Genomic DNA, 57,671 nt, shown 5'->3' on the forward strand with positions numbered 1-57,671 from the left:
CATCAAAAATGCTTTGATTTTTGAATCACCTAAAACAACATCAAACTTGACAAAACAAGAAGTTGAACCAGAATTTATTAACAGTAAAGGACTTTTTGCATGGATAACAAGGTTCATATGGAGAGAAATTATGGCTACTTCTAATAGACTTAAGGAACAATACCCTATGAGCGAAATAGAAGCAATTTACAGACGCCGGGCTGTACGTAATTACCTACCACAAACTCTAGACCGTGCAACAATCAACTCCTTACTTGATGCGGCAGTTCAAGCACCCACCGCCATGCATGAAGAACCTTGGTCCTTTGTGGTAATTCAAGACAAAGAAATGTTAAATAGTTTATCAAATAGTATTAAGGCACTTATTTACAATGAAGCTCATAACTATCCAAAAACCCAAATCAAACATCTATTGGATCTCGTAAATAATCCTGAATTTCACGCATTTTATAATGCAAGTACTTTAATCGTTATCTACAGTAAATATCATGGACCCTTTGTCGCCGCTGATTGTTGGTTAGCAGCTGAAAATCTCATGTTAACGGCGTGTGCGCAAGGACTTGGTACCTGTGTTATTGGGCTTGCAATTTCAGCTTTAAATACTCCGGAGTGGAAAATGAAACTGAATCTTCCATCCAATATTGTAGCTATTGCGCCAATTATCGTAGGTATTCCTGCCGGCGAAACTCAAGTAGTACCGCGTAAATCACCCGAAATTTTAGTATGGAAATAAAATATAATTAAGGACATACCTCATGAAAAAAAATCTACTCATATTTTTGTTATTAACACTCAGTTTCTCAGTAATGGGGAAAACTTCCGATTTTATTCTTTGTAAAAGCAAATTTGCCTTATGTACTACTGCACCTTGTAACCCCATACATGGAAAAAAAGGATGGGTTTCTTGTCACTGTACTGTGCAAGAAGGATATTCTGCAGGAGAAAAACCGTGTACTGGCGTAAAAAAAACAAGCAAGGGACAAATCATAAAATCACGCTATTATCCTATTAAAACTTTTGCGATTTGCAAGAATGAACGTCCTTGGGCTTGGTGTTTGGACAGTCCATGTATCATTGATAAAAAAGATCCTTCAAAAGCAAAATGTATGTGTTCTGTAGTACGCAACAAAGGGCCTTATCTTATTGTCACGGATAAATATACTAAGAATACCTGTACTACTGGACTTTATTCGTCAGCAACAGTTAAAGGGGCAGAAGAGATAACCGATTTTTTAAAAGCCCACAAAGAACTTCGCCCTTTCCCTACCAAAATTCTTAACAAACAGTAGAATAAGGAGTGTAAGGTGGTTCATCTTAATTAGTGATAAAAAAGATGAACCTCAAAAAGCTGAGAAGCCTATAAAAACTTTAGAAACATTACCTATATCATAAAAAACTTCACTTAAATAAAAACAGAAATTATGTCTTATAGGCTCATGAATTTTTGTTCTCTGCCAACAAATCATGGGTTGCTTTTTGATAAGTATTTAAAAAATTATCCTGAACAACTATAGCCATGTTGTTAATCGCTTGTACGGTACCTGTTTCTTTAAGAACTCCAGTCTTAAATTGCCATTTGCTGGGTAATTTAAGCTTTGCACCTAGTTGTGCAAGTGATTGTTCTGTCTGTGGTGTTTTTTGGACACTATAGGACTGCATGACATATACATTACCTTTGGGATCAATAAGCTCATAAACAGGTTTACCTGCATCATAAACCCATGTTGTTTGACGAGCTACCTGAAGTTGCTTGTAGGGAGCACCAGATCTAAATAAATCCCAGAAACTCATATGGAGTACACCTGCTTCACGCATCTTTAAGCCATTAAATGTTTTAACGTCAGGATTCACTAAATCGGAGTTTTTAAGTCCATCAATAACCCAATAACGAGGTCCATTTAAGTGAACATGAGAGGAACCTGTTTCGCTCTTTACCTCAGCTGGCGTTATTTTATCCCAAATTTTTTCCGGACAATTATTTAAACCAATTGTATTGTATACTGCATAATCTGTTCTGCTTTTTTCTATAAGAATCTCACAATATCGTTGTCCACGCAGATGAGATTTTTGTGCCGCAAATGAGAAAGCCGGTAGAATCAATAAAGCAAAAATTAGACTTTTTTGGTAACCAATATGCATTATTACTCCTGTAATTTGAATTTATAAGCTCTAAAAGATAATACCCAAGAAATGTGAGAAAATATAGTTTGATAATTCCAATATCTATTTGCTTCAAGTTCTAATTAATTTTATTTTTTAACAAGATGATTTTGCATGCGACTGACAAAGTGACAAAACATAACACACACCAAACCTATTAATCCGCCTATAATAACATGTGTAAAACGCTCCGAAGCAATACTCGCTGAATGAGTCGCCAACATTACAGCTATAGCAACAAACAAGCAACGAAAAGTATAGGCAATAATATAACGACGAAAAGCAACTAATGTTAAAAACACACAGCACGCCGTAAGGGCCAAATTTAAAGATGTATTGGGTATAAGAAATTGGCCTAAGAGAATACCTGAAGGCACACCAATGGAAACGCCTATAGCGCGTTGGCGCAATTTTTGTGGGCTTGTCGCAATATCTCCTGTAATCACACTTGCAGTTCCCCAGATCATCCATTGTCCATTGCCCATATGAAAATACTCTACTAAAAATGCTGAAATACACACAGCAATCGCCATGGAAATCATATTTTCAACATAAGGGTTTTGCTCTCCAAAATCCCCTAAGCCACTGAGTCTTAGAGGATGATAATGGATGAATTGCTTCTTATAAAATGCGCGTGCTTTATCATATTGGGCGATCAACAAAGTAGGAAGCAAAGCAACCAAGAAATAAGGTAAAAATTGAGGAGCCTGTTGCAGCAATTTTTCAGGTTGTGTTTCAGCAGCAAACTCTGTAGCAAGAATAATTGCGGGTATAAACGTCCAACTGCCCAAATGACGTAATTTATTTCCCTTCATGGTAATCCAAAATATGGTCATTGCTGCCAAGGAACAGGAAATCACATAAAGCACAGGCTTAAGTTGTGTTAAAAACAGTAAATAAAACATGATAATCACAATAAACCCATGCAGCAATACGCCTAATGCCGTCAACTCAAGCCGTTCTTCAACGATTAAAGTAGCCATGGTTAAAACAGAGGCTTGTAACCACAAAGGATTATTAGTACTTAAATAAAGAAATGCAAATGGCAGTAATGCAATAATGCCGCGCAGCAATGACCAAATTTTAATTTCATTTTTTAATGCGTTTACTGCTTTAAAAAGAATTTTCATGGTAAATTTTTCAACTCACCTACCGAAACAATTGTGGCGATTTTTTCCATTAATTGGATAGAAGATAGATGTTCTTCTTGATTTACTGCAGCACAAATTTCTTCGACAATACAGACTTTGTAGTCACGATCATGAGCATCACGTGCCGTACTTTGCACCGCCCAAGAAGTACTAACGCCTCCTAAAATGACACATTCGATTTGATTTGCTCTTAACGCAGCATCCAGCGCAGTTCCATAAAATGCACTAATTCGCGGCTTCACAATGACTAAACTGTTGCCAATATGCAAATCTGGATGAAATTCAGTACCTTCAGATCCTAATTTTAGTGCACCCAATTCATGAATCGTTCCAAATATAGGAGAATGTTTGGGTTGTTCTATATAGTGTGCACTAAATCCAACTTTAACCATAATCGTTAACCAGTTTTTTAATGTTGCGATTTTAAGTACTTCATTCACCTTTTTAATCACATCACGTTCAAGAGCATGAGGGGCGCAGCGCGCAATCTTACCCTGAGGATGCATAATATCAACAATATAATCTAAACCTATAAACGCGGTACGCATCATTATCTCCTATAATTTTTTATCCAATAATAATGGATAGAATTATTTGTCACCGATTTTCTTACTTATTGATTAATGAATTTTTTTATATTGTCCTGCTTCAATAAATGGGACATAATCTAACCGATAATCAAATATATAGCCTAAATTATGCCAAATTAATATACAAAAAATAAAGATTAGAATGTTTCTAGTGGCCATAACCTGGACTAATAATGGATAGCATCTGGTTGCAAAAATAAGATGAATTGCAAACAAACCCTGATGTCAACAAAACTCAATTAAAAAAGTTGGGAAAAGGACTGTTTTTTATGCAAAGGAAAAAGCTACTGTATTGCTGTTTTAGTTTGATGATAATGTTCGCTTCTTCAACAATGGCTTATGATGAACCTGTTGTCAATCTAGGTTACACCAGTTTCTACGATGGAAGCCCTCCTTCAGGACCAGGGTTGTATTTTCAAGATTATTTTCAATACTATACGAGTAATCGCTTTAATGATCAAAATGGCAATAAACTTCCGCTCCCACGCACTGATCTGGATGTCATTGCTAATGTGACTCAGCTTATTTACGTCACCACAAAAAAAATTTTCGGAGCTTCTCTCGGGTTTTCAGCACTTTTACCTTGGGTTGTAGCGGATAAAGTGGACGATGGATTAAACCATCAAGTACTGAAAGCAGAAAATGGTCCTGGTGATTTATGGATCGGCCCTGCACTTCAATTTGATCCAATTATGCGTAAGGATGGCAAAGGGCCTTTATACGTACAACGTATTGAATTGGATGTTATTGCGCCAATAGGACGATACAGCAGTATCAATGCAATAAATGCCAGCAGCCACTTTTGGTCATTAAACCCCTACTGGGCTTTCACATTTTGGTTAACCCCCAAATTATCTACGGCAGCCCGCTTTCATTATCTCTGGAATGGGGTCAATCACAGTCCAAATGTTTCTTTTGGGCCTAATGTTCAGTCGACTCAAGCCGGACAAGCTATTTTTGCTGATATTGCAGTAGGTTACGCAATTATTGAAAAACTCACCGTAGGGGTTAATGGTTATTTTTTCAATCAAATTACGGATACAAAAGTTAATGGTGTTGGTGTGCCTGATAGAAAAGAAAGTATTTGGGCAATCGGACCTGGTATGGTATATAGTCTGAGCAAAAATCATTTTATTTTTTTAAATGTATATTCAGAACAAGATGCTAAAAATCGTCCCCAGGGCACTAATGGTATATTACGCTTTGTTGTTCATTTTTGACTGTTTTCCATAGCCTCCTCCTCCAGGCGTTTCAATAACAAAAACATCGCCTGGATGCATTTCAACACGTGCGCAACCACCTAGCTCTTCAATAACCCCATCTGCCCGTTGCACCCAATTATGCCCTAAGTTGCCCGGAGTTCCTCCCTTTATTCCATATGGAGGTATGACACGATGACTGGAAATAATATTTGCTATCATTTTTTCTAAAAAACGAATCCGACGCACAATACCATCACCTCCACGATGTAGGCCCCTACCTCCGCTTCTTTTTCGCAGAGCAAACTCTTCCACCAAGACAGGAAATCGCCACTCCAAAATTTCTGGATCGGTTAAATAAGTGTTTGTCATATGTGTATGAACTGCTGAAGCACCATCAAAATTAGGACCAGCCCCCGCTCCTCCACATAAAGTTTCATAATATTGATACTGCTCATTTCCAAAAGTAAAATTATTACATGTTCCCTGCGAAGCAGCGACAACACCTAAAGCACCGAATAAAGTATCAACGATGCATTGCGAAGTTTCCACATTACCTGCAACAACAGCAGCAGGATAATTCGGCTTCAAAATACTTTTTTCTGGAGTTACGAGTTCAATTGGCACAAAACATCCATCATTTAAAGGGATATTTTCTGCAATTAAACACCGTAAAACATATAAAACAGCGGCCTTACAAATAGCTGTAGGTGCATTAAAATTACCTGGATGTTGCACACAGCTGCCAGTAAAATCAAATTTTGCCCGTTTCTTTTGCTGATTAATCGTAAGTGTCACTTTAATTTGGCTGCCATCATCTAAAGAATAAGTGAACTCACCGTTCTTTAACCTTTTCAATAAGCGCTCAACAGATAAAGTGGCATTATCACGCACATGTTTCATATAAGCATGAACAACATCCAAACCAAATTGCGTAACAAGCTCTAGTAGAGCCTGTATGCCACGTGCATTCGCTGCAATCTGCGCTTTAAAGTCTTCTATATTTTGTTGGGGATTTCGGGCTGGATATGATGCTTGAGTCAGCAAATCCAGCGTTGCCTTTTCTAAAAAATGTCCTTGATCTACGATTTTAAAATTATCAATTAATATCCCTTCTTCCTCAACCACTTTGCTTTCCGCAGGAATAGATCCTGGAGTAATTCCACCAATATCTGCGTGATGACCCCGTGAACCCACTATAAATAATAAGTGATCTCCCTCTTTATCAAACACAGGAGTAATTAAAGTGATATCCGGCAAATGAGTACCACCATGATAAGGTGCATTTAAAGCATATACATCGTTAGGATGCACTTTTTTATTGTTTTTCAATATAGATTTAACACTTTCACTCATTGATCCAAGATGCACAGGAATATGAGGAGCATTTGCAACTAATTCACCATGCGCATCAAAAATGGCACAAGAAAAGTCAAGCCGCTCCTTTATATTGACTGAACTTGCTGTTTTGCGCAAAACCTCCCCCATTTGTTCAGCAATATTCATAAAGCGATTATTAAATACTTCTAACATTGCAGGGTCCACAGTCGTATCTACTTTTTTAGTAGCCACCCTTTGATAACGTGTTAATAAGAGATGTTTCTTAGGGGTCACTTCAGCTTGCCATCCTGGTTCAACAATAGTAGTCGAGTGCTTGTCTGTGATCACTGCACAGCCTTGAATACAATCACCAGAGATTAATTCTTCACGTACATATACAGGAGCATTATGAAAGGAGTCATGAGTAAAAATGTTAACGGTGTCACGCTGAGGTATTTTATGTTTAAAACGGCCTGTGACTATTTTTTCGGCACACTCAGCATCCGTTGCACTTAGCACCGAACATTCGATGGTAATTGCTTCAATGATTAAAGGTTTTCTATATGAAGAAAAGCCAAATGTCTTATGATGTTGCGCAATAAATGCTTCTCGCATCGATTTCATTGTTCCAAACGCAACAATTAACTGAGTATCAGATCCTGCATAACGTAAATGCACTTGGCGTTTACTCAGCATTTCTTGGTTTTCTAAGCCCTGAGACTTTAACTCCATATGAGCTGTTTGTTCCATTTTTTCAAACTGCAGACGTAAAAAAGAAATAATGCCCCGTTGGAAAGGCTTTTCAATAACTTGTTCATGCAACACGCTGATTTCTGCTAATCCCATTCCATAGGCTGAAAGCACACCTGCTAAAGGATGAATTAAGATTTTTTCGATACCCAAATTATCAGCAACAAGACAAGCATGCTGTCCAGCAGCCCCACCAAAACAATTTAAAATATATGGTCTTACATCATAGCCACGCTGTATGGAAATTTTCTTAATAGCATTAGCCATATTTTCTACTGCAATATTCAGAAAACCTTCGGCAACCTCTTCTGTTGTTTTCCTACTCCCTGTTACATCGTTAATTTTGTTTACCAAAGCCTGAAAACATTGACGCACTACATGTACATCAATTCCCTGATTTGCTCCAGGGCCAAAAACCTTAGGAAAAAATTGAGGCTGTATTTTACCAAGCATCACATTGCAATCGGTGATTGTGAGAGGACCTCCGCGACGATAACATGCAGGTCCAGGATTTGCGCCAGCTGATTGAGGTCCCACTGTATAACGTTGGCCATCAAAATGCAGGATTGACCCGCCCCCTGCAGCAATGGTATGAATCATCATCATTGGGGTGCGAATATGCACCCCGCTAAACTCATAGCTAAAACTGCGTTCATATTCACCCGAAAAATGGGAAACATCAGTGGAGGTCCCTCCCATGTCAAAGCCAATAACCTGATTAAAACCCGCCAGCTGACTGGTTTTAATCATTCCAATAACTCCTCCTGCAGGGCCAGAAAAAAGACTGTTCTTACCTTGAAAAAGTTTTGCATGAATCAGGCCACCATTAGATTGCATAAAAAACAAAGGAGTTGTACTTAACTTATCACGTAACCCTTGGATGTAACCGTGTAAAACCGGAGAAAGATAGGCATCAACCACAGTTGTATCACCACGGCTTACTAATTTCATGACGGGTGCTATTTGATGACTTATAGAGATTTGAGTAAAACCAACAGATTGGGCAATTGTTTTTAATTTTCTCTCATGTTCAGTAAATTGATAAGCGTGCATCAATACAACAGCGATCGTACGATATCCCTTCGCATAGGCTTTTTTCATCTTTTGCCACGCATCCTTTTCATCCAAAGGCTGTAATACGGTACCTTTAGCATTGATACGTTCATTGATTTCAATAACTTCATCATAGAGCAAAGAGGGTAATTTAATATTTAAAGCAAAAAGATCGGGGCGGTTTTGATAACCAATTCGCAAAGCATCAGCGAAACCTTGAGTTATCGCTAAAAGAACCTTGGCTCCTCTTCGCTCCAATAACGCATTAGTTGCTACCGTTGTTCCCATTTTGATAAATGCAATTTCATCACTGGGGATAGAAGTACCTTTCAAAATATTTTGAATACCTTGAATAGCAGCATTGGAATAACTTTCTGAGTTTTCAGACAATAACTTATCACTAAATATTTGTCCTTCGGGACTACGGGCCACTACATCGGTAAATGTACCGCCTCTATCAATCCAAAATTCCCATTTCTGTTTTTTCATCTTGCCCCATCCTTGGTGCTTTAATAAGTTAAATTAACGTGAGTTATGGATAAGTGATCGGAGTATTATCAGGAATCGTTCAGGCTGATGAGGCATTCATGCCGTCTCGAAGCCTTGTATGGGATTTAATGTTTCGTGATAATGCTTCGAGACGATGCTTATGCATCTCCTCAGCCCGAACGGATCCAGATATCGACTAGATCTTATATAATCTTTATCCATACCTCACATTAAATTATACTACACGGTTATCGCTTTATTGTGCTTAAGAAAAATGTTATGGCCTTTCCATATAAGATTATTGATTTAACCCAAACTCTTTCTCCGGAAAGTCCTTTATGAGATATTGATTGTGGTTGCTGAATTGGACCTTGTTGGCCATCATCTAATTACTCATTGCTTTGTTGTCGATATAAGCCACAAATCTTGTGAAGATAAGTTCTGGAACAAGGCAAACCAATACAGAAATAATTTAGTTTTTCCTTGTCTTGGTCAAAAAGCTGCTGAGTTAGTATTGGAAAGAAATATCGCTGGGATAGTATTGATACGTTGTCACCTGACAGGCCTGAAAATAACTATATAGTTCACCAGCTAATGCTACAAAATAAAAAATACATTGTAGAAAATGTTTGTAATGCATCGAAACTTCCACCGTCAGGAGCTTATAGCATGGTTTTACCTATGAAAGTTGCTGGTTTAACTAAAGCCCCAATTCGCTTAATCGGTCTCTATTGATTTTGCTTTTTTATCGGATATCAATATAATTATTTTCTTGATCCATCTCCCTGGAAATGTAATGAAAATCGCTATTATTGGAGGCTCCATCGCAGGCTGTGCTTTGGCCCTGTTATTAAAGGATAAGTTTCAAGTTACTGTTTTTGAACGAGGACATGACTTACAATCACGAGGAGCAGGCATCACTTTATCTGTGGAACTATTACACTCCTTAATCAACAAAAATCTTATTGATGAAAATACCCCATCACATAGTTTCACTACACGAAGTTTTTACTGTCAATCCAGCGAAGATCCTGTTTTCGGCAAATTTTTATGGCAACAAAATCTTTCAATGGCCAGCCTACATTGGGATACTTTATTCACCAATTTAAGAAAAAGAATACCCAATCAAATGTACCACCAAGACTGTAAAGTAGTTGCAGTACAACTTCAGGATGCAGCTAAGAAAATTACTTTGGAATCTGGAGAGGAGTATCTATTTGATTTCATCGTTTTCGCAGATGGGGCTCAGTCTATGGGGCGAGAGTTAATATCTCCTCAAGCTCAAGCAAGACTTGAGTATTCAGGTTATGTAGCATGGAGAGGCACTTTGGATTTTAATGTGATGACCAATAAATCACTTTTCAATACGCAAGGACTGTACTACTGCTTTAACAAAGGGCATTTATTAACTTATCCCGTATACCATCATCAAATCAATAAACTAAATTGGGTTTTTTATGAAAAATTAGCACCAGAAGATCTAGAAGCATTAGGCTCCACTTCGATGATCAATTTTTCAACAAAAGCAAGACAACATCTACATCAATTAGCTCATAACAACTTACCGCAAGTAGCTGCTCAAATTATACTTGATACCTCTTCTCCATTTATGCAGAAAATTGTGGATGTATGCAGCGATCGATTTACATTAGAAGGAGCTCTTTTATTAGGAGATGCCAGTACTGTATTACGCCCTCATGTAGGAAATGGCGCTTCTTTAGCGATACAGGATGCTCTCAGTCTCAATGAACATTGCCTCCACACTAATGACTTTCAACACGCAGTTGTTGCATGGGAAAAAGAGGCTCTTCCTAAAAGATTAGCCATGTATGATTTATCAAAACGAATGGCGGAAGCATTAGTTTTAAATCCTGTTGTATGGCAAGAAATGGATGAATCAAAAATGTCTTCGTGGTGGGAACAAATTATTCTTGGCGAACAATGGTATACAACTATGGATCAAAAAAACTAGGCCCTTAAAAAGCATAACGATTGGCAGGCTCAGGTCTATCAAATCCCATTTGCTCCACTATATCAGCAACTTTTTCTTCATCATCCAATTTAATCCTGAGAAAATCCAAAGCTTCGGAAGGGATTGTTGCTTTATTGCCATCATTTTCAAATCTCACGATATGACTAAGCTCTTTGCCATTATGCCGCATAGGATACTTTTCTCCAGCACCATAATAAGAGAGTCCTTTGAATCCGAAATCATCCAATAATTTCTTAAAGGTTTGTGCATCTTGTGCATTGTCAAAAGCCATTTTAAAGGTTCCCTTCATGTCACCCTTACTCACCATTGGGATATCCCTGTTCTTTGATACTGATTTACCATCAAACATTTCTTGAATGACTGAGCTAACCTGGCTCGCACCTTCTTTTGGTGGAATTTGGCTTGATTTTGGTGATGTTAGGATTGATTGAGGCAAACTTGTATTCATGGTGTGTGGATTGGGTGTCCTCATTTGCTGTGCTTGATTAAAGTGATCAACTAAGCCCTGAAAACGACTTTTATTTGTAGTTTGTTCCCAATTGGAGGTTGCACTTCGCCTAAATTCATAGCCAACAATCTTATCATCTTGAATAACAAGGCGTTGATTCCCTCCTGAACTGTACACATGAGATTGAGATGATTGCTTTTGCTGAGTTTGATTAAAATGATCAACTAAGCCCTGAAAACGACTTTTATTTGTAGTTTGTTCCCAATTGGAGGTTGCACTTCGCCTAAATTCATAGCCAACAATCTTATCATCTTGAATAACAAGGCGTTGATTCCCTCCTGAACTGTACACATGAGATTGAGATGATTGCTTTTGCTGGGTTTGATTAAAATGATCAACTAAGCCCTGAAAACGACTTTTATTTGTAGTTTGTTCCCAATTGGAAGTTGCACTTCGTCTAAATTCATAGCCAACAATCTTGTTATTTTGAACAACAAGACGTTGATTACCACCAGAACTGTACACATGAGTTGGCCGAGCAGGTGAAAAAAGATTTTGAAAGGGATTATGATGATTCACCTGAGGTGATGGTGTTGGTAATGGCGCTGTCGTAAATGATTGTGCATTTTGTTGCTTATTTTTAATTAATGTAGCAGAAGTTTTTTGTACGAGTGAAGAACTCAAGTCCGACGTATCAGGTTGCTTGAATCCCTGATCTTTTCCTGATTTTTTTCTAACATCAGTAAGTGCAACTTGAACTCCTTGCTGATATTGGATTTGTGCATTGGCATAGTAACCTGCTACTTGCGCTGTTCTTAAGGTTTCTAATGTTGGCGCAGGAGAATTTTCATCAAATTGCTTGTTTTTAATCATCATGGCAAATGCGGTTTGGGAATTACCAAGAATGTTCTTCCCCTTGCCACCAGGACCAGTCCCCCATTCTTCCTCTGGCTTTAGCCCTTTACTTAAACTACTAGTATCTTCAATAATGGTGGCAGGCCCCTTATTGTCGCCAAAAGCATCACCCAACTCAATGGATTTGTGAATGCTGTCGCGAAACTCTTGAGATTGCTGATACTTAGCTGCATTAATTTGCATTTGCACGAAAACTTTATCATTATCCCATGCATTATTAAATCCAGTGGGTGTCATGTATGCGTGATGCGCATTGGGAATATAGTAAGAACTGGTCGGATCTCTTAATCCACTAAGAATTGCCCCCGGACTTTTTTCCTTTTGCCAGGCATCTAAATATTGCTTTTTATATTCTGGCTTTATTTTTTGAAAATGCAGATAGTGTTCAGAAGTTGGAAATTCAATTTTTCCTAAATGCGGGTCTATAAACTCATAGCCCTTACCATTATTATCATCAAAATTACTTAAAGCGAAATTTTCCTTGCCTCTCTCATAACCAGAAACACAAACATTTTTTCTACTAGGTGGATTTCCATCATTAAGATATAGTTGTCCGCCCATAATAGCCCCCACAAACAAAGAAAATATATATTTATATTATATACAACTATATTCCTACATGAGGGAAATAAGCGCTAAAATTTACCTAATAGTCTGGCTAAAAAATCGTGATAAGAAAAAATAATTGAAAATTTTTGACTACTTATGCTTCTCTCGTAGATTTATCAAATAACGGGTACCCAAAAAACCAACAAGCACCCCAGCAAAATTTGCCCAATAAATTGGCCAAGAAAAAATTCCAAGTCCTACGATATTAGGACCAGGACAAACCCCACTCATTCCCCAACCAATACCAAAAACGGCCGCACCAAGAATAAGTTGCCAGTCAATTTTTTCTTGAGTAGGTAAATCATAACCTACATGGAGTAAAGGTTTTGCCAACCATTTACGTAGTTGGAACAAAAGAAAAGTCACCAATAAAGCAGTAATGAAAGTAACATATAAATTGACACGGAAGGTATCAGCACCAATTTTTAAACCAGAAATAATAATATCTGGGCTGTACATTCCTGTTAAAATTAAACCCAAACCAAATATTAAGCCGAGAATTAATGAAATAAGTCCTTGCATATTCTATTTCCTTAATGAATCAGCCAAGCCGTAATAATCGCCACAGGAAAGAAAATTCCTACAGCTATCATAGAGCGTTTACGCAAAAGAGATAATCCACATAACCCATGACCACTTGTGCAACCACGTCCAAGAAAAGTGCCGCCACCAACAAAAATTCCGCCAAGAAACATAAACCAATAACTTGTTTTAAAAATAGCAGTAGGATCAACCACATTCCCTGTCAAATTAAAGAGTAATCCGGCTAAGAACAATCCTGCTAAAAATAAAAATTTATCCCTATTGGGCCTATGGGCTGTAAAATCCCATGCACCAAAAAGAATACCACTACACCCAAGAATCCTTCCTTGAATCAATAACATCATGCCAGCAGCTGATCCAAGAAAAATCCCTCCTAAAATTACTTTCATTTCAATAATCATCTTAATTAGGCCTCCTTGCCTTCCATTTGCTCCAACTCTCTGGGTTACCTTTCAAAAATTGTTGAGCAAACTGATAGAAGCGAGAAAGAAAAATAATTCTCTGCTCATAATAAGGTGTTAAGGAGGGATCGGCTCGATTGACATCAAATAAATTGTAATAAGGTGGAATTGATGCATGACGTGCAATAATTTCATCAAAACTTACCTTATTCGCATTTTTTAACATATCATACATGACTAAAAAGGTAGTTGTCCGCCCTTTGCCTCCTCGACAATGAATATGAAACCAGGCATCTTTGGGGGCGTTTTTTATTATTGTCAAAAAGACATCAACCTCAGAATCACTTGGGGCCATATGATCTGTTACATATAGCCTATGATATTCAAAACCTAATCGAGAAACTAATTCCCTTTCATTTTTAATTTTTTTAACTGGGATGTTTTTGCCGTTTGAATACTCCTTTGCCGCAAACTGTTGCGAAGATAAAACACCACTGACTTTTTTCTCTAATTTTAATGAGTTAAGCCAGTTTTCTTGTGCAATAAGACTTTGATCATTACTTTTTCCTCGATTTATCCAATCATGTTCACTCACTAAAGTAATGGCACGACCATTCAAATATCCATGACTTTCTTGACGTAAGTCTAACACCAGTACCGATTTACCCCCTATTTTCCTATGTTTCGCAATGTAGTCCACAATTTCTTTCCATCCTTTTTCACTCGGCTCTTCACTACCTGAAAGGGATAATTCATTAATACCAAAGTTATTGCCTTGATAAACATCGGCAATCATGGATGCATCGCGTAACCATCTTAGTGGAGAAGAAGAAAGGTCACTGTCTTGAACAATACAGGGATTATTGAGTGTCGCATCACACATTTGAGTTTCTGGTTGGGCAAAAATAAATCCTTGAAATAATAATAGCGTCAAAATAACTATAATGCTCTTAAAATAGACCATGAATTAAACCGTAAGAGAAACATCCTCCATTCTATGTTAATTTTTTTTTTTACTACAAGCCTGCAAAAATAAATAATTTTTTATTAGGCAAGGTATGTGAATCCTAATGGTGCTGATGACAATAAGAATGAATAAAATGAATCACGACGCGAGCAAAATGAGCATCCCACAAATTCTGATGTCCTTTATCTGGAAAAGCTACCCATTTCTTTGGTTGATTTGCAAATTTGAAAAGAGTTAAGCCCTGGCTATAAGGAACAACCTGATCCAGTTGACCATGCAACATTAATGTTGGTACATGAATCTTTTGAATACGTGCTAAAGAATCATACTTATCGATTAAAGGAATGGGTAACCAAAAATAATGATATCGGGCTAAAGCAGTGAGTGAAGTATATGGAGATTGTAGTACTAAAGCACAAATCGGAAACTCTGTTGCTAATTGAGTAGCCACTCCAGTACCTAAAGACTCTCCATAAAGTATAAGATTATTCTCTGGAATACCCTGTTGATGTAAAAATTGAATTGCTGCTCGCCCATCCTGGTAAAATCCTAATTCTGTGGGACGGCCAGGATTTCCTCCATATCCTCGGTATTCAAGTAATAGTACCCCGAATCCTTCTGAAAGAAATCGACGTACCAAATTCATACGATAACCAATATGTCCTCCGTTTCCATGTAAATACAAAATGGTGGGGTGATTATTCCTGGGGGATTTATACCAAGAACTCAGAATAAGTCCGTCAGCTTCATGTATTTGAACTACTTCCATATCTTGCGCTTGAAAATCTTTAGGATTAGGTTCTTCAGTAGCAGGGAAATAAATAAAATGGCGTTGCAAGAAATACGCAATAATAAAAATTACAAAAATCAGAAAAAGAAGAAGCAAAAGTTGTTTTAGTATCATAAAATTTTTTCTAACCCTTATCTACTGGTGATAAATACCTCTTCCAGTCATGACATCATCGCATAAAAAAACATCAAGTTTATGTTTCAATCGCATGATAATTAATCCTGTGCTGTATATACTAAATTATAGAATCAAGGAATCTTAGATGTCTTAAAATCAGGAGAAAGTGGTGGAAAATAAGGAATGGCAGTTTTCACTATGGTATGTTCTAATGATTTTTTGGCTGATCCTTCTCTTCCAAAATTTTTTTTTCGCATCGAGCCCGGTTGATGTCGCCTACAGTGATTTTATAAAGCTTTTGAAGGCGAATAAGTTGAATAATGTATTGCTGAGCGAAAGCTATATTACTGCAAATGTGAAAACAGAGGGATTAGATGGATTACTCCCCAAAGAAAAAATAAAAGAAATTGAGCAATCCAGCAGCAAAGAACATCGAATTACTACAGTCCGCATCAATGATCCTTCTCTTGTTACTACTTTAGAGGCAGCAAAAGTAACATTTAATGGGGAAGCCGAAAATAAATGGTTAACCCTAATTTTATCATGGATTATTCCTGCCCTGCTGTTCTTTATTTTATGGAGTTTTTTAATAAAACGTATGAGTTCAACTGCGGGTGGGGTATTAGATGTAGGGAAAAGTAAGGCTAAAGTTTATATGGAAAAAGAAACTCATGTATCTTTTCAAGATGTTGCAGGAGTAGATGAGGCAAAAACAGAACTAATGGAAGTAGTCGAATTCCTTAAAAATCCCCAACATTATACACGAATAGGAGCTCATATTCCCAAGGGGGTTCTCTTAGTTGGTCCTCCTGGAACAGGGAAAACCTTACTGGCACGCGCTGTTGCTGGCGAGGCAGGAGTGCCTTTTTTTTCTATTAATGGTTCAGAATTTGTAGAAATGTTTGTTGGTGTAGGTGCTGCACGAGTTCGAGATCTTTTTATCCATGCCCGAGAAACAGCCCCAGCAATTATTTTTATCGATGAACTTGATGCCTTAGGCAGAGCACGTGGTGCTTATCCTATTGGTGGTGGGCATGATGAAAAGGAACAAACTCTCAATCAATTACTTTCAGAAATGGATGGTTTTGATCCTAGCGAAGGGCTCATACTTCTTGCTGCAACAAACCGTCCAGAAATCCTTGATCCTGCATTATTACGTGCTGGCCGCTTTGATCGCCATGTATTGGTTGACCGGCCTGATAAAATAGGCAGAGTAGAAATTTTGCAGGTACATCTGAAAAAAATAAAACAAGCACCAGATATTGATCCAGAAAAAATTGCCGCATTAACTCCAGGTTTTTCTGGGGCTGATTTAGCAAACCTTGTCAATGAAGCAGCTCTGCTAGCAACCCGCCATAATGCGGATTCTGTAAGCATGGATGATTTTACAAATGCGGTAGAACGTATAGTAGCAGGTTTGGAGAAAAAGAATCGTTTGCTCAATCCCAAAGAGCGTAAAATAGTTGCCTATCATGAAATGGGGCATACTTTAGTTGCTCTTTCGTTACCCAATGTCGATCAAGTGCATAAAGTCTCAATTATTCCACGAGGAATTGGAAGCTTAGGTTATACCATTCAACGCCCTACCGAAGATCGTTATCTCATGACTGAAGAGGAATTAAAAAATAAAATGAAGGTACTTCTAGGTGGTAGAGCAGCAGAATTTATTGTTTTTGATCGTTTTTCAACCGGAGCAGCGGACGACCTTGCCAAAGTAACTGATATTGCACGAAGCATGGTCATGCGTTACGGCATGGACAAAGAACTTGGACCCGTAACCTATCAAAAAGAACGTTCTTCTTTCTTGGAGGTACCTACGGGACGTAATGAACCAGAATTTAGCGAGAAAACCGCATGTGAGATTGATGCCGCAGTTCGTAAAATAATCCAATCCGCATTTGATGATGCTGTAGATCTCATTAAAAAACATATTAAATCTTTGGAGGCAGGAGCCCAGCTATTATTACAAAAAGAAACTCTAAATGAAGAAGATTTAATCGCACTGAACATTAAATAACTATTCGTTTAAGGACTGCACTGCACTTGTTCTATCAAAATGGATTAATCCATCAAACTGATACGGTAATTGTGTAAAAAAATAATGACTAAAACGTTCTGTGTCTGGACGATAAATCACCCCTATAGCCCTTTGTAACCGTGGAATTTTTAGATAGTGCTCCAATTTTTCATGCTCTAATAAGCTTAAGAAAAAATTTTCATATTTGACATGATGAAAGAGATCCTCATAACTCCCCGGAAGACCAGGCATTACCTGTTTTTTTTGTCCAACGCTTCCCCAATCTGATGCAGCCCTTACTGTTCCTTCATAGGTTGAAAAACCAAGTGAATAAGAATGAGTATCATATTGTTCGCGTACGAGCTGGCCAAGATTAAATTCATCGCGCTCTCCCATTTCAGTTGCCCGAGCATCACCTACGTGGGAATTATGAGCCCAAATAATTATTTTAGCGGGTTTATTAAAACGCGTTTCTAAATGATCCGCTAACACATTAAGCGTTTCAGCCATATGACGATCACGAATATTCCACGTTGAAACCCTGCCTTCAAGCATGGAACGATAATAATTTTCTGCATTTTTTACCAACCGTGCATTTTGCGTTGCAAAAAAATATTCATCCTCCGCAGCTATCCCATTCTGATGCAAATAATCAAATGCATGATGTTGTAAATCAATAAGCTGCGTGATTACCTCATTAACACATGCTTTTTTAATTCCTGCTTTAATTAAATAACCATACATTTGCGGATCTTGATGCATGTGATCAAAACAAGCATAACGTTGTTTTGCTCGTTTTGCGGCTTGAGGATCTACTTTATTTAAAAAATCAATCACCGCTTGCATCGATGTGTTTAAACTATATAAATCTAACCCATAAAATCCAACTTTTTGTGTGGGAAGTAAGTCATCATTGTGTCTACGTAACCATTCAAGAAAGGGGGGCAAAGTCGTATTACGCCACATCCATGTTGGAAAGCGTTCAAATGCAGCAAGAGAATACTCACTCTGATTTGCATTTCCCTCTCCTTGCAAATAGCGATGAACTCGATATACATCGGGCCAATCCCCTTCAATCGCTATGGCCATAAAACCCTGTTCTTTAATAAGACGTTGAGATACTTTAATACGTGCCTGATAAAATTCATGCGTCCCGTGAGAAGCCTCCCCAAGCATGACAAAGCGGGCTGTTCCGATTTGCTTTATTACAGCCTCATAATCCTCACCTTGTTCTGCAAGTAATATTGCTGAATGGTTGAGTTCATCCACTAATTTTTGCAATGCACCCTGACTCATAAATACCTCCTTAGAGTATCTAACGTTACTTGAACTCACATTATGCGATAAAATACTGGTCAAACCATTTTTGCGCTAAGAGTGCTACTTCTTGTAACGTTCCGGGCTCTTCGAACAAATGGGTTGCTCCAGGAACTATCTCCAATCGAGTGGTGCAGTTCATTTGAGACATTGCTTGTTGGTTTAGCCCTATAACTACCTCATCATTACCGCCAACAATAAGTAACGTAGATGCTTTAACTTGAGGTAAATATTTTCCAGCTAAATCAGGTCGACCCCCTCGCGATACAATTGCTTTAAATAATTGAGGTTCTTGAGCAGCTGCTTCAAGAGCAGCACCACCGCCAGTACTGGCGCCAAACAAACCGATAGAAAAATGATAAGGAGCTAATTCGTTGTTGCACCAATAAGCCACGGCAATAAGTCGTGAAGCCAATAAATGAATATCAAACCGAAATTCACGTGTTACCTCATCAATAAGATCCTCTTGTGAAGTGAGTAAATCAAAAAGCAATGTTGCGTATCTTCCTTGGTTCAAAATATTTGCCACATATTGATTACGACTACTAAATCGACTACTACCACTGCCATGTACAAAAAGGATAATCCCTTTAGCATCTTCAGGTATTCTTAAGAGACCATTAAGATAAACGTTTTTACTTGGAATAGATATGGGATGTTCCATGGCAGTGGTATAGGTATTCATAGGTATTCCTTTTCCTTCCCTTGATTATCCAATTATAGACTTATGCAAACTAATCTGGGCATCATTTAGTCCTCCATACTTAATATTTGAATTAAGTAATTAGCTTGCATTAAGCGTTGTGCTAATGTGGAACTAATTTTTTTATGGAAAATAAGCGCTGCCTCAGGATGTAATTTCTCGAAATCAATAAGAGCATCTTGCGCTAATTTATAAATAGAACACTCTTTCTCGGCACGTACTGATGCAGTACGTGAGGTACCTAAATAAAATCCTATTTCACCAATAATTGTCCCTGCACCACTTTTAGCCAGGCGAATCTCCCTATCATTTGATTTCAAAAAAATAGATACTTCTCCTGATTCAATAAAACAAATGGAGTCACTCGGCTCACCTTGCCTAAAAAGATACTCCCCGATCTTTACTTCAAATTTTTCCAAGTACTGAGCAAAAAATTGTTGCTGATGCTCATTGGGAATCAACTGGCTTAATGTATTTACAATAATCGATTTTCCAGTGGGTTTAAGTTCATGAGGAAGCTGCTTCAACAATTCCTGTTCGCACCATTCTAGTCCTTGATCAATATCGGGAAACAAACGGATCTTGGTACGTTTATTTAATACTCTTTGTCGATAAAATTGATCGATTAAAAATTGAGAACAATGAGTAAAAATCAATTCTAGAGGAATACTACGAATAAGTTGTTGTAAGCGAATAAAATTAAAATTAGCAGATGAATCAAGGCCATTGACCAATTGAAAATCAAAAATTAAAAATTGAAATTTTTGCTTTTTTTCTTCAATTAAATGATTGATACGATCCAACAATAATTTAGTACTACCAAAAAAAAGGTAGCCTTGTAATTTAAAGATAAGTATTTTATGACCGTTTTCTATGAGCCATTTTTGCTCATAAAAAGGTCTAATAACATTGCTGTGGTAGTAGGTCTCTGTAAGAGAATACTTAATGGCATCAATTTTTGCATAACGAATCACAAAACTGATGCACGTAATAACCAGTCCAATAAAAATACCGGGTAAAAATCCGAAAATAGAAATAATGAATACAATAGCGATAAGAATTAAATAATCCGTATGTGGCAGTTCATACCATCCATTGTATAACCAATCATGCATCAACTTAAAAGCAATGGAAAGCAATAAACCGACTATTACAGGAATTGGTAAATAGGGAATAATACTGGAATTGAAAAAAAGAATAGCGAGACAAACACCACTTGCAATAATACCTGAAATGTGGCTTACTGCACCCACATTTCGGTTAAATAGTGTACCGCTAAGTGATAAATTACAAGGAAATGCAAAAAATAGTCCTCCTACAAGATTAGCTACTCCAGCTATCTTTAGCTCGCGTTCTACATCGGTATTTAACTTTTCGGCCGTTTCTATACCACTAATATTGAGAAGTAATAAAACAATAATGAGGCCAATTAAACCCAAAATGTAGCCAAATTGGTGAACAATAATATCCCAATCAATGTGTCCGAGCATGGAAAAATCCAGCACGTTAAAAATAAAGGTCGATGTAAATGTTGAAAACAGCCAACCTGATTTTATCGCTTCGGCAGGAGACATATGATTGAAATAAAGGAAAATATGAATCAAAATCGACAACAGTACTACTGATAAAGGTAACACCCAAAACCGCTTATAAAAAAGTAATAAGAAAGCAAGCCCAAACGCGAGGCTTAATTGTATTATCGTCTGCGTTTGTAATGTACTTTGAATACTGAGATGCTGACTAATAAGATGTAAACTTGAACGAGCTATAATCCACGCACTCCCTACTATAACTCCACCTAAAACAGGATATGGCAAGAATCGAACGGATTGCCCCAATTTTAGGTATCCTAAAAAAAACATAGTGCAACCTACCATTAAAGATACCAACATGATTGTGACAATTAGGGTAGAGAAAAGAGCTTTTTCTGTTAAAGAATGGGCAGCAATATTTGCGAATACAATCGCCAAAATAGCCCCAACTGCAGGCTCAGGTCGTGAGATGCTAAAAGAAATAGAGCTAAAACAAGAGCATAATAAATTAACGACAATTGAACCAATAAATATACAACTAATTCCTAAGCTAAGATAGATTGACAAGCGCCCTTTAAAAACCAAGGCACTAACCGCAATGGCAATAATCGCCATTACAAAACCAGAAAGCACTCCAGCAACAACATCCTTGATAATTACAAGATTTTTTTTCTTCTTAGGCTTTGACAAGTATTACCCTTTATTGGAATCTCCTTAATAAATAGATTATAGTACACCTACATCTACTTACTCTAAGTACTTGAAACAAATTGTAAAAATAAGGTTTGATAATCCATGCAAAACACTTATCCCTGGACCTTGAAAGAGCCAATTGATACTTTTTTCTTTGACTGTGATGGTACACTTTCGCTTATTGAAGGGATTAATGTGTTGGCCACAATAAATGGGGTTGCAGAAAAAGTTCATCAAATTACAGCACGATGTATGGGGAAAACCGGCATGACTCTCCATGATTATCGCCAACGTTTGGATTATGTGCAACCCACATTAAAACAAGTTAATGAGTTGGCAAAACAATATCAACAACATATTGCTCCAGGAGCATTTGAACTTATCCAATTACTCCATCACTTAAATAAGAAGGTTTATATCATTTCAGCTGGAATTAAAACATCGGTAGACTTATTTGCCCAAACTTTAGGAATTCCTGCCAGTCATGTACTTGCCGTAGACGTGTATTTCAATGAATGTGGTAATTATCAAGGATTTGATGAGCAAAGCAATATGACCCAAGGTAATGGAAAAACAGTAGAAATCTCCTCAATACTTACGCCCGGTGAGCATTCTTTACTTGTCGGTGATGGAATGAGTGACTGGGAAGCTCAAAATACAGTAACTCGATTTATTGGTTTTGCTGGCTTAAATCCCAAAACATGGGTAAAAAATCATTCTAAGCTCTATATTACGAATACAAGCTTTTACCCAATAATTCCTTTAAGTCTAACACTTGGTGAGTTGAAACAATTACGCCCCCAGTACTATGCTTATTATGAACGCGGATTAAAAGAGATTGAGAACTCTATTGTTCTCATTAAGGAGGATAAACATGTTCACGATTCAAGTTCTTGATAATATATCTCCTCAAGGCTTGAGTTTGTTTCATCCTGATCTTTATCAATTAGGTCTTAATCCCATAGATCCCGATGTCATTTTGGTACACTCCCATAAATTACATAATCATCCGTTTTCAAAGAACTTAAAGGCAGTAGCCCGAGCTGGAACAGGTACTGATAATATCCCAGTTGAAGCACTAACCCAAAAAGGCATCCCTGTGTTTTATGCTCCTGGAGCAAATACAAATGCCGTAAAGGAACTGGTGATGGCAGCGATGATTATGGGCTATAGACATTTGGATCAAACTCAAACATTTATTACTGATTTAACCAAAGCAAATAACCAACTATTTCATCGAGAAATTGAAATCAAAAAGAAGAAATTTATTGGCCATGAAATTTCAGGTAAAACTTTAGGTGTTATTGGTTTAGGGAATGTAGGAGTAAAAGTCGCTAATACAGCATTGGCCTTAGGAATGCACGTATTAGGATTTGATACAAACATGACTTTGAATAATGCTTTGGCGCTTATGCCTGGAGTTGAAAAGATCACCGATATGAATCTCTTATTGACTCATGCGGATATTATTACTTTGCATATTCCTTTAAATGTAGAGACCAAACATTTAATTAATGAAGAAAATATTGTCTTATTGAAACCCAATACACTTTTACTGAATTTTTCTCGAGAACAAGTAGTAAGCGAACCCGCAATCCTACAACAATTAAATAACGGCCAATTAATGGGTTATATTACTGATTTTCCAACAATTAACCTAGCAGGCCATCCTAATGTCCTATGCTTCCCTCATTTGGGAGCAAGCACTCAAGAAGCAGAACAAAGTGCTTCAGAAATGATTATTCGAAATATTTGTAATTATCTCGAGCATGGCGGCATAGAATATTCGGTTAATTTTCCAAATATATCGCTGTCAGCAGCACAAATACCCAATTGCCACCGTATACTCACTATTAACCAGAACACACCTGGAGTAATAGGTAAAATTACTCAGAAAATATCAAAAATGAAATATAATGTAGAACAGATGGAAAATAAATCTCGAGGATCCATTGCAATTAATCTTATTGATCTTTCTGGCCCAAAAGAATCACTTCCACAACTTTGTAAGCAATTAAAAGAAATTTCTAGTTTGATGCACGTGCGACATATTACAGTCCATAATAAACAATAAAAAATTAGCTAATAATATCCATGAATTCAATCTACGCTTTTTAGTAAAACATAAAAATGATAGTAACTCCCCACGTCATTCCGAGAAGATCTATCTCCCTGAAATTTAAACTACAAGATGATTTGCTCTATTCTCCCCTTGGAGCGTTCGGGCTGAGGAAGCGCAAAACGCTGTCTCGAAGCCTTACAGCAGGCCTTCGAGACGGGGCATTTTGCCCCTCCTCAGGCTGAACGGCTCTAAAGAGTGAATGGACTTTTTTAAATTTCGGGGAATAGATGAGTGCAGGATGACGTGGGGAGTTACAAATGATATTATATGTAAAATTTTTATACACAAGTATACATCATAAATGTTTGGATTCAATGACAAAGTAGGAAAAGCGTTCTTCAATAAAGCAAAGCATGATGAACTATTAGTGACAAGTCGTTTTTTTACGTTACAAGGAGAAGGACCGTATCGTGGACATCCTGCTTATTTTATCCGTCTGGCTAAATGCAACTTAGCGTGTTCTTTTTGTGATACCTATTTTGATTCTGGTGAGTGGAGAAACTTTACTTCTTTGCTAAAAGAAGCAGAGCAGGTGATCGATGATTTTTTTAAAAATCGTAGCTTATCAACTCCCCCTTGGGCGCAAGGTCTTGCCAAAAAAATGGTGCTCGTAATTACCGGTGGTGAACCTTCATTACAACAAAATTTATCTGCATTTTTAGAAATGGCTCAAGCCTACTTCCAATCGACTCAAATTGAATCAAATGGTATTGCTGTTTTAGCAGATCTTCCTAAGAGCACTACCTTGGTAGTGAGCCCTAAATGTCTGGAAAAAGAAGGTAACGTAATTCGATACCTAAAACCCAATCCCAAAATGTTGGCGCGTGCTGATTGTTTGAAATTTGTAATATCAGCTCCTGAAGACAATCAATATGCACCCTACAGTGACATTCCTCTATGGGCACATGAATGGGCGAAACAAATGAACAAGCAAATCTTCATCAGTCCCATGAATATTTATCAAAAAGAGCCACAGCGTGTTAAAGTCATACGTGATGAAGGTCGTGATCTCACTATGACTGAACGTTCCGAAATCAATGAAGTAATTAGTTTTTGGGAACCTGGTCTTCTAGATCTGAAAAAAAATCAACGTAATCATGAGTACGCAGCAGAATACTGCATGAAGTATGGATTTATTCTTAACCTACAAATTCATCTTTATGCGGGTCTTCCTTAGGAACATCAAATCAGCAACTAAGAATTAGTACGTATTTAACCTGAGTTCGGGATAAGAAAACACACCTCGCCTCTACAAAGAAATGTTGCTTTGCAGAAAATAATTACTGCATCACGACAGGACTTTGTTACCGTTAGGGCTATGCATTATTCGTTTCCTGTTTTACATCAATTCAAAACGGGCATAAAGGGGTAAATGATCGGACAGCATTCTCCATGGTTTACCCTGTAAACAAGCCACCTCTTGTACTTTCATACCGCGAAAATACACTCGATCAATACACAAGGCAGGCCTAATTGCAGGAAAAGATCGTGCATGTTGGCCTTCAATAGAAACAAATGCTTCCTCTATATTTAAATAGTCAGCCAGAGGTTTGGAAATAATAGTACGCCAATCGTTGAAATCACCCGCCATCAATAAAGGCTCATTTTGAGGAACCACATCTTTAATTCGTTGCATTAAAGTATTGCATTGCACGGTACGTTCCGCTTTAAAAAGACCTAAATGCACGCATAATAAATGAATCGTTACATTATCCAGCTTCAATTGCGCGTGTAATATGCCTCTTGAAGCTCTACGAATATGGGTAAGATTAATATTCTCAAATCGCTCAAAAGCGTACTTACTTAAAATAGCATTACCATGATGCCCTGATTGATATACTGCATTTTTCGCATAAACATAATGTGGCCATATGTTTTCAGCAATGTACTCAGATTGTGGAGAAGCAGGCCATGCATTAATTCGTTTTTGTCGTTTTACGTGCTCCCCCTGAACTTCTTGCAAAAAAACAAAATCAGGATTTAAATTCGTTATCGCATCCCGCATTTTAGGAAGCAAAAAGCGAATGGTACCCACCCCAAATCCTTTATGAATATTATAAGTTATTAATGAGACACTACGTTTATCTTGTTGCATGCCTTACCCTATTCAGGTTTTTTACTTAGCTAATTACTAATCCATATAAAATCATTGCATTGCATTACCTTAACTGTTTTAAAATGAAATCTGCATTCATCATAAGAAAACTGTAGTAAGCATGCTGCAAAATCTCTATTCACACCATGTAATGAATTATAGCTCTACTGTTCCCAGTAGAGATATAATAACTACTTAATAAAATATATAAATAAATATTAAATGATATGAATAAACTAAATCTTAAGATTCCAGGCTTTTCTATAGCGTGCAAAACGTGGGGACATCCTGAAAAACCAACTATCTTAGCGCTGCACGGTTGGCTAGATAATGCAAACAGTTTCCTGCCTTTAGCCTCCTTCTTGGAGAATGACTTTTATCTTATTGCAGTTGATTTGCCGGGACATGGTCATTCATCACATCTTCCTCAGGGGTGTCACTATCATTTTTTTGATGGAATTTTCATTGTTATTGAAATACTCAATGCCCTAAAAATCGATAAAGTCCATTTATTAGGCCACTCCATGGGAGCTTGTCTGGCCAGCTTGATTGGAGGAGTTATTCCCGAACGCTTTCTTTCACTAATACTCATTGAAGGCTTAGGACCATTTTCACATCCTGGAGAAACAGCCTGTCAACAATTAAGAGACTATGCTCATTTCCTCACACAAAAAAGCAAAAAATCAAAAGGTTATGATCATTTAGAGAGTGCGGCTCTAGCTCGTGCCTTTAAAGGATACGTTTCCATGGATATCGCAAAAACTCTGTGTGAACGAAGTTTAGTAGAAAAACGAGGAAAATTTTACTGGCGACATGATCCACGTTTACTGGCACGCTCCCCTTTACGCATGACAGAAACGCAAATTCTTTCCTGCTTAAAAGAGATTACTGCAAAAACTTATTTACTTATAGCAAATCAAGGATTTTCTTTTGATGCTGAAATTACTAAAAATCGCATCAACACTGTAAAAAACTTAACTCTTAAAAAAATGAATGGGGGGCATCATATTCATATGGAACAGCCAGAAGTTGTAGGCCAACTTCTGACTGATTTTATGATGAATACAAATTAACGGCACTTGTTAACATTGATGGTAACTGCTTGCAATGAGCTTTTCACATCATTTAAAGAATAACCTAAGTCTTTAGCTGCGCTTAACACACCACAACCACCTTCATCAAAACTTGAATAAGGTGTCCAATAATCCATATTTGCTTTCACCATCACATCAAAAGCCATACGAGTATTCCAATTAGGCTGATTTGCTAATATGTAAAATAAATGGTTGTATACGCCACTTGAATAATGAACGTCTAGACCACCATAGTATTCATCTGCCGTATCAATAGACTCACCATCACGGCTAGGTTTATCCATATAACGCAAAGCATCATAGCCACTACTTTCTTTCATAATTTCACCGCCAATTTGCCAGCTACTCTTACCTACTGAATAATGCTCAGCTGCTTGGGCTGCCATATCAGAAAAAGATTCATTCATTCCACCAGATTGGCCGTAATATTCGAGACCAGAATGCTGCTCCGTAAAACCATGGCTAATTTCATGAGCGCCAACGCCGAGAGAAACCAAAGGATACATCATCCTATCACCACAACCAAAAGTCATTTGCTCTCCATCCCAATAAGCATTTTCATAACCGTCGCCATAGTGAACGCGCATAACTAATTGCATTGGGGATCCATTAGAATTAGAAAGAACATTTACGCCATACCAGTCAGCATACATATGTTTGATTACATAACCTGCATACAATGCATCATTTGATGGAGAAAGTGCGCCATTATCTTCACGATACCCAGTGGAGTAAATATTAGAGTCCGTTGCTGAACAAGCAAACGACATTGGAGTTTTGACAGAACTGTATTTGTGTTTCATATCAATCACTTTTACAGATTCATTTTCCATATAACATGTTGCATTCTTTACATCACGAGTTAGATCCAAATAGGGAAAGTCTTTACCGAACTCATAATACCCCATTTTCTTATTTCCACCGAAACCAGAACCTTTTACAGATACTCTCTCTGTTTTAATATCATTCCATTGTACAAAAGGCTGTTTAGTTCGAGCATCAATAATTGCTGTTGGACGCTCTGGAGCTTTATCTAGATGATTAACACGAATGCTTACCTTGTAAGCCCAGTGTGCTTGATTATCCTTATCGATATATACCATAGGAACGACTTTTTCATCGCCTACATTTTGATCAGCATATTTAGCTTTGAATTGTTGTAATGCCTGATCTGCATTCTGCACAAAAGAAGCATCTGGTTGACCTAATTCCGTTTGTAACCCCTGATAAACAACACCATTCATCTCAACTGAAGACTGAGTAGTAGCGGCTAATGACTTTGCCGTATTCATGCTATGCATGATTGCATAACCACCATAAACTGGAAACCCTGCATATTTTTGTTGCATACGGACATGAGTTACTTTATTTCGATCAGTATGCTCACTTATGAAGCTCAAGCTATCTTTAGCAACAGCAACACCTTGAGTTGATAAAGCAAATTTTTGCTTTACTTCCGAAAAAGATGCGTTTTGTAAAAGCAAGGGGTCTGCAGCTTTCGCGGGAGATACCATACCTAGGGCCAGAGCCACAGCTAATGGAGATAAATAGTAATTATGATGCATTGAAATCCACTCCTTTTTGCAACTTAATTGAAAATATTGAAGCAACTCATGTTCTGCTGAATCCAATTATATCCTTAAAAGCAAGTTATAAAGCTTGACTGAATTCAACAGGGAGTTACACCTACAAACACAACTGACAAATCTAAAACCCATCCAAACTAGCATAATTTTAGATTTTTTGAAATTATTATTTCATACTTGTTGATAATACCAAGCAGCCAGAGCACATAAGCCTAAAACAAATAATATAATGGATAATGGCAGCTGCCCCTGCATCTGCGTCATTGCAATCATACCACTTGTTAATGCAGCGGTAAAATCTTGCATGCTCACGTATAATGCAGCCACTGTTCCTGCCATTTGTGGAAAAGGATGAAAAACTCCTGCAAAAGCATTAATGAAAGTAAAGCCAGAACCCATACTAAATAAAGCGATGGGAATCATAATAGTTAACACATGCATTATGCCTAATAATGCAAAGACAAACATTAACAAACCACCACCAATCATCAACAACACACCAAGAAACAACATAAAGGATACATCCTTAATCATAATTAATTGGCTATTTATAATGCCACTAAGGCAAATCGCCCCAGCTATAAAAATTGACAATTGTCCGTATTCTAAAGGGGTTAATCCCAATACATTTTGGAATAAAAACGGCGCGATAGTAATATAGGCAACTAAACCCGAACAGGCAAAACACGCACAAAGCGTATATCCCACGAAGGTTCTAGAACTTAATAAGCTATAATAATTCTCATAGAGAACATTTATTTTTGTTGCATTAGGGTTAAGATTTTTATTTGTTTCTGGCAAAACCCGTAAAATAAAAATCCAAAATGACAGTCCTACGATAAAGATAAATAAAAAATTAGCTCTCCATCCAAAATGTTGCTGAATAAATCCACCCCATATTGGAGAAACAACCAATAATAATGTGCTTACTACGCCAACATAAGAACTGATTTTTGACAAATATCGATCTGTAAAAAGATCCCTCATTAAAGAGCGCCCTACTGAACTACAACAACCAATACCAAATCCTTGTAAAAAGCGTCCAAAAATTAAAACCATAACTGATGGTGCAAAAAAGCAACACAAGCTCCCTAAGATACTTATACCTATTCCATAAATAAGTGGAAGCCTACGACCAATTTTATCAGATAAGGGTCCAAAAAATAGATGAGAACTTCCTAGCCCAAACAAAAAAAGAAAGAGCGTATATTGAATTGATGATTCGGAGCTATGAAAATATTTAGTAATTGCAGGCAACGATGGAACATATTGATCTATAGAGATTTGTACCAATATCATCATCATGAAAATGACACAATAAATTTCTGGTTGTACTTTAGGTACGTCTAACCGTTGTTTGAACATTTCCTGCATCAAAAGTCCTTTGAGTTTCTTCCTTTTTTAAACCTAGAAAAAGCAGTTAAGCCCCCAGTCAGTTCGATACGAGATGCTCAGCAGGCTGAATTTTTTTGAAATCAGTAGTTCTCACTGCACTCAATAAAAAACTCAAATCAATCCTGCTGGCTTCATACCCTTACCTAGAGAAACACAACAACTTTTTCAAGGTTAGAGGCAAAACACTGCTTTATTTCAATAAAGTCTAGGTTAATGCCTTAAAGCAAGCAACTTTTTCTCTATATTTTATGATCTAAAATATAAAAACAGCAGAGAACATGTAGATATCCTCGGAGATATATAGACAACATTACAGAGATCGGGCAAAATCTGCCAAAATTATTGATACAGACTAAAACATGAAAAAAATTCTGGTGTTACATGGACCAAATTTAAATCTCTTAGGAACACGAGAACCTTCAATTTATGGGGGCACAACGCTAGAACAGATCAATACTCGTTTAACTAAAGAAGCAACAGAAGCAGGGTTTACGCTGCAATGTTACCAAAGTAATTCGGAAGCAGATTTAATTCAATCGATTCATCAAGCAAGTACTAATAAAATCGATTATATGATTTTCAATCCTGCAGGATTTACCCATACCAGTATAGCCTTAAGGGATGCGTTGAGTGCTGTTGCAATTCCGTTTATTGAAGTACATATCAGTAATATTTATTCCCGCGAAACTTTTCGTCACCACTCTTATTTTTCTGATATAGCCATAGGTATTATTAGCGGCTTAGGTGTACAAGGGTATTCGTTAGCATTAACCTCAATTATTGAAAGAGAAGCAAATAATGGACATTCGTAAGATCAGAAAATTAATCGAATTGCTGGAAGAAACCGGCATTTCAGAAATTGAAATTAAAGAAGGTGAAGAATCACTTAGGTTAAGTCGTCACAGCAGTGTTCCTGTTGTAGAACATCCTCAAGTTCATTACGTATCACCTCCTGTACCACAAACAGCATCACTTCCTACTGGAGCTACTTCTAATTCAAGTGCAGGAAGTACCCTCCAAGAAAGTAAGCCTACCGCACCAACTACTTCTGGCCATCAAATTCATTCACCTATGGTAGGGACGATGTATACATCACCCTCGCCAGAAAGCCCTCCTTTTGTCACCCTGGGCCAAACAGTCAAAGCAGGGGATGTTTTATGCATTGTTGAGGCAATGAAAATGTTTAATGAAATTGAAGCAGATCGCCCCGGTAAAGTCGTAGAAATATTAGTCGGTAATGGAGAACCTGTAGAATACGATCAGGTTCTATTTATTATAGAATGAGGATGCATCAATGCTCAGTAAAATTGTTATTGCCAACAGAGGTGAAATTGCTCTTCGCATCTTGCGTGCATGTAAAGAGCTTGGCATTCAGACTGTAGCCGTACATTCAGACGTAGATAAAGATTTATTACATGTTCGTCTCGCTGATGAAACGGTTTGCATAGGACCAGCTCCAGCACAAAAAAGCTATCTGAATATTCCAGCTATTATTTCTGCTGCTGAAATTACTGATGCCGTAGCCATTCATCCTGGTTACGGCTTCCTTTCAGAAAACGCTGATTTCGCAGACATAGTAGAAAAAAGTGGATTTCGTTTTATTGGTCCAAGAGGGGAAACAATTCGCCTCATGGGTGATAAAGTCTCTGCGATTAATGCGATGAAGGCCGCGGGAGTTCCTTGTGTTCCTGGATCAGATGGTCCCTTATCTGATGACGATCAAAAAAATTTAGAAATAGGTCGGAAAATTGGCTATCCTGTTATTATTAAAGCGGCAGGAGGGGGTGGTGGACGTGGTATGCGTGTTGTACATAGTGAATCTCACCTTCCCAACGCGATTGCGCTAACACGTAGCGAAGCTAAAGCCGCATTTAATAATCCCGTCGTTTATATGGAAAAATTTCTGGAAAATCCTCGTCATGTCGAATTCCAAGTTTTAGGGGACGGTAAGGGTAACGCAATTCATCTTGGTGAACGCGATTGCTCCATGCAAAGACGCCATCAAAAAGTAGTAGAAGAAGCCCCGGCGCCAGGAATTAGCCCTGAACTTAGAGATAAAATTGGTGCTTCTGTAGTCAAAGCGTGCCAAGATTTGAAATATCGTGGTGCAGGTACCTTTGAATTCTTATATCAGGATGGCTGTTTTTATTTTATCGAAATGAATACTCGAATTCAGGTTGAGCATCCAGTAACTGAAATGATCACTGGAATTGATTTGATTAAAGAACAAATCAAAGTTGCAAGTGATCAACCTTTTACACTGACTCAAGAAAACATTCAATTACGCGGCCATGCAATTGAATGTAGAATTAATGCGGAAGATGCTAAAACATTTATGCCTTCACCAGGAACAATAAAATTATTACATCAACCAGGCGGTCCAGGTATTCGTTTTGATTCACATATTTACAGTAGTTATACGGTGCCCCCCAATTATGACTCCATGATTGGTAAACTCATTAGTTATGGCAACACTCGTGCTGAGGCAATTGCAAGAATGCGTAATGCGTTGGATGAAATTATCATTGATGGTATAAAAACAAATATCGAATTGCATCAACGTATCTTTCATGATCAATCTTTTATTGCAGGCGGCACAAACATTCACTATTTGGAAAAGATGCTTAAGGGCTAATAACTATGTGGTTTCAATTAAAAATAGAACATTGTTCTAGCCAAGAAATTGAACGACTGAGTGATCAGTTAGAAGATTTTGGCGCACTATCCATTATGCTTACTGATAAAAACGACAATCCTGTTCTTGAGCCAGAACCAGGAACCACGCCTTTATGGCCCGAAGTCATTATTCATGCCCTATTCGCAGAAATATTTCAAGCTCAATATACTCGCGATCAGTTGACCCAAGCTTATCCTGCATTAACATGTACTTTAGAAATTTTGGAAGATAGAGATTGGGAAAGAGCATGGATGGATGATTTTAAACCACAGCGTTATGGACAACGTTTATGGATCTGTCCTACTTGGTCAACTCCGCCAGAGCCGAATGCAGTTAATTTAATGCTCGATCCAGGCTTAGCTTTTGGTACAGGAACTCATCCTACTACAGCATTATGTTTAACTTGGCTTGAGCAAGCAAACTTAAGCAATAAATCCATTATTGATTATGGTTGTGGCTCAGGAATTCTTTCTTTGGCTGCATTAAAATTAGGAGCAGAAAAAGTATATGCGGTTGATATTGATCCGCAAGCGTTGCAAGCCACCACGAATAATGCCTTAACGAATCAACTAGAAAAGTATCAATTATTAGTAAGTGTGCCTGATGCCTTACAACATCCAGTAGATTTGATCATCGCCAATATTTTGCTGGCACCGCTACTCACCTTGAAAGAACGTTTTCATAGTCTTTTAAAGAACGAAGGAATGCTTATTGTATCAGGAATACTTGAGGAACAAGTATTTGAAATCATAAAAACCTATGATTCAATGTTTACTCTTTTACATCAAGAAAAGCTTAATGGATGGTCATTATTGGCTTTTGTACGAAAGTAATATGATTTTAACGCAGTACTAGGATCTGTTTCCATTTTGCGAGCTCCTGTAAGCTGGGATAGTAGAAATGGAAACCGGCCTTACCAGTAAAAAGGTAACTACCAATGATTGCAGAACAAAAATTTTCTACTTTTAAACCTAAAAGAGCGTTGCTTAGTGTTTCCGATAAAAGAGGAATAATTGAACTTGGCAAAATCCTCCATCAACATGGAGTAGAACTTATTGCAACAGGTAATACTTCTGCCTTACTTAAAGAACATCAATTGCCGGTTACTGATGTCAGTGAATACACAGGCTTTCCAGAAATGCTTGACGGTCGAGTTAAAACGTTACACCCTGCAATACATGCAGGATTGCTTGCTCGCAAAAATAAAGATGAGAAAATATTACAAGAACACTCCATTAAAGCTATTGATTTACTCATTATTAATTTATATCCATTTGAACAAACCATTAGTCGCCCTGATTGTAATTTTAATGCTGCAATTGAAAATATTGATATTGGGGGTCCAGCCATGATTCGCTCCGCAGCAAAAAATCATGCACACACTTTTGTCGTAGTAAAACCAGAGGACTATATGGAGCTTATGGATTACATACAATCTAAGAAAGTACCTGTGGATTGGGGTTTTACCTTAGCTAAAAAAGCTTTTGCCCATACGGCAGCTTATGATGCAGCAATCGCTAATTATCTAACGACGTTAGATGAGCAATATGCGCCCTCTGGATTCCCAGAAGTACTTACCTGTCAATTCAATAAAATTACTGATCTACGTTATGGAGAAAACCCACATCAACAAGCTGTTTTTTATGGAGATAAAAATACTACATCTGGTTCTTTAGGGGGAGCTCAATTAATTCAAGGCAAACAACTATCCTACAATAATATTTTGGATGCCGATGCTGCTTTGGATTGCGTTAAATCATTTGCCCACGACAAACCAGTTTGTGCGATTATAAAACATGCCAATCCTTGCGGAATTGCGTTAAGTGAGACTCTCCTTAATGCATATCTTAAAGCGTACCAATGTGATCCAGCATCAGCTTATGGTGGCATTATTGCGTTTAACCAAATATTAGATGGCGACACAGCAAAAACAATCCTGGAAAAACAATTTGTAGAAGTCATTATTGCTCCAGAGATAAGTGATGACGCAAAAAAAATACTGGCCAACAAAGAAAATATTCGTGTCTTAGTAACAGGAGTATGGCAACCCGATAATGCTTTTAGCTTAAATATGAAGAAAGTAGATGGTGGTTTACTGGTACAAGAACATGACTCCCTTGCTTTAGGAAGTTACCAATTAAAAACTGTAACGCAAAAAAAGCCATCCGAACAACAAATGAATGATTTAATGTTCGCCTGGCTTGCAGCAAAACATGTGAAATCTAATGCAATTGTTTATGCCAAAGATGCTGCAACTATAGGCTTAGGAGGCGGTCAAACAAGTCGAATAATGAGTGCTCGTATTGGCCTTTGGCAAGCAACCCACATGGGATTTGATACTCAGGGTGCAGTAATGGCCTCTGATGCATTCATTCCTTTTCCTGATACAGTTGAAATCGCTGCGAAGGCTGGTATCTCTGCTATTATTCAACCAGGAGGCTCAATTAGAGATACACAGGTAATTACTTGTGCTGAAGAACATGGGATCATTATGGTATTTACTGGAGTTCGTCATTTTAAACATTGATGCATCAAATAAAATTGGGATGCACTAACTCCATAGGTTGTTAAAACATTTTACCTATGACTCAAAAGGACGCATGAATGTCTTGGGGCATGCGCGCAATCAAAATTTGCGTATATGGAGTTATAAATGGTTAAGACTCTCGTAATTACTGGCATCAGTCGAGGAATAGGATTAGAAACAGCTCGAATTTTTTTAGAGAATGGCTGGCAGGTCATCGGAACTTCAACACATGGCGTCACTCCTTTAAAAAATAAAAACTTAAAAAGTTACAGCCTTGATCTAAAGAACTCACAACAAATTAATCTTTTTGCAGAAAAATTACCGAAAATTGATGTGTTAATTAATAATGCCGCTGTACTTCTAGAGAATTGGAATCAAGAAAAAATCAATATGGAGCAACTAAAAGACACATTTGCCGTGAATGTATTTGGAACTATTGAATTAACCGAAAAATGCATTCCTAAGTTAAACACTGATGCGCAAATTATTAACATATCATCGGGATGGGGAGCATTTAGTTCAAATGATTCTGCTTATCAACCACACTACAAAATGTCAAAATCATGTTTAAATATGTATACGCTACTTTTGACAAAAAGATTGCCCCAAAACACTATCTCTAGTTTTGATCCGGGATGGGTCAGAACCAATATGGGGAAAAACAATGCACCAAAACTACCCTCAGAAGCGGCACAAGAAATTTATAATCTAGTTAATAAAAAAAAGAAAAGCGGCTATTTTTGGCACGAAGGAACAATAAGAGAGTGGTAATTTATAATTTTAGAGGCTACAAATGACATCGACATTAGAAATTTAATTCCATTCTTTAAAAAAGATTTTTTAGACGCCAAGATTATGCTCTTGATCAATAAGAAGAAACAAACCAAAATAGACACAAAAACATTTGTCCTCAGGAGTTAGGATGATCCACGACACGGAACTTAGTGAATTACTTAAAGCAATAGCTGAAAAAAGCTTGCAAATTATTTCAGATATACAAAAAACTCCCTTACAGCTCTCGCTTATCATCAATCAATACATTGAACTAACAGAACACTTTCAAAGTGTAATGACTATTCTTTTAAAAAATCCAGAAAAAATCTGGGAAATGCAGTTTGCGTATTGGCAAGATGCCTTCAATTTAGCAAAAATTCAATTAGAGCATTGGTTAGAAGGAAAACCGATGCCTATTGATGATCCTCGCTTTAGAGAAGAAGACTGGTTGAACAATCCATTTTTCAACATGATGACTCAGCATTATCTTTTAGCCAGTCAGCACATGAATAATTTATTTGAAACAGCGGAATACCCCGATAAAAATACAGCAAAGCGTCTGCAGTTTTTTACCAAACAATATTTAGATGCTTTATCTCCCGCAAACTTTCTCCACACTAATCCACAAATTATAGATGAAACACTAAAAAGCCGTGGTAAAAATTTATTACGTGGATTACATAACTTACTTTCAGATCTAGAGGTAGGTTCCTCACGATTAATGATTAAAATGACCGATATGGAGGCTTTTAAACTTGGTGAAAATCTAGCGATAACACCAGGAAAAGTTATTTTTCGTAATAACATGATGGAATTGATTCAATACACACCACAATCCACTAAAGTCAAATCAATACCTCTTCTTATCGTTCCTCCTTGGATTAACAAATATTACATTCTTGATTTAAGCCCCCATAATTCTCTAGTGCGTTGGTTAGTAAAACAAGGAATTACCGTATTTATGATTTCCTGGGTTAATCCAGACGCAAGCTTCGCTCATAAAAGCTTATACGATTATTTAAACGAGGGCCCAATAACAGCAATTAAGATCATTCAAAAACAGCTGCATGTAAATCAAGTCAATGCTATGGGGTTTTGTATTGGCGGAACACTTCTTTCCATGCTTTTAGCTTACAATAAAGCATGCCAAGATAACTCTATTCACAGCGCAACTTTTTTAGCGTCGATGATTGATTTCAGTGACCCTGGTGACATTTCAGTATTTATTGATGAGCAACAAATTACAAAACTGGAAGATGAAATGAAATCTAAGGGCTATCTTGCTGGAAAATTTATGGCATCAAGCTTTAATTCCCTTCGCGCTAATGATTTAATTTGGTCCTTTTTTATTAAAAATTATTTACATGGCAAAAACCCTGTTCCTTTCGATATATTGTATTGGAATTCAGACTCTACGAATATGCCTGCAACGATGCATTCACAATACTTACGGTGGATGTACTTACATAATAATTTGTCAAAGCCAGGTAAAATACATCTTAACCATACGCCAATTGATGTCACCCTCATTGACATACCCACTTTTTTTCTCTCAACAGAAAAAGATCATATCGCGCCCTGGAAAACAACCTATCTAGGTTTTCAACTGATGAAAGGACCCAAGCGTTTTGTTCTAGGAGGATCAGGACATATAGCAGGAATTATTAATGCACCTGAAGCAAAAAAATACGGCTATAAAGTGAATAATCACGCTCCTTCTCATGCAGAAAAATGGTTGGAACAAGCAACAGAACATTCTGGTTCTTGGTGGCCTGAATGGTTAAAATGGCTAAAATCACATTCAGGAAAACTCATATCCGCTCCGGATTTTGAACAATTACCATTAACACCATTAATGGATGCTCCAGGAAGCTATGTTTTGAAAAAATAAGGTAATAGATTAAATTAAATTTCACTGTTGAAAAAATTGAGGCCATCAGGGAAATAAGTTTGTTACTTTTTAGACCTTTCGTTTTTGCAGCAGGTGACGTTTAGAGAACCTCGCCCTCTCCGAAAATCCTGAATCTTCTACACATACCCTACCCTCCCAACGTTCTACGGTTTGTCGGCGGACAAACCTCAAGTAGTCAGAGATGTGATCAAGAGACTGTGCGAAAACAGGGGCTATTGCAGGTATGCTATGAGCCGAAGTATCAGCAAGGCTGGTTGCTTTTTAAATGATTTCTTCTTCCAACTTTTTTTCAATTGTCATGTAATCTATTTTTCCTGAAGGCAAAACAGGAATCTTGCTTCCTGGAAAAATCTGTTGCGGAATTAACAATTCAGAATAGCTTAATTCTTTAATTTTTTTGATAAAGATAGTTTTATCTGCTTTCTCTGCCTCGCTAAATAATAAAATCTGTTCCCCTTTTCTTTGGCACTTTTTACTTACTGCTGCATGCAATAATTCGGGCCAAATTGATGCAGCAACACTTTCTACTGCACTAAGGGAAATCATTTCACCAGCAATTTTAGCAAAACGTTTCGCTCTGCCAGCTATAGTAATAAACCGTTCTTCATCCATAGTTACAATATCGCCAGTGTCATGCCAACCACTTTCTGAAATAAGAATTACTCCAGGCTTCTCTGAAGAAAGATAACCCATCATAATATTAGGGCCGCGTACTATTAATCGCCCTCCTTGAGCAATTCCCTCGACCGGCTGAATTTTACTTTCCATAAATGGGAGTAACATTCCTACACTGTCAGGTTTAGAAGCTAAAGGACAATTCATAGAAATCACTGGAGCAGCTTCTGTTGCACCATATCCTTCATAAATTTTTACCCCAAAAGTATCTATCCAATGATGCATTGTCTCTGGTTTAACTTTTTCAGCTCCTGCAAAAATATAACGTATGCTACTAAAATCATGTCTTTCTGCGGCTCGAGAATAACCCGTTAAAAAAGTATCTGTACTCAACATAATGGTGGCCCCAGTTTGATAAACTAATCCTGGAATTATTTTATAATGCAAAGGTGACGGGTAAAAAAAGCAGCTAATTCCTTGTATTAAGGGAAGAATGGCGCCTGTAGTCAGGCCAAAACAATGAAAAATAGGTAAAGTGTCGAAAAACTTATCCCGATAAGAAAAGTCAACTCTTGATGTTAACTGACAGCAATTAGCCAATAAGTTAGCATGAGACAAAACTACTCCCTTAGAAACTCCCTCTGAACCTGAGGTAAATAAAATCACTCCAGGCTCCGTTGGTAAAACTGCTTCGCCAATTAATTGATAAGCCCAGGAAGGAAATTTACTCTTAAGCAACCCTGAAAGTTTGTGACTTAATTTAATGGCAGATTTAAAATCCTCTAGAAAATAAATAATTATTCCTTCTTTCTGTAAATTTTCTACTAAATCTTCTAACTTTGCTGTAGCAATGAATTGTCTTGACGTATAGATCGTTTTTATTTGCGCGACCTTACACGTAGAGAATAAATTATGAAATCCCAAACTAAAATTAAGCATGGCAGGAATACGTCGATATGCATGTAGCGCAAAAAAAGTGACCATCCCTGCTATTGTCGTAGGTAACATTATTCCTACATGTTCTCCTATTTGTGTTTGATTTTTAATCTGCCGGCCCAAAATAAAACAACGAGCCAGAAATTGCTTAAACGTTATAGGTGTGCGATTAGCATCCTCAATTTTTGCTCTATTCTTAGCACCTAATGCTGCTCCATGAATTAACGCTTTGAATAAAGGTACAGGCTGGAAACTATTTGCAAATGTGAGCTCACTGATCAAACGAAATAAGCGAATACTCATTGCATTTCTATCAACAGAAGTATGCCTCTCTTCTACATAGGATAAGGAAGGCAACACATGCAAAATAATTTTAGGGAACAAACGTATTAGATGTTTGTCCTTGCTCATAGAAAAAATACTATATTGGGCTCCATCAATGCGAATCGGAATCACTGATGCACCTGCTTTTTGCAATATCAAACCAGGACTATCAAAAACCTTTAAGCTCTCTTCGTCCGACTCAATTCCTTGTGGGAAAATAACACAACGCTTTCCCTCTCGTATTGCTTTTATTAAAGCTCTAGCGGCAAAAGCATTTGTTGCATCGATTGCAATGATATCTGCAAAGAGAAGCATCATTTTCCACCAAAATTTACCTGAAGTATGTGGCGATAAAGCAACTGTTAAACGTTCAGGTAAAAAAGCAGCAAGCAAAAGCAAATCAATTTTTGAAGTTCTATTGGCAATAATAACTGAGTTAAATTCAGGTTGATAATTTCCTCGCAATTCCACTTTAAACCAATAGGTTAAAATTGCTCTTATCCAATGACGAACTCGTTGTTGTTGTCTTTCCTTCCACGTAACATGTTCCATGTTTTTGTTTCTCATGTAAAAATTCGCTTCTGGTTATCCCACCTCATTATTTTCAAAATTGCGATGCATAATAATAGAAATTGATGTCATGTCATCAAATTTTTAAACTCTAAATGGCGCTTCCAACACTCAAAGAAGAGGTTAACTGATGAAGCAAAGGGTGATCAGTTTCAAAAATCATATCATCCAAAGAACAAGCTGAACGAACTCCCTGTAAAGAATTAACCAGAAAAACCACATCAGCATCTCTTAACATTGATTTTGTCAAAGAAGCCTCAATACAATCAATATTAAGTTGTTTCGATAGTTTGAAAATTCTTGCACGAGTAATACCAGGAAGCACTCCATCTGTTACAGGAGGCGTCAGCAAACATTGTTTTTGAATCATAAATAAGTTGGCACATGTAGTCTCAGTAACATGATGCTGTAAATTAAAAAACAAAGCATCATCTGCACCTAAATCAATTGCGTGACGACGAGCAAGTATCGCTTCTAGATAATTGACTGATTTCACTTGAAATACAGGATTAGCAGCATCCCGTAACCAAGGAACACTAACTAGTTTCAAGGGGTGGGTTTCCACAGTATAATTAAAGGTTTGTAGCACCAGTTGACTAATCTGTCCACGTACTGCTAACCCTCGAGGCGCTGAGCCACCACTTAAAATTGCTTTTATACCGCCATGGTATAAATTGTCACTTTTAATTTTATGAAGCAGATGCTCCAACCAATGTTCAAAAGTGAGATCAAATGGCATGCCCAGTTTTTGAGCAGAATCACTCAATCGTTGCCAGTGTAAGTAAGCAAAGCACGGCTTGCCACTCTCTACTTTAAGCGTTTCGAATAAGCCTTCCCCCAAAAAAATGCGATCATCTGTTGGAAAAGCAAGGTTGTTTTCCCCTCCGTCTGAGAGTACTCGTGTTCGTATCATTAACGTACTTAAAAAGAATTTGTTTGTTATATAGACTATTTGTCTTTAATTAAATTAATAGTCTCCAAAATCATCCAACTCATCCCGTAAACGTTTTTCATCTAACATATTTTCCAAACGTCTACGTGCATCCAAACCATGAGGAACAGTTTCCATAACCTCTGCATCTGCATCTATATCTAAATCGTTATCTAAATCGAAATCCTCACCCACCTCTACAACATTATCTTCATCTTCTTCAAACAAATCACTCATATCCTTCTCTCAATGAACTTTACTGCAAGCTACATTATATCCAAATGTTGGATTATAAAAACTAGGACGGCTATATACCTTATTTTTATATTTTTGCCTAGCCTTTTTAAAAAAATTTAGCAATCATTTGATATTTGAGAGTGACAAATTTCTAAGAATATTTCAAGACCTTGAAGTTTTGCCATAAAAAAACGATAATTTAAAGTAAATTATGGATAAGAGATCGAGTTATTACTTCGACCCGTTCGGGCTGAGGAGGCGCACCAGCGCCGTCTCGAAGCCTTGGCAGGTACTTTCGAACCCGATGCTAAGGCTTCGAGACGGCGTAAACGCCTCCTCAGCTCGAACGGGTGGTGAGAGACTCGTTATAATTATATATTTATCCATAACTGACGTTAATTTAAAGTAAATTTGATATAAAAATAACAAATTTTTTTATCGAACTTACATTAAATAAAACTTAAGAAAAAACAATACGCTAATACCTGTATGACAAATTCAGTTAAAAAAGCTTTAAGAGACACGATGAAACAAATACGTTCTAAGCTTACAGCTTCGTATCGTCTTACCGCTTCAAATCAAATCTGCACTCGAATTCGCTCTTTGGAACAGTACCGAGATGCCAAACGAATTGCCTTTTATTTTGCAGCTCACGGAGAAATTGATTTAGATGAGTTATGGAAAAGTGCTTCTTTACAAGGTAAGCTCTGTTATTTTCCTGTCATTAATGAAGATAATTTAATCCTTACCTTTTTACCTGCAACACCCGATACACCTTTCAAAAAGAATCGCTATGGAATTAATGAGCCCGATGTCAGTCACGCTTTAGCCATTCCCCTAGAAGAATTAAATTTGGCCTTAGTTCCTGTAGTTGCGTTTGATGTCCGCTGCATCCGCATAGGGATGGGTGCTGGCTACTATGATCGTACGTTTAAAAGCAATGAGCATTGTCCCTTATTTGGTGTAGCTTACCAATTTCAACGGGTCGATTATATTGAGCCCGAACCTTGGGATATTCCACTCAATGCAGTAATTACCCAACGCGCTATTTATTGGCATGGGGGGTAAATTTAATCTTTGATTTAGAACAAACTGAATTTTTTAGGTTAAAGCATCTGCATTTATTTCTCCAGTACGTACACGGACCACTTGTTGCAATTCATATACAAAAATTTTTCCATCACCAATTTTACCGGTATAAGCCGATTTGCAAATGGCTTCAATTGCAGCTTCTACCATATCATCAGGCAAAGCGAGTTCAATTTTAATTTTGGGAAGAAAATCAACAACATATTCTGCGCCACGATATAACTCTGTATGCCCTTTTTGCCTTCCAAATCCTCTGGTTTCAGAAATAGTTATTCCTGGTACCCCAATTTCCATTAACGCCTCATGGACATCATCGAGTTTAAAAGGCTTAATTATTGCCATAATCATTTTCATAATATATTCCGCCGTGATATATCATGTCTCATCAAAAAACCTCTATTTTAAGAGAGACAAGGTATGATACTTTTGTTAGACTCATTGCAAAAATCATGGAGTAATCATGTTCGACCCCAAACAATTTGATGATTTGGCAAAAAAACTTTTTGCCGCACTTCCTTCCAGTCTACAAAATATTGAAAAAGACATTCAACAAAAATTTAAAGAAGTTTTACAATCTGCATTTGCTCATATGGATCTTATCACCCGCGAAGAATTTGATGTACAAACTAAAGTTCTAGCACGAACACGAGATAAACTAGAGCAGCTTCAAAAGCAAGTTGATATTTTAATGGCTCAACTCAATAAAGAAAAAAAATAAGTGCTCCTTAAACTAAAATGAACTCGACATACAAGACATAGAAATGTCTTGTATGTCGTTAAACGAACGTTCTCCCATAAATGCGCAGCATTTATACGAGATCCAGTTCTAAATAAAAACAGTTCGATAGAAACATCATTTTATTTTTTATATCGAACTGACGTTAAATTACAACGACAATAGGAAATTTTGTCGTTTGACTGGTCCAACATCGATAGGAAATAAGATGAATCTTGCATTTACTAAAGCACGTAGCACCATAGGCATGTTAGCACACCCCGTATCCGTAGAGGTTCATTTGTCAAATGGCTTACCTGGCTTTACCATAGTGGGCCTCGCCGAAACTGCAGTAAAAGAAAGTAAGGATAGAGTCCGCTCTGCAATCGTTAATAGCCAATTCGAATTCCCTTGTCGTAAAATTACAGTGAATCTTGGACCTGCTGATTTACCTAAAACAGGAAGCGGATTCGATTTACCTATAGCGCTGGGTATTCTTGCTGCTTCCCATCAAATTCCCCAAGACCAATTAAGCAATCACGAGTTTATCGCTGAACTCGCCTTAAATGGAGAACTTAGAGGTATTTCTTCTATTATTCCTGCGATCCTTGCAGTACATAAAGACAAAAGTTCACTCATTATTGCCAACGCCAATGCCCATGAGGCTGCTTTAACCGGATATCAAAATATCTCTAGCGCAAATAACTTGCGCGAAATATGCAGCTACCTTTGTCAAAAAACCTCCTTGTCCTCTCTCCCTCCAAAGCCAGAATCTTGCACTACCCAGTACGGATTCGATTGGTCGGACATCAAAGGGCAATTGCATGCGAAAAAAGCAATGGAAATCGCTGCTTGTGGTGGGCACAATATTCTACTCAGTGGCTCTCCTGGCAGTGGCAAGACCATGTTAGCAAAACGATTTATTACTTTATTGCCACAATTATCTGAAACAGAAGCGCTTGAATGTGTAGCTATCAATTCTCTACGGGGTAAGTTACCTGATTTCCGTGAATGGCGTTCTCCTCCTTTTCGTGCTCCTCATCATACAGCATCAACGGTATCTTTAGTTGGTGGCGGAAATCCACCTAAACCAGGAGAAATTTCTATAGCACATCAAGGAGTCTTATTTCTAGATGAATTACCAGAGTTCAATCGACAAGTGTTAGAAACCTTGAGACAACCTTTAGAGTCAGGTTCAATATGTATTTCCCGAGCTGCAGTTCAAATGGAATTTCCGGCTAAATTTCAGCTCATCGCAGCAATGAATCCTTGCCCGTGTGGTCAATGGGGTAATCCTCATGCAAACTGCTTATGTACTCCTGATCGCATTAAACGTTATCATGCCAAGATTTCAGCACCTCTGTTGGATAGAATTGACATGCATATTTCTGTACAAGCACTATCCCAGGAAGAATTAGTTGCTCCCAATAATAATCCTTATAAACAAAGTGACTTAATTAGAGAAAAAGTAACCAAAATAAGAGCAAGGCAGTTGGAGCGGCAAAATTGCCTTAATGCCTTTTTAAATGCAAGAGAGTGTGAAGAAGTTTGTAGCGTAGGAATTGAGGAACAACATTTCTTAAGCCAATCTATGATGCGGCTTAAACTGTCTGCACGAGGATATCATCGTTTACTTAAAGTAGCACGAACAATAGCAGATATAGATGACAGTCCCCGGGTATATCTCCATCATTTACAACAGGCTATATCGTTTAAGCATAATTTACATATTAAATGATCTGAATAAGCAAACAGCTTAAAAGTGATTTCTTATTGGAGCTCATCAACGCTGTTATGTCTTTATCCTGTCACTAAATATAAATCCAGCTTTAATAAACGCATTACAAAACAAATCGTAGGGACAAACAATCCAAACGCCAAAATTATAATAACTACTGGCATAAAATGATTCTTTGCTACATTCACTTGGATTTCATGATTGCCATAGATTTTTTTTCTTTTTCCTAAAAGATAAATTAAAAGTAATAATCCATAAAAATAGCTCGAAAAAAAACTCATCCGTCCCCAAAAATCAGGCATATTTTGAATTTTGACATAATCTAGAGGAAAATTAACTAGAAAAAAGCATAAAAGCCAGAGAAGCATCATTTTAGTATCTTTATCATGCAAAGCAACAAACCAAGTTAAAATAAGAGGTAAAATTAATAAAGGAAAATAATAAACCCAGCCCAATGGACTCAAAAACAACATCATTGCCAAAGTAAGGCAAAAAGGTTGATGATTTACTGGATCACGTTCGGTAGGCCCAAGTCTTTTCAAGTACCAAATAATTAAGATACAAAAACAAAATAAATAAAGTATCTTAATGAATAATAAATGCTTTTCACGATTAGAATAGTGAAATAAACGACAAATGAAACCATAAATCGAAGCATTCCAACCATCACCATACCAAGAAACTCCCGACATCATAGAATAATATTGCTTATAAATTGTTACACCATAAACCAATATAGGAATTAACCATGCGATTACTAAAGTAATAATCATCATACCTAACACCTTAAATCGTTTTTGTTTTAAGACATAAAATAATAACAATGCAGGAAACAGTTTCATGGCAATGATCATGCCCCAGAAAAATCCCGCAAGATACTCGCGATGATGCAAATAAAAATAATAACCCACCATGATGAAAAAAAATAATAAAGTCCCTAATTGCAAAGTAGTAACGTTCATGAGAGTAGCAAAAAATGCAAAATAAAGCAGAGATACATTCAAATAATTGTTTTGCAGAAATACAGCAGAAAAAGCATAACGAAAAACAATGACAGCCCCGAAAAACCCCAAAATCAAAGAAATAACGGACCAGACTAATAAAGCAGTAGAATAACCAAGGTACGCTAATGGATTAAAAAGCCACAAAACTATAGGTGGATTTAAATTAGCAGATAATTGACGGTCTGTCAGTAGATAAGTAGCGGTTAAATCTTTATAGGGATTCTCTCCTTGTAATAACGCGTGAACCGTTGAATAAAAAGAAGAAAAATCTAATTTTTGGTGGTGGGTTAAAATAAAATAAAGCAATATGCAGTAAATACTGAGTAAAGCTATGCTAAAACACACTTGCTGATAACGATAGCTCATCATCCATATCTTCCTGATTGAAAAACAACATCCCTGTGAATGCAAATGATTGAACTATGCAGTCAAAGCATCAAAAATTGCCATACGAACGAACACTCCATTGGTAACCTGTCGCAAAACAAAAGAACTTGCACCATCAGCTACTTCATTATCTATTTCAATGCCGCGATTCATTGGGCCTGGATGCATCACCATCACATCCGGTTTTGCAGCGCCCAACCGCTCCTTTGTTAATGCAAAATCTCGCCTAAAAGAATCTAAATCCAAATGATCCGATTCCAATAAGCGTTCATGCTGTACCCGTAAACAAATCACTACATCTGCATCCGTTAAACCATCATGCAGACTATGGGTCACTCGACCATAATGCACTGTCCTTGGTTGCCAAAGTTCGGGGGCAACTAAAACAAGTTCACCAACACCTAATTGTGCGCAAATACATTGAAATGAATTTGCTACTCGTGAATGCTTAATATTTCCTAAAATCGCTATCTTTAATTGATCCAAGCGCGGTTTTTGCTCAATAATCGTCATCATATCAAGTAAAGCCTGGCTTGGATGTGCATGCGTCCCATCACCCGCATTAATAATATAAACCGAATTACCGATTTTATCAGCTAAACTTTGTTGTAGACCTTCTTGCTCATGACGAATCACAAAAAATTGAATACCCATCGCGGCAAGAGTACGTACGGTATCCTCAATGACTTCCCCTTTAGTTTCAGAAGAACTTTGAAGATCCAAGTTAACAACAGGCATTGATAAACGATTCGCAGCCAACTCGAAACTCACCCGAGTTCGCGTACTGTTTTCATAAAATAAATGAGCAACCGTATTTGTATCATAGCAAGGATAATCACTATTATGTTTAAAATAAATCGCACGTTGTAGAATTGATTCAATTTGTTGTCGTGATAATTGACTAATTTCTAGAAAATGATTCATAAAACTCTAATCTATTCTTTAAGAATGCATCATAACAAGATTAAACGAACACCAATAATTTTCAACGTTACCTATGTCTAATCTCATTAGGATACATCCTAGAAAGTTATTCCGGATGTTGTAACCATTGCTCAAGTATAACACAAGCCGCTATGCTATCCACCTCTGATTGCTTGATTTTACGATACCCGCCCTGTGCAAACAATTGCTCTCTAGCCGCAACAGTTGAGAGTCGCTCATCAACCAAATGAACAGGGAGAACAAAACGTTTATGTAATTCTTGAGCAAATCGACGCGCTGGGGCAGTTGTGTATAGTTCACTGCCATCAATACATGTTGGAATACCAACAACTAACCCATGGGGTGTCCACTGCGCAATAACCTTGGCAACAGCATTCCAATCTGGAACACCTGCACGAGCACTAAGCGTTGCTAAAGGTGAAGCACTGCATGTAAGCTGCTGACCTACAGCAACTCCAATACGTTTATAACCAAAATCAAAACCTAAATAAACGGAACTAGGCATGGCCAATATTCGAACTCAATTGATTCATTTTGACTCCTAAAGTTGATCCTGCATATTCCCAACGATCTTCAAAGGGTATCTCATACAGAATCTCTGAACGATAAGGACAAACCAACCAAGTATTCTCTAGGATTTCTTTTTCTAATTGATGCTCTACCCATCCAGCATAACCTAAGGTGATTAAAACTTCTTTGGGACCCTTGTCTTCAGCAATGGCTCGAATAATATCATTAGATGTCGTTACCGTCACTTCTTCTTGCAGAAATAAACTGGATCGCCAAGTGCCTAATTGTTTATGAATGACAAAACCTCTTTCTGGCTGAACTGGACCACCAAACATTAACGGTAGATGGCTTTGCTCTGAATGAATAGGCTCAATATGTAACTGCTCAAAAACTATAGCCAAAGGAAACTGCATGGGTCGATTAATAATGAGACCAACTGAACCCTGCTCATGATGCTCGCAAATATAGATCACTGTTCTTTCAAAATTAGGATCATTGAGAGACGGCATAGCAATCAGCAAGTGATTAGCCAAGGAGCTTATAATTGCCATGGACCCTCCCGAAAAAGTAATTTTTACTTATATGTTTCTTACTTTAAGTATATACTATAAACAGATTTGATTGCTTTTAATTCATAATTTTTAAAAAGTGAACTTTGCGTCAGATAGTGTCTGTTTGGAAAAAAAGTCTTTGAACTTAAGTTCAACAGTTTTGTTCCTGGTAAAGTTTGGGTATACTTCACAAAAATTTGCTTAAGAGACTCAATATCATGAGCAGCATATTTAATATGTTTGGTCCTTCACCAATAAGACCTATAGAACAACACATGCGTAAAGTACATCAATGCGCAAAACAGCTCTACCCTTTTTTTGAGGCCGTTTTAAAACAGGATTGGACAACAGCGAATAAAATTAAAGAAAAAATTCTTGATTTTGAAAAAGAAGCTGATTTAATTAAGCGTGATTTACGTCTTCATTTACCTACGGGACTTTTCCTACCCGTTTCCCGAACTGATCTACTTGAGCTTCTCAGTGCCCAAGATCTCATCGCCAATAAAGCAGAGGACATCGCGATTTTAATCACAAGCAGGAAAATGTCTATCCCTGAATCTTTAGTCCCTGTTTTTATGCCTTTTTTAAGCCGTTGTCTTGATGCATCAAAACAAGCGTGTAAAGCAATCAATGAGTTAGATGAATTATTAGAAACAGGTTTCAGAGGTTCTGAGGTTAAAATCGTTGAAGAAATGATTTTAAAACTCTATGAAATTGAACATGATAGCGATGCACGACTCGCAGAAGTAAGGCATCGTATTTTTGAAATCGAAAATGATTTATCTGCCATTGATACAATATTTTTATACAAATTGGTCCAGTGGATTGATGATTTAGCTGACGATGCCCAACATGTAGGCAGCCGTCTCCAAATTTTAATAGCCCGGTAGTCAAACTCTATGGATTATTCAATCATTTATCTTCTTACAGCAGTTATTTTATGTTTTCTAATGACTTGGGGAGTGGGTGCTAATGACTTAGCGAATGTCATGAGCACTACTATGGGCTCTAAAGCAGTCACAGTCAGACAAGCCATGTTGATCGCTATAATTTTTGAATTTGCCGGTGCTTTTTTAGGAGGAACAGGTGTTACAGAAACGATGCGCGATGGAATTATAAACTCCAGCCAACTATCTGGAGAACCATTAATTCTTATTGAAGGCATGCTTGGTGTTTTATTAGCCTGTACTATCTGGATGAATCTTGCAAGCTATCTTGGAGTTCCTGTTTCCATCACTAATGCCTTAGTAGGCTCAATGGTTGGTTTTGGCACTGTAGTATTAGGACCTCAAGCAATTCATTGGAACCAAGTCAGCCATATTGCTATAAGTTGGATTACTTCACCAATGATTTCAGGGATTACTGCATTTGCATTATTTACGAGTATTCAGCAAACCATCTTTGTCAAAAGCAATCCTCTCACTAAAGCTAAACTATATATTCCCATTTATCTCTTTCTCATTGGTTCTATTTTGTCATTTATTACCGTATTTAAGGGACTGAATCACTTCCACATTCACCTTAATTTTAAACAAAATCTAGCGGTCACCTTGGCAACCAGTATTATCATTACCGTTATTGGTATCATCATAATTAAGCGGATTCCCGAGCCTCATCGAATAAGACGCAGAGAACGTTTTATACAAGTCGAAAAATATTTTGCAGTGCTTATGGCAATGACGGCCTGCGCTATGGCTTTTGCTCATGGATCAAATGATGTTGCACTTGCGGTGGGACCGCTCTCAATAATCTACAGCTTAGTAATGAGCTCACATCAAGTTTTTGATGCTAATAATTATCCAGCATGGATTATATTATTAGGTTGTATCGGCGTTGTCACTGGCCTTCTTATGTATGGTAGAAAAGTTATTGAAACCGTAGGAAGTGCAATAACCGCCCTCACCCCTAGTCGCGCATTTGCCGCAACACTTTCTGCGGCAACAACAGTGGTAGTGGCTACAAGTACCGGCATTCCAGTTTCAGCAACACAAACTTTAGTTGGAGCTGTTCTTGGAGTAGGATTAGCGCGAGGTATTGGTGCTTTAAATTTAATTGTAATTCGTAATATTTTTATGTCCTGGATATTAACCTTACCTGCAGCCTCAATTTTAACCATTTTATCTTATAAATTATTGCATGCATTTTTGGGATAAATAATCAAGTGTAAACCCGGGAACAAACTCCTATTCGGACTTCGATTCCCGGATTATGCCACGCATCATCCTCCGCTAAAGAGGGAAAATCTAATAGAGTATTAAGTGGAACGAGCTTCTTTTTAGAATAGCTGGAATTAACAGAAAAAAACTTAGATAAACTCCCTTTCCTTAATAAAACTCAACATCCACCTTACACATCGTTACTCTGCTCAGTGGGTAGTCCTTAGTTTCAACAAAAAGATAAGTGCTCATCAATAGTTAACTTAGCGTGAGTTTCGCATAAGAGAATGTGGTTGTACATCGAACCGTTCGGGCTGAGGAAGCGCATAGCGCTTTCTCGAAGCCTTAGTACGAATTTTCAAGTTCTGTGCTAAGGCTTCGAGATGGCATAAATGCCTCCTCAGCCTGAACGGTTCGCAATGAAGGCTGGATCTAAATAGATTCTTTATTCAAAAAATCACCTTAACTTAAGCCTGAATGAAACTCTGCGTAATACGGAAGGTCATGAGCGTAGCGAATTCCTTTACAGAAGTAACGAACCATTTACCTTACTCTGCTCAGTGGGTAGTCCTTAGTTTCAACAAAAAGATAAGTGCTCATCCAATAGTTAACTTAACGTGAGTTTCGCATAAGAGAATGTGGTTGCACATCGAACCGTTCGGGCTGAGGAAGCGCATAGCGCTTTCTCGAAGCCTTAGTACGAATTTTCAAGTTCTGTGCTAAGGCTTCGAGATGGCATAAATGCCTCCTCAGCCTGAACGGTTCGCAATGAAGGCTGGATCTAAATAGATTCTTTATTCAAAAAATCACCTTAACTTAAGCCTGAATGAAACTCTGCGTAATACGGAAGGTCATGAGCGTAGCGAATTCCTTTACAGAAGTAACGAACCATTTACCTTACTCTGCTCAGTGGGTAGTCCTTAGTTTCAACAAAAAGATAAGTGCTCATCCAATAGTTAACTTAACGTGAGTTTCGCATAAGAGAATGTGGTTGCACATCGAACCGTTCGGGCTGAGGAAGCGCATAGCGCTTTCTCGAAGCCTTAGTACGAATTTTCAAGTTCTGTGCTAAGGCTTCGAGATGGCATAAATGCCTCCTCAGCCTGAACGGTTCGCAATGAAGGCTGGATCTAAATAGATTCTTTATTCAAAAAATCACCTTAACTTAAGCCTGAATGAAACTCTGCGTAATACGGAAGGTCATGAGCGTAGCGAATTCCTTTACAGAAGTAACGAACCATTTACCTTACTCTGCTCAGTGGGTAGTCCTTAGTTTCAACAAAAAGATAAGTGCTCATCCAATAGTTAACTTAACGTGAGTTTCGCATAAGAGAATGTGGTTGCACATCGAACCGTTCGGGCTGAGGAAGCGCATAGCGCTTTCTCGAAGCCTTAGTACGAATTTTCAAGTTCTGTGCTAAGGCTTCGAGATGGCATAAATGCCTCCTCAGCCTGAACGGTTCGCAATGAAGGCTGGATCTAAATAGATTCTTTATTCAAAAAATCACCTTAACTTAAGCCTGAATGAAACTCTGCGTAATACGGAAGGTCATGAGCGTAGCGAATTCCTTTACAGAAGTAACGAACCATTTACCTTACTCTGCTCAGTGGGTAGCCCTTAGTTTCAACAAAAAGATAAGTGCTCATCAATAGTTAACTTAGCGTGAGTTTCGCATAAGAGAATGTGGTTGCACATCGAACCGTTCGGGCTGAGGAAGCGCGTAGCGCTCTCTCGAAGCCTTAGTACGAATTTTCAAGTTCTGTGCTAAGGCTTCGAGATGGCATAAATGCCTCCTCAGCCTGAACGGTTCGAGAGAGGGAGTGGATCTAAATAGATTCTTTATTCGAAAATCACATGAACTTAAGCCTGGATGAAGCTCTGCGTAATACGGAAGGTCATGAGCGTAGCGAATTCCTTCGTTAAAATTCTTCCCAAATTTCGCCTTTTTCATCTTTATAGTCTTTATTATCACGCATCAAAAAAATACGCTTATGTTTATTAATTTCTTTTAATTGGGATGCTGATTTAGAATGAGTGGCATCAAATTCAAATAAAAATTTATCATAAGGACTAACATAAGCTTTATCTATATCATTTGAGTTCATAATAAATCCAGAGTAACTTTAATTTTATTAAGGTATTTTATAGCTTTTTTATCTAAGTTACCATTACCCTATAAAAGCAATTTAAGTTTTTGTGCGCAGGCTAAAGACATTAATCCCATGTTTGCTTTGAATTTTTTACCCACCATAGCGGTGGTTATTGTGTTCTCAAAAATATTCAAAAAATATTAACGCTCAACTGGTTTGGCTTGCTTACTATCAACTTAATTGCTTTTTCTAGGATTACCCATTTTAAAAAGATAAGAGGCAACAACATGAGTTTAAAAAAAGCAGAGTTACATGTTCATTTAGAAGGCACTATTACTCCTGAGCTAGCGGCAAAACTAGCGAAACGAAATCAATTGACATTGCCTGAAGGACTTGTGGCTCCTGATGGGAAAAGCTATTTATCAAAGGATTTTCTAGATTTTTTAAAAGTTTACGATACCTTAGCCGCAGTAATAAAACATCCTCAAGATTATTATGACATTACTTTCGATTATTTAAGAGCCCGTGCTCAGGAAGATGCTATCTATGTAGAAATGATGTATTCTCCTGACCATGCCGAACTTTCCAGCAAAATACCTTCTGCAGAACATTTAACAGCAATTCAGCAAGCAATTGACGATGCTAAAGAACAATTCAATATTGTAGGACGTATTATCGTTACCGCAGTTCGTCATTTTGGTGTAGAAGCCGTAGAACATGTCGCACAACAAACGCATAAAGATAAATTTCCATGTGTTACTGGTTTTGGTTTAGGGGGTGATGAAGCCAAGTTTCCACCCAAATTGTTCACTAAAGCCTATCAAATTGCAGCTGACGCTGGATTGCAGTGTACAGTACATGCGGGTGAATTTGCTTCTGCTGCTGGAATGGATGAAGCAATGGATTATCTCCCTATTCAACGCATAGGACATGGAGTTAATTCCATCTATTCACCAAACACTATGGCAAGGGTGAAGGATAAAGGAATTTCTTTAGAAATCTGCCCTAGCAGCAATATCTTTCTAGGTCTTTTTAAAAATATGAGTGAACATCCTTTCCCTAAGTTTTATGAGGCAGGAGTTAAGATCAGTATCAGTTCAGATGATCCACCGTTCATGAGCACAACGCTAGGTCAAGAATATAACCGTGTCCAAAATTCCTATAATTATGATGATGAAACAATGAATTCAATTACACGAATGGCGATAGAAGCTGCTTTTGTTGACTCCAAAACAAAAGCAGAGCTACTTGCAAGGATTTAAGGAACTACAAGTTCGATATAAAAAAGAGTAAAATTTTTATATCGAACTGCTTTTATTTAGATCGAGTTAATCCCGATGTAACTCACCCATAAGCTGTTCAATATAACGCCTGCAAGTCAGTGGGTGATGTAAAAAGTTAATAATGCGACGAGTGCCACCTGTGCCAGTGATACAAACCAAACCATAACTTAAAACACTTCCTAAGATCGATTGCCGTATATCAATTGCTTCTATCTTACTTAATGGGATATCAATAGTTTGTCTGACTATAACTCCTGTACGAATAATGACATGATTTTTTTTAATCGTAAGAGATGAAAAATAATAAGTCATCCATGTCATACCAATCCATAGTAAAGCCAAAGCAGCTGCTCCATATCCTACTTTTTCTAACAGAGCGAGATCAGTATTATGAACAATTGCCAAAGCAACACATAAGCTAAGTACAGGCCAAAAAAATATAATCCAATGCATACGGGTAAAAAAGATAATATCATTAGGATTGTTATTATTCTGTTTTTCAAACATTAGTTTCCACCTATAGTCCTGAGTGTTTTGCTAAAAATTATGATATTCCATTTAACATGAATTTGCTATTCTATACTTATCTTATTAAAAATTTCCAAATTAAAATGCGTTCTATCAGCCATTGCCTCAACAAACAACTTGCCGAGATTTGTCAACGTTCTTTTCAACTCGAAGAACTTTCTCATAAAGTAAAACAATTACTTCCAGAAAATTTAGGCAAAGAATGTTATGTGGGGAGTTTTAATAAGGGTTGCTTAGTACTCACCACTACCAATGCTGTATGGGCAACACAATTGCGTTATGCTCTCCCAGAACTGCGTGATCGTCTGCGTAAAGAGGCTGGCCTTTATCAACTGTTGTCAATCAAAGTAGCTGTCAGTACACCAATTTTTCAACATGAAAAATCGATTCAACCCCAAAAAAATGAATTATCAGAGAAAGCTAAAGCTACCATTGTTCATGAAAGTCAGCAGTGCACGTATGAACCATTACAAAAAGCATTATTACGTTTAGCAGATCATGATGATTAATCAATAAGTGATAATAAAAAGCATCTGTCCAGTGGAAAACGCTGGCTCTAGCGAACTTATTATCAAAACAGCTTTTTCTTATCTGTGCAATATTTAATGCATCGCTATCTCTAGCTAGGCTTTATTCCGCCCAGGTTCTCTTCTACTTTAAGCTCGATATCCTGATTTTCTTTCTTAATCCCCATTAATTTTTGTTTGATATTTTCAAAACGACTGCGAGCTCCTTGCAATTCGTTTGCCTGAACATCTTCCATCGCTTTTAAGAGCATACTTTGTACTAACTTATCACATCTTGAATTAGGTTTCACCTTATCAGGATTTGCGTGACCGAAAATTTCCTTACTAGCGCTTTTTAGATCCTTGCAAGTCAGCTCCTGAGTATCAAAATAAATTTTATCTATAAGCGAGTGCATGTGCCTCACGGTAGTTTCTACCCATTTTATTTCTGGTTTGTAATCATGCAATCTCGCCTCATCAATGCGAATGCAAAGGTCGTCTACCACATGGTTAAGAAGATTCATTACCTCAAAATGTTGATTAGGATCTAATTTGTTGATACTTGCTTTTAAATTAAAAAGATCAGAATGTTCAGTAAGAACTTTTAATGTTATTGCATAAGGATGGCAAGCATGAGTTCCAGGGAGTTCAACAATATCAGCAAATTGCTCCAAATCCACTTTGCTATTAATGTCAAAAGCCAATAATTGCGGATTATTTTGTTTTTTGACATCATGAACTTGTTTTAATTGATCATCAAACAATATGCCTATAGCATTCTCATGCTCTTTGCTTTCGTTTTGATATTGGGTAAGAAGCTCTTGCATCTTTGCACCTTTAAGTCCAGCTGGGGCTCTGGCAATTTGTTTAATCGTTATATTTTCTTCATGGACTAAACGTTGCAGTATGTCCATTGTAGGTAAGGTTCCTAGTTTGATATTTTTTAGGGCGGGCTCTACAATCTCAGGACGTGCTGTAAGGATAATAATGTCATAGCCTTTCTCTTGAGCCCACTTCATGTACTCCTTTAATGAACTTCTAATATTGCTCTCAGTATTTCGCCACCCATATAAAGGATTTTTATCTATTTTTTCTACTAAAGTAGTTCCATCAATATCAATGGCAATAAATCCCAATTTTGAACTCATATTTACTCTCTCACTAGCAAAAAATCTGCTAAATTAATTTATATTAATTATATTTAATCAATATGATTAATATTAATCCAATTAATTATATTTATATGAGTTATAAAATTTTTAGATAACAAAGAATTCCGTATGATTTAAAATCTATAAATTCACAACCAAAAGCATGGAGCGCTCACCAAAAAAATTAATAAATATTATGTTTAGGGATAATCATAAATTCCTTTTCCTCACTTAGTATTTTTTATTTTAAAGTAAAAAAATAAAAAAAGTATCATGAAATAAATAAATAATGGCTTAATAAAAATATTAAATATTAAAATTATGTGGAAGAACAAACTGTTTGAATTCCATAACATTTTATAGAACGTAAAAGTACCTAATGGCTGATAGGGTTTTACATATAACAGTACTGCAACTTGCTTAATAATAAAGAAACTAAGTATGGCGCACAGAAAAGCAATTATATGCCTCACTGAATAAAAAACATCAAACCATACTTTTCTTTTCATTGAGCTTCCTGCGATTAATTATACTCTTTTTATTATATCCTCTCCATTGCATGAAATATTGGAATAATTAGGCAAGTCTCTACTTATTTTGAAAATACTCAGACCTATGTCGAAAGTGCAACGAACTAATTAGCTGGTAGACAATCGTACTAACTTGTTTCTACGAAAGCTTTTTCAAATCGACGCGATACCCATTCTGCACCAAGATAAGTAAAACAATCTTGCAAATAATCAGTTAACTCATCTTCTTCTATAATATGCTCAAAGCCTACAGGTTCTATGTCATGATGAAAATAGGCCCCAAAATAATGCATTGAAAAATCTACATAATCGCGAGTATGTAAAATAAAAGCGTGCCACAGATCATCAAGAAGCAGTAAAGGACCAAAAAGATATGTTTTTTTACCCAGTTTTGCTCTTTGATCGTTTAACCACATCCAAGACAATAAATCAGTGAATAATTCATTTACTTCTTGCACAGTAAATTCAGGACGGTGATAACAAAAATACGTTACCACCGCCTTATTTTGATAAAGTAATAGGTCCGATAAAGCTATCTTATTATCCACAACATGTTTTCTTAGTACTTGGTTTTTGAGTAACATATCGTACAATACGGCAAATCATTTCTTCTTTAGTCATTATTATCTCCTAAAAAGTTAACATTCAACCAAATTGTAATTCATTTATTGCATTGAAACATTAGAATATTCACTTCATAACTTACCAGATCACACAACGGTTTTTATTCACCATAGGACTATCATTAGATAAATGAAAAGCTTTTTGGAATTGTGGAATATTAGCTAAACTTCCATTCACTCTATATTGAGCGGGAGGATGAGGATCGGTAGTAATTTGATTTCTTAATTGTTGCGGCCTAATATTCATTGCCCAAACATGTGCTGTGGCTAAAAAGAATTGTTGATCCGGAGTCATACCAGCGATTGTAGGTG

Annotated in this window: 51 protein-coding genes (1 of these 51 only partly in view); 23 read left to right on the forward strand and 28 right to left on the reverse strand. The window is 37.2% G+C overall.

Translation table 11 applies throughout. The annotated features are described in order from the left end of the window. The first annotated feature begins 130 nt into the window (after positions 1-130). Positions 131-733 carry a nitroreductase family protein gene (locus DYH34_RS13880; protein ID WP_058466020.1) on the forward strand — a complete coding sequence of 201 codons (603 nt, stop codon included), beginning with the start codon at positions 131-133 and terminating at the stop codon, positions 731-733. A 22-nt stretch (positions 734-755) separates the two neighbouring features. Further along, positions 756-1,289: a hypothetical protein gene (locus tag DYH34_RS13885; protein ID WP_058466019.1), complete on the forward strand. Its 534-nt coding sequence runs from the start codon at positions 756-758 to the stop codon at positions 1,287-1,289. A gap of 145 nt (positions 1,290-1,434) precedes the next feature. On the opposite strand, the gene DYH34_RS13890 is transcribed toward DYH34_RS13885, so the two are convergent. The 3 genes from DYH34_RS13890 to DYH34_RS13900 all read right to left on the reverse strand — a co-directional run bounded on the left by DYH34_RS13890 (position 1,435) and on the right by DYH34_RS13900 (position 3,862). Then, positions 1,435-2,139 (reverse strand): hypothetical protein, encoded by a 705-nt coding sequence (locus tag DYH34_RS13890; protein ID WP_058466018.1) that lies wholly within the window; start codon positions 2,137-2,139, stop codon positions 1,435-1,437. A gap of 110 nt (positions 2,140-2,249) precedes the next feature. Beyond that, entirely contained in the window at positions 2,250-3,290 is a 1,041-nt protein-coding gene (locus DYH34_RS13895) for an FUSC family protein (RefSeq protein ID WP_058466017.1), read from the reverse strand. After that, positions 3,287-3,862, reverse strand: coding sequence for a cysteine hydrolase family protein (locus DYH34_RS13900; protein WP_238589560.1), 576 nt, complete (start codon positions 3,860-3,862; stop codon positions 3,287-3,289). Before DYH34_RS13900 ends, DYH34_RS13895 begins: the two co-directional genes overlap by 4 nt. 308 nt (positions 3,863-4,170) lie before the next feature. Between DYH34_RS13900 and DYH34_RS13910 the strand changes: the two genes are divergently transcribed. Beyond that, the gene (locus tag DYH34_RS13910) at positions 4,171-5,121 is read left to right on the forward strand and encodes a SphA family protein (protein ID WP_058466287.1); all 951 of its coding nucleotides are present in this window, start codon (positions 4,171-4,173) and stop codon (positions 5,119-5,121) included. Here the strand turns inward: DYH34_RS13910 and DYH34_RS13915 are convergent. Next, positions 5,098-8,712 (reverse strand): hydantoinase B/oxoprolinase family protein, encoded by a 3,615-nt coding sequence (locus DYH34_RS13915; protein ID WP_058466015.1) that lies wholly within the window; start codon positions 8,710-8,712, stop codon positions 5,098-5,100. The two genes, DYH34_RS13910 and DYH34_RS13915, sit on opposite strands and share 24 nt — an antisense overlap. Before the next feature lie 796 nt (positions 8,713-9,508). Here DYH34_RS13915 and DYH34_RS13925 point away from each other — a divergent pair. Next, positions 9,509-10,684, forward strand: coding sequence for an FAD binding domain-containing protein (locus DYH34_RS13925; RefSeq protein ID WP_058466013.1), 1,176 nt, complete (start codon positions 9,509-9,511; stop codon positions 10,682-10,684). Positions 10,685-10,688: 4 nt separating this feature from the next. Here the strand turns inward: DYH34_RS13925 and DYH34_RS13930 are convergent, their stop codons facing one another. The 5 genes from DYH34_RS13930 to DYH34_RS13950 form a co-directional block, all read right to left on the reverse strand. Beyond that, a complete protein-coding gene (locus DYH34_RS13930) occupies positions 10,689-12,629 on the reverse strand; it encodes a hypothetical protein (protein ID WP_244918537.1) in 1,941 nt (646 codons plus the stop codon). A 138-nt stretch (positions 12,630-12,767) separates the two neighbouring features. Beyond that, positions 12,768-13,199, reverse strand: coding sequence for a DUF6691 family protein (locus tag DYH34_RS13935; RefSeq protein ID WP_058465098.1), 432 nt, complete (start codon positions 13,197-13,199; stop codon positions 12,768-12,770). 11 nt (positions 13,200-13,210) lie between these two features. Then, complete coding sequence (locus DYH34_RS13940) at positions 13,211-13,621, reverse strand: YeeE/YedE family protein (protein WP_058465099.1); 411 nt, start codon at positions 13,619-13,621, stop codon at positions 13,211-13,213. A gap of 1 nt (position 13,622) precedes the next feature. After that, positions 13,623-14,585: a phosphatase domain-containing protein gene (locus tag DYH34_RS13945; RefSeq protein ID WP_058465100.1), complete on the reverse strand. Its 963-nt coding sequence runs from the start codon at positions 14,583-14,585 to the stop codon at positions 13,623-13,625. Positions 14,586-14,688: 103 nt separating this feature from the next. Then, positions 14,689-15,492 carry an alpha/beta hydrolase gene (locus DYH34_RS13950; protein ID WP_058465101.1) on the reverse strand — a complete coding sequence of 268 codons (804 nt, stop codon included), beginning with the start codon at positions 15,490-15,492 and terminating at the stop codon, positions 14,689-14,691. A gap of 172 nt (positions 15,493-15,664) precedes the next feature. On the opposite strand from DYH34_RS13950, the gene ftsH reads away from it, so the two are divergent. After that, positions 15,665-17,512 carry an ATP-dependent zinc metalloprotease FtsH gene (gene ftsH / locus DYH34_RS13955; protein ID WP_083502761.1) on the forward strand — a complete coding sequence of 616 codons (1,848 nt, stop codon included), beginning with the start codon at positions 15,665-15,667 and terminating at the stop codon, positions 17,510-17,512. Here the strand turns inward: ftsH and DYH34_RS13960 are convergent, their stop codons facing one another. The 3 genes from DYH34_RS13960 to DYH34_RS13970 all read right to left on the reverse strand — a co-directional run bounded on the left by DYH34_RS13960 (position 17,513) and on the right by DYH34_RS13970 (position 21,754). Beyond that, positions 17,513-18,808, reverse strand: coding sequence for an erythromycin esterase family protein (locus DYH34_RS13960; protein WP_058465102.1), 1,296 nt, complete (start codon positions 18,806-18,808; stop codon positions 17,513-17,515). 40 nt (positions 18,809-18,848) lie between these two features. Next, a complete protein-coding gene (locus tag DYH34_RS13965) occupies positions 18,849-19,514 on the reverse strand; it encodes a dienelactone hydrolase family protein (protein WP_058465103.1) in 666 nt (221 codons plus the stop codon). Positions 19,515-19,579: 65 nt separating this feature from the next. Then, positions 19,580-21,754 (reverse strand): SulP family inorganic anion transporter, encoded by a 2,175-nt coding sequence (locus DYH34_RS13970; RefSeq protein WP_058465104.1) that lies wholly within the window; start codon positions 21,752-21,754, stop codon positions 19,580-19,582. 105 nt (positions 21,755-21,859) lie between these two features. Here DYH34_RS13970 and DYH34_RS13975 point away from each other — a divergent pair, with 105 nt between their 5' ends. The 3 genes from DYH34_RS13975 (at position 21,860) to DYH34_RS13985 (ending at position 25,056) form a co-directional block, all read left to right on the forward strand. Continuing rightward, positions 21,860-22,654: an HAD-IB family phosphatase gene (locus DYH34_RS13975; protein WP_058465105.1), complete on the forward strand. Its 795-nt coding sequence runs from the start codon at positions 21,860-21,862 to the stop codon at positions 22,652-22,654. Next, positions 22,632-23,831: a 3-phosphoglycerate dehydrogenase family protein gene (locus DYH34_RS13980; protein WP_058465106.1), complete on the forward strand. Its 1,200-nt coding sequence runs from the start codon at positions 22,632-22,634 to the stop codon at positions 23,829-23,831. The genes DYH34_RS13975 and DYH34_RS13980 overlap by 23 nt, the downstream gene beginning before the upstream one ends. Before the next feature lie 349 nt (positions 23,832-24,180). Next, positions 24,181-25,056 (forward strand): 7-carboxy-7-deazaguanine synthase QueE, encoded by an 876-nt coding sequence (locus DYH34_RS13985; RefSeq protein ID WP_058465107.1) that lies wholly within the window; start codon positions 24,181-24,183, stop codon positions 25,054-25,056. Positions 25,057-25,218: 162 nt separating this feature from the next. On the opposite strand, the gene DYH34_RS13990 is transcribed toward DYH34_RS13985, so the two are convergent. Continuing rightward, the gene (locus tag DYH34_RS13990) at positions 25,219-25,974 is read right to left on the reverse strand and encodes an endonuclease/exonuclease/phosphatase family protein (protein ID WP_058465108.1); all 756 of its coding nucleotides are present in this window, start codon (positions 25,972-25,974) and stop codon (positions 25,219-25,221) included. Between the two features lie 227 nt (positions 25,975-26,201). On the opposite strand from DYH34_RS13990, the gene DYH34_RS13995 reads away from it, so the two are divergent. Beyond that, on the forward strand, positions 26,202-27,047 hold the full coding sequence (locus DYH34_RS13995; RefSeq protein WP_058465109.1) for an alpha/beta fold hydrolase: 846 nt from the start codon (positions 26,202-26,204) through the stop codon (positions 27,045-27,047). Here DYH34_RS13995 and proA read toward each other — a convergent pair. Together proA and DYH34_RS14005 are read right to left on the reverse strand one after the other, a co-directional pair. Beyond that, positions 27,044-28,633, reverse strand: coding sequence for a zinc metalloprotease ProA (proA, locus tag DYH34_RS14000; RefSeq protein ID WP_058465110.1), 1,590 nt, complete (start codon positions 28,631-28,633; stop codon positions 27,044-27,046). The two genes, DYH34_RS13995 and proA, sit on opposite strands and share 4 nt — an antisense overlap. Positions 28,634-28,825: 192 nt before the next feature. Further along, a complete protein-coding gene (locus tag DYH34_RS14005) occupies positions 28,826-30,028 on the reverse strand; it encodes a multidrug effflux MFS transporter (RefSeq protein WP_058465111.1) in 1,203 nt (400 codons plus the stop codon). A gap of 380 nt (positions 30,029-30,408) precedes the next feature. On the opposite strand from DYH34_RS14005, the gene aroQ reads away from it, so the two are divergent. The 7 genes from aroQ (at position 30,409) to DYH34_RS14040 (ending at position 37,918) form a co-directional block, all read left to right on the forward strand. Further along, on the forward strand, positions 30,409-30,861 hold the full coding sequence (gene aroQ / locus DYH34_RS14010; RefSeq protein WP_058465112.1) for a type II 3-dehydroquinate dehydratase: 453 nt from the start codon (positions 30,409-30,411) through the stop codon (positions 30,859-30,861). Beyond that, on the forward strand, positions 30,848-31,333 hold the full coding sequence (accB, locus tag DYH34_RS14015) for an acetyl-CoA carboxylase biotin carboxyl carrier protein (RefSeq protein ID WP_058465113.1): 486 nt from the start codon (positions 30,848-30,850) through the stop codon (positions 31,331-31,333). The genes aroQ and accB overlap by 14 nt, the downstream gene beginning before the upstream one ends. Before the next feature lie 10 nt (positions 31,334-31,343). Next, complete coding sequence (gene accC / locus DYH34_RS14020) at positions 31,344-32,684, forward strand: acetyl-CoA carboxylase biotin carboxylase subunit (RefSeq protein WP_058465114.1); 1,341 nt, start codon at positions 31,344-31,346, stop codon at positions 32,682-32,684. Positions 32,685-32,689: 5 nt separating this feature from the next. After that, positions 32,690-33,559, forward strand: coding sequence for a 50S ribosomal protein L11 methyltransferase (gene prmA / locus DYH34_RS14025; RefSeq protein ID WP_058465115.1), 870 nt, complete (start codon positions 32,690-32,692; stop codon positions 33,557-33,559). Between the two features lie 104 nt (positions 33,560-33,663). Next, a complete protein-coding gene (gene purH, locus DYH34_RS14030; protein ID WP_058465116.1) occupies positions 33,664-35,253 on the forward strand; it encodes a bifunctional phosphoribosylaminoimidazolecarboxamide formyltransferase/IMP cyclohydrolase in 1,590 nt (529 codons plus the stop codon). Positions 35,254-35,379: 126 nt separating this feature from the next. After that, positions 35,380-36,024: an SDR family NAD(P)-dependent oxidoreductase gene (locus tag DYH34_RS14035; RefSeq protein ID WP_058465117.1), complete on the forward strand. Its 645-nt coding sequence runs from the start codon at positions 35,380-35,382 to the stop codon at positions 36,022-36,024. A 151-nt stretch (positions 36,025-36,175) separates the two neighbouring features. Further along, positions 36,176-37,918, forward strand: a complete 1,743-nt coding sequence (locus tag DYH34_RS14040; protein ID WP_058465118.1) for a PHA/PHB synthase family protein — start codon at positions 36,176-36,178, stop codon at positions 37,916-37,918. Positions 37,919-38,200: 282 nt separating this feature from the next. Here the strand turns inward: DYH34_RS14040 and DYH34_RS14045 are convergent, their stop codons facing one another. The 3 genes from DYH34_RS14045 to DYH34_RS14055 form a co-directional block, all read right to left on the reverse strand. After that, positions 38,201-40,381: an AMP-binding protein gene (locus DYH34_RS14045; RefSeq protein WP_238589498.1), complete on the reverse strand. Its 2,181-nt coding sequence runs from the start codon at positions 40,379-40,381 to the stop codon at positions 38,201-38,203. A gap of 94 nt (positions 40,382-40,475) precedes the next feature. Continuing rightward, positions 40,476-41,297 carry an aminotransferase class IV gene (locus DYH34_RS14050; protein ID WP_058465120.1) on the reverse strand — a complete coding sequence of 274 codons (822 nt, stop codon included), beginning with the start codon at positions 41,295-41,297 and terminating at the stop codon, positions 40,476-40,478. A gap of 54 nt (positions 41,298-41,351) precedes the next feature. Further along, a complete protein-coding gene (locus DYH34_RS14055) occupies positions 41,352-41,552 on the reverse strand; it encodes a PA3496 family putative envelope integrity protein (RefSeq protein WP_058465121.1) in 201 nt (66 codons plus the stop codon). A 489-nt stretch (positions 41,553-42,041) separates the two neighbouring features. On the opposite strand from DYH34_RS14055, the gene DYH34_RS14060 reads away from it, so the two are divergent. Further along, a complete protein-coding gene (locus DYH34_RS14060; protein WP_058465122.1) occupies positions 42,042-42,620 on the forward strand; it encodes a 5-formyltetrahydrofolate cyclo-ligase in 579 nt (192 codons plus the stop codon). Positions 42,621-42,653: 33 nt separating this feature from the next. Here the strand turns inward: DYH34_RS14060 and DYH34_RS14065 are convergent, their stop codons facing one another. Continuing rightward, positions 42,654-42,995 carry a P-II family nitrogen regulator gene (locus DYH34_RS14065; RefSeq protein WP_003635241.1) on the reverse strand — a complete coding sequence of 114 codons (342 nt, stop codon included), beginning with the start codon at positions 42,993-42,995 and terminating at the stop codon, positions 42,654-42,656. Positions 42,996-43,101: 106 nt separating this feature from the next. Here DYH34_RS14065 and ubiK point away from each other — a divergent pair, with 106 nt between their 5' ends. Both ubiK and DYH34_RS14075 read left to right on the forward strand, forming a co-directional pair. Further along, positions 43,102-43,359 (forward strand): ubiquinone biosynthesis accessory factor UbiK, encoded by a 258-nt coding sequence (ubiK, locus tag DYH34_RS14070; RefSeq protein WP_058465123.1) that lies wholly within the window; start codon positions 43,102-43,104, stop codon positions 43,357-43,359. Between the two features lie 226 nt (positions 43,360-43,585). Next, on the forward strand, positions 43,586-45,094 hold the full coding sequence (locus tag DYH34_RS14075) for a YifB family Mg chelatase-like AAA ATPase (RefSeq protein ID WP_058465124.1): 1,509 nt from the start codon (positions 43,586-43,588) through the stop codon (positions 45,092-45,094). Positions 45,095-45,156: 62 nt separating this feature from the next. On the opposite strand, the gene DYH34_RS14080 is transcribed toward DYH34_RS14075, so the two are convergent. From DYH34_RS14080 to DYH34_RS14095, 4 genes are all read right to left on the reverse strand, one after another. After that, positions 45,157-46,467 carry a glycosyltransferase family 87 protein gene (locus DYH34_RS14080; RefSeq protein WP_058465125.1) on the reverse strand — a complete coding sequence of 437 codons (1,311 nt, stop codon included), beginning with the start codon at positions 46,465-46,467 and terminating at the stop codon, positions 45,157-45,159. Between the two features lie 51 nt (positions 46,468-46,518). Continuing rightward, positions 46,519-47,409 (reverse strand): aspartate carbamoyltransferase catalytic subunit, encoded by an 891-nt coding sequence (locus DYH34_RS14085; protein WP_058465126.1) that lies wholly within the window; start codon positions 47,407-47,409, stop codon positions 46,519-46,521. Between the two features lie 106 nt (positions 47,410-47,515). Then, positions 47,516-47,935: a Holliday junction resolvase RuvX gene (gene ruvX, locus DYH34_RS14090; protein ID WP_058465127.1), complete on the reverse strand. Its 420-nt coding sequence runs from the start codon at positions 47,933-47,935 to the stop codon at positions 47,516-47,518. Further along, complete coding sequence (locus DYH34_RS14095) at positions 47,928-48,491, reverse strand: YqgE/AlgH family protein (RefSeq protein WP_058465128.1); 564 nt, start codon at positions 48,489-48,491, stop codon at positions 47,928-47,930. The genes ruvX and DYH34_RS14095 overlap by 8 nt, the downstream gene beginning before the upstream one ends. A 218-nt stretch (positions 48,492-48,709) precedes the next feature. Between DYH34_RS14095 and DYH34_RS14100 the strand changes: the two genes are divergently transcribed. Both DYH34_RS14100 and DYH34_RS14105 read left to right on the forward strand, forming a co-directional pair. Beyond that, the gene (locus tag DYH34_RS14100; protein WP_058465129.1) at positions 48,710-49,381 is read left to right on the forward strand and encodes a TIGR00153 family protein; all 672 of its coding nucleotides are present in this window, start codon (positions 48,710-48,712) and stop codon (positions 49,379-49,381) included. Positions 49,382-49,390: 9 nt separating this feature from the next. After that, positions 49,391-50,644, forward strand: a complete 1,254-nt coding sequence (locus tag DYH34_RS14105) for an inorganic phosphate transporter (protein ID WP_058465130.1) — start codon at positions 49,391-49,393, stop codon at positions 50,642-50,644. A gap of 1,923 nt (positions 50,645-52,567) precedes the next feature. Here the strand turns inward: DYH34_RS14105 and DYH34_RS14110 are convergent. Next, the gene (locus tag DYH34_RS14110) at positions 52,568-52,753 is read right to left on the reverse strand and encodes a CBU_0585 family protein (protein WP_027269631.1); all 186 of its coding nucleotides are present in this window, start codon (positions 52,751-52,753) and stop codon (positions 52,568-52,570) included. A 272-nt stretch (positions 52,754-53,025) separates the two neighbouring features. Between DYH34_RS14110 and DYH34_RS14115 the strand changes: the two genes are divergently transcribed. After that, complete coding sequence (locus tag DYH34_RS14115; RefSeq protein ID WP_058465131.1) at positions 53,026-54,000, forward strand: adenosine deaminase; 975 nt, start codon at positions 53,026-53,028, stop codon at positions 53,998-54,000. Between the two features lie 66 nt (positions 54,001-54,066). Here the strand turns inward: DYH34_RS14115 and DYH34_RS14120 are convergent, their stop codons facing one another. Continuing rightward, positions 54,067-54,528: a PH domain-containing protein gene (locus tag DYH34_RS14120; protein ID WP_058465132.1), complete on the reverse strand. Its 462-nt coding sequence runs from the start codon at positions 54,526-54,528 to the stop codon at positions 54,067-54,069. A 104-nt stretch (positions 54,529-54,632) separates the two neighbouring features. Here DYH34_RS14120 and DYH34_RS14125 point away from each other — a divergent pair, with 104 nt between their 5' ends. Then, positions 54,633-55,058, forward strand: coding sequence for a DciA family protein (locus DYH34_RS14125; RefSeq protein WP_058465209.1), 426 nt, complete (start codon positions 54,633-54,635; stop codon positions 55,056-55,058). Between the two features lie 110 nt (positions 55,059-55,168). Here the strand turns inward: DYH34_RS14125 and DYH34_RS14130 are convergent, their stop codons facing one another. The 3 genes from DYH34_RS14130 to DYH34_RS14145 form a co-directional block, all read right to left on the reverse strand. Then, entirely contained in the window at positions 55,169-56,203 is a 1,035-nt protein-coding gene (locus DYH34_RS14130) for an HAD family hydrolase (protein WP_058465133.1), read from the reverse strand. A 661-nt stretch (positions 56,204-56,864) separates the two neighbouring features. After that, on the reverse strand, positions 56,865-57,284 hold the full coding sequence (locus DYH34_RS14140) for a glycine-rich domain-containing protein (RefSeq protein ID WP_083502763.1): 420 nt from the start codon (positions 57,282-57,284) through the stop codon (positions 56,865-56,867). Between the two features lie 154 nt (positions 57,285-57,438). Then, on the reverse strand, positions 57,439-57,671 hold the 3' end of the coding sequence (locus DYH34_RS14145) for a M13 family metallopeptidase (RefSeq protein ID WP_058465136.1). It continues 1,798 nt past the right edge of the window; only the last 233 of its 2,031 coding nucleotides appear in the window; the start codon falls outside the window, past its right edge — the gene reads right to left on this strand; its stop codon occupies positions 57,439-57,441.

Origin of the sequence: Legionella cincinnatiensis (assembly GCF_900452415.1) — a bacterium.
In the GTDB taxonomy this organism is placed as follows: Bacteria; Pseudomonadota; Gammaproteobacteria; order Legionellales; family Legionellaceae; genus Legionella; species Legionella cincinnatiensis.

What these genes read in the sequence shown, in the direction of transcription:
- DYH34_RS14120 (WP_058465132.1), bottom strand. Translation starts at nt 54,528, where the DNA reads ATGTTTGAAAAACAGAATAATAACAATCCTAATGATATTATCTTTTTT.
- purH (WP_058465116.1), top strand. Translation starts at nt 33,664, where the DNA reads ATGATTGCAGAACAAAAATTTTCTACTTTTAAACCTAAAAGAGCGTTG.
- DYH34_RS13880 (WP_058466020.1), top strand. Translation starts at nt 131, where the DNA reads ATGGCTACTTCTAATAGACTTAAGGAACAATACCCTATGAGCGAAATA.
- DYH34_RS14130 (WP_058465133.1), bottom strand. Translation starts at nt 56,203, where the DNA reads ATGAGTTCAAAATTGGGATTTATTGCCATTGATATTGATGGAACTACT.
- DYH34_RS13930 (WP_244918537.1), bottom strand. Translation starts at nt 12,629, where the DNA reads ATGGGCGGACAACTATATCTTAATGATGGAAATCCACCTAGTAGAAAA.
- DYH34_RS13950 (WP_058465101.1), bottom strand. Translation starts at nt 15,492, where the DNA reads ATGATACTAAAACAACTTTTGCTTCTTCTTTTTCTGATTTTTGTAATT.
- DYH34_RS14105 (WP_058465130.1), top strand. Translation starts at nt 49,391, where the DNA reads ATGGATTATTCAATCATTTATCTTCTTACAGCAGTTATTTTATGTTTT.
- ubiK (WP_058465123.1), top strand. Translation starts at nt 43,102, where the DNA reads ATGTTCGACCCCAAACAATTTGATGATTTGGCAAAAAAACTTTTTGCC.
- DYH34_RS14125 (WP_058465209.1), top strand. Translation starts at nt 54,633, where the DNA reads ATGCGTTCTATCAGCCATTGCCTCAACAAACAACTTGCCGAGATTTGT.
- DYH34_RS14035 (WP_058465117.1), top strand. Translation starts at nt 35,380, where the DNA reads ATGGTTAAGACTCTCGTAATTACTGGCATCAGTCGAGGAATAGGATTA.
- DYH34_RS14050 (WP_058465120.1), bottom strand. Translation starts at nt 41,297, where the DNA reads ATGATACGAACACGAGTACTCTCAGACGGAGGGGAAAACAACCTTGCT.
- DYH34_RS14005 (WP_058465111.1), bottom strand. Translation starts at nt 30,028, where the DNA reads ATGCAGGAAATGTTCAAACAACGGTTAGACGTACCTAAAGTACAACCA.
- DYH34_RS13985 (WP_058465107.1), top strand. Translation starts at nt 24,181, where the DNA reads ATGTTTGGATTCAATGACAAAGTAGGAAAAGCGTTCTTCAATAAAGCA.
- accC (WP_058465114.1), top strand. Translation starts at nt 31,344, where the DNA reads ATGCTCAGTAAAATTGTTATTGCCAACAGAGGTGAAATTGCTCTTCGC.
- DYH34_RS13910 (WP_058466287.1), top strand. Translation starts at nt 4,171, where the DNA reads ATGCAAAGGAAAAAGCTACTGTATTGCTGTTTTAGTTTGATGATAATG.
- prmA (WP_058465115.1), top strand. Translation starts at nt 32,690, where the DNA reads ATGTGGTTTCAATTAAAAATAGAACATTGTTCTAGCCAAGAAATTGAA.
- DYH34_RS13900 (WP_238589560.1), bottom strand. Translation starts at nt 3,862, where the DNA reads ATGATGCGTACCGCGTTTATAGGTTTAGATTATATTGTTGATATTATG.
- accB (WP_058465113.1), top strand. Translation starts at nt 30,848, where the DNA reads ATGGACATTCGTAAGATCAGAAAATTAATCGAATTGCTGGAAGAAACC.
- DYH34_RS13935 (WP_058465098.1), bottom strand. Translation starts at nt 13,199, where the DNA reads ATGCAAGGACTTATTTCATTAATTCTCGGCTTAATATTTGGTTTGGGT.
- DYH34_RS14115 (WP_058465131.1), top strand. Translation starts at nt 53,026, where the DNA reads ATGAGTTTAAAAAAAGCAGAGTTACATGTTCATTTAGAAGGCACTATT.
- DYH34_RS14085 (WP_058465126.1), bottom strand. Translation starts at nt 47,409, where the DNA reads ATGAATCATTTTCTAGAAATTAGTCAATTATCACGACAACAAATTGAA.
- DYH34_RS13990 (WP_058465108.1), bottom strand. Translation starts at nt 25,974, where the DNA reads ATGCAACAAGATAAACGTAGTGTCTCATTAATAACTTATAATATTCAT.
- DYH34_RS13915 (WP_058466015.1), bottom strand. Translation starts at nt 8,712, where the DNA reads ATGAAAAAACAGAAATGGGAATTTTGGATTGATAGAGGCGGTACATTT.
- DYH34_RS13960 (WP_058465102.1), bottom strand. Translation starts at nt 18,808, where the DNA reads ATGAGTCAGGGTGCATTGCAAAAATTAGTGGATGAACTCAACCATTCA.
- DYH34_RS14110 (WP_027269631.1), bottom strand. Translation starts at nt 52,753, where the DNA reads ATGAACTCAAATGATATAGATAAAGCTTATGTTAGTCCTTATGATAAA.
- DYH34_RS14080 (WP_058465125.1), bottom strand. Translation starts at nt 46,467, where the DNA reads ATGATGAGCTATCGTTATCAGCAAGTGTGTTTTAGCATAGCTTTACTC.
- DYH34_RS14095 (WP_058465128.1), bottom strand. Translation starts at nt 48,491, where the DNA reads ATGGCAATTATAAGCTCCTTGGCTAATCACTTGCTGATTGCTATGCCG.
- DYH34_RS14055 (WP_058465121.1), bottom strand. Translation starts at nt 41,552, where the DNA reads ATGAGTGATTTGTTTGAAGAAGATGAAGATAATGTTGTAGAGGTGGGT.
- DYH34_RS13925 (WP_058466013.1), top strand. Translation starts at nt 9,509, where the DNA reads ATGAAAATCGCTATTATTGGAGGCTCCATCGCAGGCTGTGCTTTGGCC.
- DYH34_RS13980 (WP_058465106.1), top strand. Translation starts at nt 22,632, where the DNA reads ATGTTCACGATTCAAGTTCTTGATAATATATCTCCTCAAGGCTTGAGT.
- DYH34_RS13975 (WP_058465105.1), top strand. Translation starts at nt 21,860, where the DNA reads ATGCAAAACACTTATCCCTGGACCTTGAAAGAGCCAATTGATACTTTT.
- DYH34_RS13965 (WP_058465103.1), bottom strand. Translation starts at nt 19,514, where the DNA reads ATGAATACCTATACCACTGCCATGGAACATCCCATATCTATTCCAAGT.
- DYH34_RS14045 (WP_238589498.1), bottom strand. Translation starts at nt 40,381, where the DNA reads ATGAGAAACAAAAACATGGAACATGTTACGTGGAAGGAAAGACAACAA.
- DYH34_RS13945 (WP_058465100.1), bottom strand. Translation starts at nt 14,585, where the DNA reads ATGGTCTATTTTAAGAGCATTATAGTTATTTTGACGCTATTATTATTT.
- DYH34_RS14040 (WP_058465118.1), top strand. Translation starts at nt 36,176, where the DNA reads ATGATCCACGACACGGAACTTAGTGAATTACTTAAAGCAATAGCTGAA.
- DYH34_RS13895 (WP_058466017.1), bottom strand. Translation starts at nt 3,290, where the DNA reads ATGAAAATTCTTTTTAAAGCAGTAAACGCATTAAAAAATGAAATTAAA.
- DYH34_RS13995 (WP_058465109.1), top strand. Translation starts at nt 26,202, where the DNA reads ATGAATAAACTAAATCTTAAGATTCCAGGCTTTTCTATAGCGTGCAAA.
- ruvX (WP_058465127.1), bottom strand. Translation starts at nt 47,935, where the DNA reads ATGCCTAGTTCCGTTTATTTAGGTTTTGATTTTGGTTATAAACGTATT.
- aroQ (WP_058465112.1), top strand. Translation starts at nt 30,409, where the DNA reads ATGAAAAAAATTCTGGTGTTACATGGACCAAATTTAAATCTCTTAGGA.
- DYH34_RS14065 (WP_003635241.1), bottom strand. Translation starts at nt 42,995, where the DNA reads ATGAAAATGATTATGGCAATAATTAAGCCTTTTAAACTCGATGATGTC.
- DYH34_RS13940 (WP_058465099.1), bottom strand. Translation starts at nt 13,621, where the DNA reads ATGATTATTGAAATGAAAGTAATTTTAGGAGGGATTTTTCTTGGATCA.
- DYH34_RS14075 (WP_058465124.1), top strand. Translation starts at nt 43,586, where the DNA reads ATGAATCTTGCATTTACTAAAGCACGTAGCACCATAGGCATGTTAGCA.
- DYH34_RS14100 (WP_058465129.1), top strand. Translation starts at nt 48,710, where the DNA reads ATGAGCAGCATATTTAATATGTTTGGTCCTTCACCAATAAGACCTATA.
- proA (WP_058465110.1), bottom strand. Translation starts at nt 28,633, where the DNA reads ATGCATCATAATTACTATTTATCTCCATTAGCTGTGGCTCTGGCCCTA.
- DYH34_RS13890 (WP_058466018.1), bottom strand. Translation starts at nt 2,139, where the DNA reads ATGCATATTGGTTACCAAAAAAGTCTAATTTTTGCTTTATTGATTCTA.
- DYH34_RS13885 (WP_058466019.1), top strand. Translation starts at nt 756, where the DNA reads ATGAAAAAAAATCTACTCATATTTTTGTTATTAACACTCAGTTTCTCA.
- DYH34_RS14060 (WP_058465122.1), top strand. Translation starts at nt 42,042, where the DNA reads ATGACAAATTCAGTTAAAAAAGCTTTAAGAGACACGATGAAACAAATA.